This window comes from Curtobacterium sp. PvP017 (assembly GCF_054060195.1).
Map to the genome: position 1 here is coordinate 57,672 of NZ_JBSSCY010000006.1, position 57,671 is coordinate 115,342.

The 57,671-nt window shown below is 70.7% G+C and carries 47 protein-coding genes and 1 pseudogene (1 of these 48 only partly in view); 13 read left to right on the forward strand and 35 right to left on the reverse strand.

The annotated features are described in order from the left end of the window. The 5 genes from ACVKXF_RS12750 to hrcA all read right to left on the reverse strand — a co-directional run. On the reverse strand, nucleotides 1–397 hold the 5' portion of the coding sequence (locus ACVKXF_RS12750; RefSeq protein ID WP_228510585.1) for a PhoH family protein. It extends 665 nt beyond the left edge of the window; only the first 397 of its 1,062 coding nucleotides appear in the window; its start codon is at nucleotides 395–397; its stop codon lies off the left edge, out of view. 70 nt (nucleotides 398–467) lie between these two features. Further along, a complete protein-coding gene (locus tag ACVKXF_RS12755; protein WP_396290993.1) occupies nucleotides 468–821 on the reverse strand; it encodes a histidine triad nucleotide-binding protein in 354 nt (117 codons plus the stop codon). 40 nt (nucleotides 822–861) lie between these two features. Then, nucleotides 862–1,599 (reverse strand): 16S rRNA (uracil(1498)-N(3))-methyltransferase, encoded by a 738-nt coding sequence (locus ACVKXF_RS12760; RefSeq protein ID WP_456795923.1) that lies wholly within the window; start codon nucleotides 1,597–1,599, stop codon nucleotides 862–864. Then, complete coding sequence (gene dnaJ / locus ACVKXF_RS12765; protein ID WP_111085744.1) at nucleotides 1,599–2,711, reverse strand: molecular chaperone DnaJ; 1,113 nt, start codon at nucleotides 2,709–2,711, stop codon at nucleotides 1,599–1,601. The genes ACVKXF_RS12760 and dnaJ overlap by 1 nt, the downstream gene beginning before the upstream one ends. Nucleotides 2,712–2,760: 49 nt before the next feature. Next, the gene (gene hrcA, locus ACVKXF_RS12770; protein ID WP_123312903.1) at nucleotides 2,761–3,783 is read right to left on the reverse strand and encodes a heat-inducible transcriptional repressor HrcA; all 1,023 of its coding nucleotides are present in this window, start codon (nucleotides 3,781–3,783) and stop codon (nucleotides 2,761–2,763) included. 88 nt (nucleotides 3,784–3,871) lie between these two features. On the opposite strand from hrcA, the gene ACVKXF_RS12775 reads away from it, so the two are divergent. Further along, nucleotides 3,872–4,279 (forward strand): DUF4870 domain-containing protein, encoded by a 408-nt coding sequence (locus ACVKXF_RS12775; protein ID WP_456795924.1) that lies wholly within the window; start codon nucleotides 3,872–3,874, stop codon nucleotides 4,277–4,279. Nucleotides 4,280–4,306: 27 nt separating this feature from the next. Here ACVKXF_RS12775 and hemW read toward each other — a convergent pair whose 3' ends face one another. Next, nucleotides 4,307–5,548: a radical SAM family heme chaperone HemW gene (gene hemW, locus ACVKXF_RS12780; RefSeq protein ID WP_123312904.1), complete on the reverse strand. Its 1,242-nt coding sequence runs from the start codon at nucleotides 5,546–5,548 to the stop codon at nucleotides 4,307–4,309. A gap of 29 nt (nucleotides 5,549–5,577) precedes the next feature. Here hemW and ACVKXF_RS12785 point away from each other — a divergent pair, with 29 nt between their 5' ends. Continuing rightward, on the forward strand, nucleotides 5,578–6,270 hold the full coding sequence (locus tag ACVKXF_RS12785; RefSeq protein ID WP_185021366.1) for an HAD family hydrolase: 693 nt from the start codon (nucleotides 5,578–5,580) through the stop codon (nucleotides 6,268–6,270). A gap of 86 nt (nucleotides 6,271–6,356) precedes the next feature. Here ACVKXF_RS12785 and ACVKXF_RS12790 read toward each other — a convergent pair whose 3' ends face one another. Beyond that, nucleotides 6,357–7,004: a DUF1990 family protein gene (locus tag ACVKXF_RS12790; protein WP_123312906.1), complete on the reverse strand. Its 648-nt coding sequence runs from the start codon at nucleotides 7,002–7,004 to the stop codon at nucleotides 6,357–6,359. Nucleotides 7,005–7,117: 113 nt separating this feature from the next. On the opposite strand from ACVKXF_RS12790, the gene ACVKXF_RS12795 reads away from it, so the two are divergent. Beyond that, a complete protein-coding gene (locus ACVKXF_RS12795; protein ID WP_456795925.1) occupies nucleotides 7,118–7,609 on the forward strand; it encodes a hypothetical protein in 492 nt (163 codons plus the stop codon). A gap of 26 nt (nucleotides 7,610–7,635) precedes the next feature. Here ACVKXF_RS12795 and lepA read toward each other — a convergent pair whose 3' ends face one another. Then, a complete protein-coding gene (lepA, locus tag ACVKXF_RS12800) occupies nucleotides 7,636–9,483 on the reverse strand; it encodes a translation elongation factor 4 (protein ID WP_111085750.1) in 1,848 nt (615 codons plus the stop codon). A gap of 290 nt (nucleotides 9,484–9,773) precedes the next feature. Then, entirely contained in the window at nucleotides 9,774–10,940 is a 1,167-nt protein-coding gene (locus ACVKXF_RS12805; protein WP_456795926.1) for a pyridoxal phosphate-dependent aminotransferase, read from the reverse strand. 200 nt (nucleotides 10,941–11,140) lie between these two features. Here ACVKXF_RS12805 and rpsT point away from each other — a divergent pair, with 200 nt between their 5' ends. Then, nucleotides 11,141–11,401 carry a 30S ribosomal protein S20 gene (gene rpsT / locus ACVKXF_RS12810; RefSeq protein WP_123312910.1) on the forward strand — a complete coding sequence of 87 codons (261 nt, stop codon included), beginning with the start codon at nucleotides 11,141–11,143 and terminating at the stop codon, nucleotides 11,399–11,401. Nucleotides 11,402–11,621: 220 nt separating this feature from the next. On the opposite strand, the gene holA is transcribed toward rpsT, so the two are convergent. The 13 genes and pseudogenes from holA to ACVKXF_RS12875 form a co-directional block, all read right to left on the reverse strand. Next, complete coding sequence (gene holA / locus ACVKXF_RS12815) at nucleotides 11,622–12,641, reverse strand: DNA polymerase III subunit delta (RefSeq protein ID WP_456795927.1); 1,020 nt, start codon at nucleotides 12,639–12,641, stop codon at nucleotides 11,622–11,624. 358 nt (nucleotides 12,642–12,999) lie between these two features. Further along, a pseudogene (locus tag ACVKXF_RS12820) lies at nucleotides 13,000–15,048 on the reverse strand (ComEC/Rec2 family competence protein); the annotation flags it as partial. Between the two features lie 15 nt (nucleotides 15,049–15,063). Continuing rightward, nucleotides 15,064–15,858 (reverse strand): helix-hairpin-helix domain-containing protein, encoded by a 795-nt coding sequence (locus ACVKXF_RS12825; protein ID WP_456795928.1) that lies wholly within the window; start codon nucleotides 15,856–15,858, stop codon nucleotides 15,064–15,066. Between the two features lie 128 nt (nucleotides 15,859–15,986). Next, the gene (gene leuS, locus ACVKXF_RS12830; protein WP_456795929.1) at nucleotides 15,987–18,527 is read right to left on the reverse strand and encodes a leucine--tRNA ligase; all 2,541 of its coding nucleotides are present in this window, start codon (nucleotides 18,525–18,527) and stop codon (nucleotides 15,987–15,989) included. 50 nt (nucleotides 18,528–18,577) lie between these two features. Further along, nucleotides 18,578–20,320, reverse strand: a complete 1,743-nt coding sequence (cydC, locus tag ACVKXF_RS12835) for a thiol reductant ABC exporter subunit CydC (protein WP_456795930.1) — start codon at nucleotides 20,318–20,320, stop codon at nucleotides 18,578–18,580. Further along, nucleotides 20,317–22,005: a thiol reductant ABC exporter subunit CydD gene (cydD, locus tag ACVKXF_RS12840; protein WP_456795931.1), complete on the reverse strand. Its 1,689-nt coding sequence runs from the start codon at nucleotides 22,003–22,005 to the stop codon at nucleotides 20,317–20,319. Before cydD ends, cydC begins: the two co-directional genes overlap by 4 nt. A gap of 10 nt (nucleotides 22,006–22,015) precedes the next feature. Then, nucleotides 22,016–23,020, reverse strand: a complete 1,005-nt coding sequence (gene cydB, locus ACVKXF_RS12845) for a cytochrome d ubiquinol oxidase subunit II (RefSeq protein WP_340196989.1) — start codon at nucleotides 23,018–23,020, stop codon at nucleotides 22,016–22,018. A 1-nt stretch (nucleotide 23,021) separates the two neighbouring features. Next, nucleotides 23,022–24,434, reverse strand: coding sequence for a cytochrome ubiquinol oxidase subunit I (locus ACVKXF_RS12850; RefSeq protein ID WP_222660775.1), 1,413 nt, complete (start codon nucleotides 24,432–24,434; stop codon nucleotides 23,022–23,024). Between the two features lie 274 nt (nucleotides 24,435–24,708). Then, the gene (locus ACVKXF_RS12855) at nucleotides 24,709–25,629 is read right to left on the reverse strand and encodes an ABC transporter substrate-binding protein (protein ID WP_340196991.1); all 921 of its coding nucleotides are present in this window, start codon (nucleotides 25,627–25,629) and stop codon (nucleotides 24,709–24,711) included. Further along, nucleotides 25,626–26,354: an ABC transporter permease gene (locus tag ACVKXF_RS12860; protein WP_123313146.1), complete on the reverse strand. Its 729-nt coding sequence runs from the start codon at nucleotides 26,352–26,354 to the stop codon at nucleotides 25,626–25,628. Before ACVKXF_RS12860 ends, ACVKXF_RS12855 begins: the two co-directional genes overlap by 4 nt. Continuing rightward, complete coding sequence (locus ACVKXF_RS12865; protein ID WP_123312918.1) at nucleotides 26,351–27,067, reverse strand: ABC transporter permease; 717 nt, start codon at nucleotides 27,065–27,067, stop codon at nucleotides 26,351–26,353. The genes ACVKXF_RS12860 and ACVKXF_RS12865 overlap by 4 nt, the downstream gene beginning before the upstream one ends. Next, nucleotides 27,064–27,987, reverse strand: coding sequence for an ABC transporter ATP-binding protein (locus ACVKXF_RS12870; RefSeq protein ID WP_123312919.1), 924 nt, complete (start codon nucleotides 27,985–27,987; stop codon nucleotides 27,064–27,066). Before ACVKXF_RS12870 ends, ACVKXF_RS12865 begins: the two co-directional genes overlap by 4 nt. A 212-nt stretch (nucleotides 27,988–28,199) precedes the next feature. Continuing rightward, complete coding sequence (locus ACVKXF_RS12875; RefSeq protein ID WP_395871788.1) at nucleotides 28,200–28,730, reverse strand: TetR/AcrR family transcriptional regulator; 531 nt, start codon at nucleotides 28,728–28,730, stop codon at nucleotides 28,200–28,202. 256 nt (nucleotides 28,731–28,986) lie between these two features. On the opposite strand from ACVKXF_RS12875, the gene ACVKXF_RS12880 reads away from it, so the two are divergent. Both ACVKXF_RS12880 and ACVKXF_RS12885 read left to right on the forward strand, forming a co-directional pair. Continuing rightward, on the forward strand, nucleotides 28,987–30,051 hold the full coding sequence (locus ACVKXF_RS12880) for an App1 family protein (protein WP_111085765.1): 1,065 nt from the start codon (nucleotides 28,987–28,989) through the stop codon (nucleotides 30,049–30,051). A gap of 97 nt (nucleotides 30,052–30,148) precedes the next feature. Next, complete coding sequence (locus ACVKXF_RS12885) at nucleotides 30,149–32,086, forward strand: glycoside hydrolase family 15 protein (protein ID WP_456795932.1); 1,938 nt, start codon at nucleotides 30,149–30,151, stop codon at nucleotides 32,084–32,086. A gap of 102 nt (nucleotides 32,087–32,188) precedes the next feature. On the opposite strand, the gene ACVKXF_RS12890 is transcribed toward ACVKXF_RS12885, so the two are convergent. From ACVKXF_RS12890 to ACVKXF_RS12915, 6 genes are all read right to left on the reverse strand, one after another. Beyond that, nucleotides 32,189–33,562 (reverse strand): glucose-6-phosphate dehydrogenase, encoded by a 1,374-nt coding sequence (locus ACVKXF_RS12890; protein ID WP_456795933.1) that lies wholly within the window; start codon nucleotides 33,560–33,562, stop codon nucleotides 32,189–32,191. A 207-nt stretch (nucleotides 33,563–33,769) separates the two neighbouring features. After that, nucleotides 33,770–34,186, reverse strand: a complete 417-nt coding sequence (locus ACVKXF_RS12895) for a cytochrome c oxidase subunit 4 (RefSeq protein ID WP_123312922.1) — start codon at nucleotides 34,184–34,186, stop codon at nucleotides 33,770–33,772. 4 nt (nucleotides 34,187–34,190) lie between these two features. Continuing rightward, nucleotides 34,191–35,927, reverse strand: coding sequence for an aa3-type cytochrome oxidase subunit I (gene ctaD / locus ACVKXF_RS12900; protein WP_173168381.1), 1,737 nt, complete (start codon nucleotides 35,925–35,927; stop codon nucleotides 34,191–34,193). Nucleotides 35,928–35,938: 11 nt separating this feature from the next. Beyond that, nucleotides 35,939–36,841 (reverse strand): aa3-type cytochrome oxidase subunit II, encoded by a 903-nt coding sequence (gene ctaC / locus ACVKXF_RS12905; RefSeq protein ID WP_222661289.1) that lies wholly within the window; start codon nucleotides 36,839–36,841, stop codon nucleotides 35,939–35,941. Nucleotides 36,842–37,108: 267 nt separating this feature from the next. Further along, nucleotides 37,109–37,480 (reverse strand): HesB/IscA family protein, encoded by a 372-nt coding sequence (locus ACVKXF_RS12910; protein WP_123312923.1) that lies wholly within the window; start codon nucleotides 37,478–37,480, stop codon nucleotides 37,109–37,111. A 58-nt stretch (nucleotides 37,481–37,538) separates the two neighbouring features. Further along, a complete protein-coding gene (locus ACVKXF_RS12915) occupies nucleotides 37,539–38,984 on the reverse strand; it encodes a M20/M25/M40 family metallo-hydrolase (RefSeq protein WP_456795934.1) in 1,446 nt (481 codons plus the stop codon). Nucleotides 38,985–39,037: 53 nt separating this feature from the next. On the opposite strand from ACVKXF_RS12915, the gene ACVKXF_RS12920 reads away from it, so the two are divergent. Beyond that, the gene (locus ACVKXF_RS12920) at nucleotides 39,038–39,613 is read left to right on the forward strand and encodes a DUF3043 domain-containing protein (RefSeq protein WP_456795935.1); all 576 of its coding nucleotides are present in this window, start codon (nucleotides 39,038–39,040) and stop codon (nucleotides 39,611–39,613) included. A 452-nt stretch (nucleotides 39,614–40,065) separates the two neighbouring features. Here ACVKXF_RS12920 and ACVKXF_RS12925 read toward each other — a convergent pair whose 3' ends face one another. Genes ACVKXF_RS12925 through hisD form a run of 3 tightly spaced genes read right to left on the reverse strand, consistent with a single transcriptional unit; the run spans nucleotide 40,066 to nucleotide 43,020 of the window. Beyond that, entirely contained in the window at nucleotides 40,066–41,133 is a 1,068-nt protein-coding gene (locus tag ACVKXF_RS12925) for a quinone-dependent dihydroorotate dehydrogenase (RefSeq protein ID WP_395871853.1), read from the reverse strand. 5 nt (nucleotides 41,134–41,138) lie between these two features. Beyond that, the gene (gene nrdR / locus ACVKXF_RS12930) at nucleotides 41,139–41,699 is read right to left on the reverse strand and encodes a transcriptional regulator NrdR (RefSeq protein ID WP_456795936.1); all 561 of its coding nucleotides are present in this window, start codon (nucleotides 41,697–41,699) and stop codon (nucleotides 41,139–41,141) included. 13 nt (nucleotides 41,700–41,712) lie between these two features. Continuing rightward, nucleotides 41,713–43,020, reverse strand: coding sequence for a histidinol dehydrogenase (gene hisD / locus ACVKXF_RS12935; RefSeq protein WP_456795937.1), 1,308 nt, complete (start codon nucleotides 43,018–43,020; stop codon nucleotides 41,713–41,715). Nucleotides 43,021–43,072: 52 nt separating this feature from the next. On the opposite strand from hisD, the gene ACVKXF_RS12940 reads away from it, so the two are divergent. From ACVKXF_RS12940 to ACVKXF_RS12955, 4 genes are all read left to right on the forward strand, one after another. Continuing rightward, nucleotides 43,073–44,449 (forward strand): rhamnosyltransferase WsaF family glycosyltransferase, encoded by a 1,377-nt coding sequence (locus tag ACVKXF_RS12940; protein WP_340196997.1) that lies wholly within the window; start codon nucleotides 43,073–43,075, stop codon nucleotides 44,447–44,449. Further along, the gene (locus ACVKXF_RS12945; protein ID WP_456795938.1) at nucleotides 44,446–45,906 is read left to right on the forward strand and encodes a glycosyltransferase family 2 protein; all 1,461 of its coding nucleotides are present in this window, start codon (nucleotides 44,446–44,448) and stop codon (nucleotides 45,904–45,906) included. The genes ACVKXF_RS12940 and ACVKXF_RS12945 overlap by 4 nt, the downstream gene beginning before the upstream one ends. After that, on the forward strand, nucleotides 45,906–48,524 hold the full coding sequence (locus ACVKXF_RS12950) for a glycosyltransferase (RefSeq protein ID WP_456795939.1): 2,619 nt from the start codon (nucleotides 45,906–45,908) through the stop codon (nucleotides 48,522–48,524). The genes ACVKXF_RS12945 and ACVKXF_RS12950 overlap by 1 nt, the downstream gene beginning before the upstream one ends. A 99-nt stretch (nucleotides 48,525–48,623) precedes the next feature. Next, entirely contained in the window at nucleotides 48,624–48,782 is a 159-nt protein-coding gene (locus ACVKXF_RS12955; protein ID WP_396290972.1) for a hypothetical protein, read from the forward strand. A gap of 9 nt (nucleotides 48,783–48,791) precedes the next feature. Here ACVKXF_RS12955 and ACVKXF_RS12960 read toward each other — a convergent pair whose 3' ends face one another. Then, a complete protein-coding gene (locus tag ACVKXF_RS12960; RefSeq protein WP_456795940.1) occupies nucleotides 48,792–49,385 on the reverse strand; it encodes an SGNH/GDSL hydrolase family protein in 594 nt (197 codons plus the stop codon). Nucleotides 49,386–49,522: 137 nt separating this feature from the next. Beyond that, entirely contained in the window at nucleotides 49,523–51,541 is a 2,019-nt protein-coding gene (locus tag ACVKXF_RS12965) for an acyltransferase family protein (RefSeq protein ID WP_456795941.1), read from the reverse strand. 506 nt (nucleotides 51,542–52,047) lie between these two features. On the opposite strand from ACVKXF_RS12965, the gene ACVKXF_RS12970 reads away from it, so the two are divergent. Both ACVKXF_RS12970 and ACVKXF_RS12975 read left to right on the forward strand, forming a co-directional pair. Then, entirely contained in the window at nucleotides 52,048–53,325 is a 1,278-nt protein-coding gene (locus ACVKXF_RS12970; protein WP_456795942.1) for a hypothetical protein, read from the forward strand. Between the two features lie 18 nt (nucleotides 53,326–53,343). After that, the gene (locus ACVKXF_RS12975) at nucleotides 53,344–54,444 is read left to right on the forward strand and encodes a glycosyltransferase (protein WP_456795943.1); all 1,101 of its coding nucleotides are present in this window, start codon (nucleotides 53,344–53,346) and stop codon (nucleotides 54,442–54,444) included. A 43-nt stretch (nucleotides 54,445–54,487) separates the two neighbouring features. Here the strand turns inward: ACVKXF_RS12975 and ACVKXF_RS12980 are convergent, their stop codons facing one another. Together ACVKXF_RS12980 and ACVKXF_RS12985 are read right to left on the reverse strand one after the other, a co-directional pair. Next, a complete protein-coding gene (locus tag ACVKXF_RS12980) occupies nucleotides 54,488–56,332 on the reverse strand; it encodes a glycosyltransferase family 2 protein (protein WP_456795944.1) in 1,845 nt (614 codons plus the stop codon). Continuing rightward, a complete protein-coding gene (locus ACVKXF_RS12985; protein WP_456795945.1) occupies nucleotides 56,251–57,495 on the reverse strand; it encodes a polysaccharide pyruvyl transferase family protein in 1,245 nt (414 codons plus the stop codon). The genes ACVKXF_RS12980 and ACVKXF_RS12985 overlap by 82 nt, the downstream gene beginning before the upstream one ends. Nucleotides 57,496–57,671: the final 176 nt, after the last annotated feature.

Sequence of the window (57,671 nt, forward strand, 5' to 3'; positions counted from 1 at the left end):
CGGCCTTCGCCATCGCCAGGTAGGTCTTGCCGGTGCCGGCGGGACCGATCCCGAACGTGATGGTGTGTTCGTCGATGGCGTCGACGTACGCGCGCTGCCCGTCGGTCTTCGGCCGGACGGACTTGCCGCGGCTCGACACGATCGGCGTGCCGAAGGTGTCGGACGGCTTTCGGTCGTCGTCGAGGATGCGCGCCGACATCGGGATGTCCGAGGGGCCGATGTCCTGCCCGCGCTTGACCATGCCGACGAGTTCGTCGACGAGCGCCTTCGCCCGCGCGACCTCGCGCTCGGGTCCGGTGAGCGTGACCTCGTTGCCGCGGACGACGACCTTGACGCCCGGGTACTGCCGTTCGACGGTCTTCAGGAGCCGGTCCTGGGGACCGAGCAGCTGGACCATGGCGATGCCGTCGACCTGGAGGGCGACGGAGACGACCTGGTCGTCGTCGGTGGTGGGCTGTGCTGGTTCGTTAGCCGGCAAGGGTGCCTTCCTGCAGTTCACCTGCGAGTACGTGCGCGTGCACGTGGAACACGGTCTGACCGGCGGCTTCGCCGGTGTTGAAGACGAGACGGAACTGGCCGCCGGCGCGCTCGTCGGCGATGCGCTGCGCGGTGGCGACCAGGTGGGCGAGGAGGTCGGGGTCACCGGCCGCGAGTTGGGCGACGTTCGCGTACTGCTCGGTCTTGGGGATGACCAGCACGTGGACGGGCGCCTTCGGGGCGATGTCCTCGATCGCGATCACACGGTCGTCCTCAGCGACGACGGTCGCCGGGATCTCGCGCGCGATGATCTTGCTGAAGACGCTGGGCGTGCTGGTGCTCATGACTCCATCGTAGAACGCGGGACCGACCTCGGGCCTTCCCTCACCAGCGACCGAGTCCGGCCTGCAGGATCGCGAGTGCCGCGGGACCGGCGGTCGAGGTCCGCAGCACGCTGTCGCCGAGCCGGACCCTGATCGCTCCCGCGGCCTCGAGCCGGTCGAGCTCGGAGCCGTCGATGCCACCCTCCGGCCCCACCACGAGTGCGATCTCGTCGAGGTCCGCCGGCGCTTCCCAGGTCGCGAGCCGCACGGTCGCGGTGGGGTCGAGCACGAGCACCGCGGCACCGGCACCGAGCGCGGGCACGAGCTGCGCCGTCGTGACGAGCGGCCCGACCTCGGGCACCCGTGACCGGATCGCCTGCTTCGCGGCCTCGTGTGCGATGGCCGTCCAGCGCGATCGGCCCTTCTCGACCTTCGGGCCCTCCCACCGGGAGACGCTGCGCGCGGCCGACCACGGCACGATCCGGTCCACGCCGATCTCCGTCGACGCCTGCACCGCCATCTCGTCGCGGCCGCCCTTGGCGAGGGCCTGCACGAGCGTCAGCGACGGGACCGGCAGCGGATCGACGGACAGCGACGCGACGGACAACACCAGCGAATCGCGGTCGACGGAGTCCACCGCACCGGACACGACGGTCCCCCGTCCGTCCGAGAGCCGCAGCGTCTCACCGACCCGCACGCGCGAGACGGTCACGGCGTGCCGCCCCTCTGCCCCGTCGAGCGTCACGGAGCCACCGACGGCGACGCCGTCGAGCGACTCCACGACGTAGAGCGATGCCATCAGAAGTTGAAGAAGCGGTCGCGGAGCTTGCCGAACATGCCCTGCTGGAACCGGGCGAGCTGCGGCGCCGAGGCCTTGTGCGACTTCGCGAGCTGCTCGACTAGCTGCCGCTCCTTGTGCGACAGCTTCGTCGGGGTGACGACCTGCACGCCGACCCGGAGGTCGCCGCGGCCGCTCCCGCGCAGCTTCGTGATGCCGCGGTCCTTGATGACCAGGACGTCGGCGCTCTGCACCCCTGGACGGATCTCGAGTTCGACGGGCCCGTCGAGTCCGTCGATCGTCGTGGTGGTGCCGAGCACGGCATCGGTCATCGCGACCTCGAGCGTGGCGAGCAGGTCGTCGCCGTCGCGGCTGAAGACGTCGTCGTGCCGCACCCGGATCTCGAGGTACAGGTCGCCGGAGGGGCCGCCGGCTGGGCCGACCTCGCCCTGGCCGGGCATCTGCAGGCGCAGGCCCGAGTCGACGCCGGCCGGGACGTCGACCGGAACCGTACGACGGGCACGGACGCGGCCCTGACCCTGGCAGGTCGGGCAGGGGCTCGGGATGACGGTGCCGTAGCCGCGGCAGGTGCCGCACGGGGCGCTCGTCACGACGTTGCCCAGGAGCGAGCGGACCTGGCGCTGGATGTTGCCGGAGCCGCCGCAGATGTCGCAGGTGCGCGGGCTCGTGCCGGGTGCGCAGCACGAGCCGTGACAGGTCTCGCACAGGACGGCGGTGTCGACCTCGACGTCCTTGTGGGTCCCGAAGACGACCTCGTCGAGGTCGACGTCGATGCGGAGCAGGGCGTCCTGCCCCCGCTCGGCACGGCTGCGGGGACCGCTGCCCCGGCCACCGCCGCCACCGCCGCCGAAGAAGGCGTCGAAGATGTCGCTGAACCCGCCGGCGCCGCCACCGAAGGGGCTGTCGGCCTGTGGCCCGGCGTCGTACCGGCGCCGCTGCTCGGGGTCGCTCAGGACGTCGTACGCGTGCGTGACGTCCTTGAACCGCTCGGCGGCCTCGGGGGCCGGGTTCACGTCCGGGTGGAGCTCACGCGCCAGGCGGCGGTAGGCCTTCTTGATGTCGGCATCGGAGGCGTCTCGCTGGACGCCGAGGACGTCGTAGTGGTCTGCCACGTATCCCTCAGTCGGTTGTGTTCGGTCGGTCGGTCGGTGTTGCAGTCGATCAGTGTTCGCCCAGGAGCTTGGACAGGTACCGTGCGACGGCCCGGACGGCCGCCATGTTCGTGCCGTAGTCCATCCGGGTCGGTCCGAGGACGCCCAGGCGTGCCACCTCGCCGCCACCGGCGAGGTACCCGCCGGCGACGATGCTCGTCGCGTCGAGCCCGTACTCGGCGTTCTCGACGCCGATGCTGGCCGCCACCGCGATGTCGTCCACCTGCATCTCCCCGAACAGCCGGAGCAGGGTGACTTGTTCCTCGATCGCTTCGAGCACCGGGAAGAGGCCGCCGGAGAAGTCCTGCTCGCTCTTCGCCAGGTTCGCGGCGCCGGCCATCAGCAGGCGGTCCTGTCGGTTCGCCGCGACCTGCTCGATGAGGGTCGCCACGACGACCCCGCCGAGCGTCTGGGCCTCGGGGCGGAGCTGTTGCGGCACCGCACGGAGCGCGGTGGGCACGTCCTGCAGCAGGAGCCCCACGGCCGCACCGTTCAGCACGGTGCGGAGTTCGGTCAGCAGCGGCTCGTCGAGCGCGACGTCGGTCTCGACGACGCGCTGCTCGACCCGGGCGGTGTCCGTGATGAGCACCACCATCAGCCGGGCGTCGCCGAGTCGCACGAGTTCGACGTGCTGCACCCGGGCGCGCACCATCGACGGGTACTGCACGAGGGCGACCTGGTTCGTGAGCTGGCTGAGCAGGCGCACGGTGCGGCCGAGGACCTCGTCGAGGTCGTTCGGGGCGCCGAGGAAGGTCTCGATGGCGTGCCGCTGGGCGCTCGTCAGCGGCCGGGCCGCGGCCAGGTGGTCGACGAAGAGGCGGTACCCCTTGTCGGTCGGCACGCGACCGGACGAGGTGTGCGGGGCGACGATGAGCTGCTCGTCCTCGAGCAGGGCCATGTCGTTGCGGATCGTGGCGGCACTGACACCGAAGGCGTGCCGCTCGACGATCGTCTTCGAGCCGACCGGTTCGCGGGACGCCACGTAGTCGCGCACGATCGCCTTCAGGACCTCGAGGCTGCGTTCACTGACCACGAGCGCTCCTTCCTGGTCGATCTGGCACTCGGACGTGTCGACTGCTGATCCTACGCCCGCGTGACTGCACCCCCGATACGCTTCCGGCATGACCTACGGACAGCAGCCCGGTGGCCCGCAGAACCCGAACGGGCCCCAGTACCCGAGCGGGTACACGCCGCCGCAGCCGATGAGCCCGGAGGACCAGCGCCTCTGGGCAACGCTCACGCACATCGGCGGGATCTTCTTCACCGTCGTCGCGCCGCTCGTGGCGTACCTGGTCCTCCGCGATCGCGGCGGCTTCATCCGCGAGCACACCCGGGTCGCCCTGAACTTCCACATCACGATGGCGATCGCGTACTTCGTCGGTTCGCTCACATCGGTGTTCGGCGTCGGGTTCCTGATCATCCTCGCCGCTGCGATCGTTTCGCTGATCTTCAGCATCATGGCGGCCGTCGCGGCGAACCAGGGCCAGTTCTACCGCTACCCCCTGTCGATCGAGTTCATCAAGCAGTAGGGCCGGCAGGCGACCGGCGGACGCCGGTCAGTCGAGCAGTTCCCGCACCACCGCGTCGGCGAGCAGGCGACCCTGCAGGGTCAGGTCGATCCGTCCCCGCACCGCGGCCGACCCGTCCACGAGACCCCGTGCGATGAGTCCCGCGACCCGGCCACGGGCCTCCTGGCGGATCTCGCTCGTCGCGAGCTCCCCGCGGACGCGGGCGGCGAGGAGCAGCCGCTCGACGTACCGGGTCTCGTCGTCGATGGTCTCGCGGCCGGCGGCGGGCGAATCGCCGGACAGCACCCGGTTCGCGTACGCGGCCGGGTGCTTCACGTTCCACCAGCGCGTGCCGGCGACGGCGGAGTGCGCGCCGGGGCCGACGCCCCACCAGTCGTGGCCCTTCCAGTAGGACAGGTTGTGCCGACTCGCGTGCGCGTCACCGCGCGCCCAGTTCGACACCTCGTACCAGGAGTAGCCGGCGTCACCGAGCACCTGGTCGGCGAGCTCGTACATGTCGGCGGCCAGGTCGTCGTCGGGCGCGGGGAGTTCGCCGCGGGCCACCATGCGGCCCATCGCGGTGCCGTCCTCGACGATGAGCGAGTACGCCGACACGTGGTCGGGCTCGCAGGCGATCGCGGCGTCGAGCGACGTCCGCCAGTCGGCGAGGGACTCCCCCGGCGTCGAGTAGATGAGGTCGAGCGAGACGTCGAGGCCCTGCTGCTTCGCGAGGTCGACGACCACGGGCACGCGCAGCGGGTCGTGGGTGCGGTCCAGCGTCGCGAGCACGTGCGGCACCGCGGACTGCATGCCGTAGCTGATCCGGTTGAAGCCGCCCTCGCGCAGGGTCTGCAACGACGACGCGTCGACCGAGTCCGGGTTCGCCTCGGTCGTGACCTCGGCGCCGGGCAGGATCCCCCACGTGTCGTCGATGGCCCGCAGGATCATCGCCAGGTCGGACGCCGGCAACATGGTCGGGGTCCCGCCGCCGAAGAAGACCGTCGACACCGGCCGACGCGGCACGCCGGAGCGGTCGAGCACGGTCGCGGCCCACTCGATCTCCCGCACGGCGTGCCCGGCGTAGTCGTCGCGACGGACGCCGCGGAGCTCGGACGCCGTGTAGGTGTTGAAGTCGCAGTACCCGCAGCGCACGCGGCAGAACGGCACGTGCACGTACACGCCGAAGGGCACGTCGCCGGCAGCGGGAGCACCGTCGGACCCCGCCGCCGCCCACGGCGTGATCAGGCCGTCCGCGGGGGCTGGATCGGCGATCGGGAGAGCACTCGGCATGGGCTCCATTCTCCGTCATGATGGGAGTCATGGAGCACCATCCCGTTCCCACCACGGTCCTGTGGGACATCGACGGCACCCTCGTGATGAACGCGTCGTCCCCGGGCAACCTCTACCACCTCGCGCTCGAGCGGGCGGTCGGCCGCGACCTCACCCTGCGCGTCGGACACCAGCACGGTCGGACGGACGCCGGGCTCATCGCCGAGCACGTCCGTGCCCACGCGTTCGACGACACCATCATCCCGACGGTGAGCGGCCACCTGCGCGACCTCACCGCCGAGCGGCACGCCTCGGGCGACCACCGCTCACCCGTCCCCGGCGCCACCGCGCTGCTCACCCGGTTCGCGGAGATCGGGTGGCGGAACGGCCTGCTCACCGGCAACTCGGAGTACCGCGCCCGCGTCAAGCTGGCCGGCGCCGGGTTCGACGATGGCCTGTTCGACTGGGACCACTCCTACTTCGGCGACACCGAGGTCGAGCGAGCCGACGTCACCACCCGTGCGGCGGCGGAACTCGCCGGAACCCGGGCCGTGATCGTCGGCGACACCCCGCGTGACGGCGAGGCCGCGGACGCCGCCGGCATCCCCTTCTTGGCGGTCGCCACCGGGGTGTTCGACGTCGAGGCCCTGCGGGCGACGAACGCGGTCACGGTCGCGCGGGACTGCCGGGTCGACGCCGGCCTGATCGAGGACGCCATCGCGGCGCTGCCGCCGTTGCGCTGACCACGCGCACACGCGCGCCGACGGGCACGCGTACGAACGGGCACGCACACGCCCAAGCGCGCACACGCACGCCCGCGCCCGCGCCGCTAGTCGCCCCGCAGCGCCGCCAGGTACTGCTCCGCCATCACCTTCTGCTGCCGACGCAGCAGCGGCGCGACGAACTGCCACTTCCGGCTCGACGGCTGCGAGAACTGCCGGATCTGCAGCCACACGGAGCCGTCCGGCGTGCGTTCGACGACGAACGATTCCTCGCCGGACAGCGGGTGCCCCTCGAGCGTGCCGTAGGCGAAGCCCTTGCGATCGTGCTCGTCGATGATCGACACGACCCGGACGGGCGCCTGCACGGTCCGGCCGAAGGCGTGCATCGTGAGGGTCGCCGAGGTGCCCGCGGTCACCAGCGGAGTGCCGTCCGGCGCGAACTTCTCGACTCGTGGGGTGCCGATCGAGGCCGGCGCGATCGGGACGCCGTCGTCGTCGAAGGTCACCGGGTTGTACCGGACCTCGTCGTCGTCGGGCTGTTCCTCGACACGCACGCGGATCCCGCTGCGCTCCTGGATCTGCCACGTCAGGGCCTGCGTCACCGCGGTCTCGAACCGCTGGTCGCCGTGCCCGATCCGCGCACGCGACTCACTGGGGGTGAACCCCTCGGGCGGGTACGTCATGAGGTCCGACGCCTGGGTCGCCCCCACCGCGCCGTAGGTCAGGGCGGTCCGGTAGCTCCCGCGGATGCTCATGCCGCCAGCCTACTTGGGCCTGCCCCGTCGGATCGAACCGAGTGGTCGTCCGGTTCACGTGCACCCCGAACTGGAGGCCCGACCCGCGGCCGCCACGCCCCTATCGTTGCAGCGTGCCCCGCTCCACCCCCGCGCCCTGGCGGTCCGTCGACCGTCGGACCGCGACCTTCGCCGCGCTCACGTTCGTCGCCTTCGGCGCCGCCGCGCTCGCGCGTGTCCTGGTCGACGCGACGACCGCCGGCATCGGCTCGTCCGCACGCTACGTCGCGGTGCCACCGGCACAGTGGGACGCCTTCGACACCGCGAACGCGATCGCGGCGGTCGGTGCGTGCTGCGCCGGAGCGGGGGTCCTGCTGTTCGGGGCCACCCTCGTGTCCGCGGTCCGACGGCACCGGGCCACGCGGATGCCGCAGTGGATCGGCGCCGTGACGGTCGCCCTGGCCCTCGGGGCCGTGGTGTCCGGCGTCGCGGCGACCCAGCAGACCGACTTCAGTGCGGCCGCCGGGCTGGTCATCCTGCGGACCGCACTGGCGGGACTGGCCGCTGCGAGCCTCCCGGCCCTCTGCCTGGCCCTGCTGCGGGCGCGAGCCGCACGGGCCCGCTGACCCGTCGCTCCTTCTTCTTCTCGGCGCTACTTCTTCTTTTCCTCGACGTCGCCGGACAGCGCGGCGATGAAGGCCTCCTGCGGGACCTCGACCCGACCGATGGTCTTCATGCGCTTCTTGCCCTCCTTCTGCTTCTCGAGGAGCTTGCGCTTGCGGGTGATGTCACCGCCGTAGCACTTCGCCAGGACGTCCTTGCGCATCGCACGGATGCTCTCGCGGGCGATGATGCGGGCACCGATGGCGGCCTGGATCGGCACCTCGAACTGCTGGCGCGGGATGAGCTTGCGCAGCCGCTCGGTCATCAGGGTGCCGTAGGCGTACGCCTTGTCGCGGTGCACGATCGCGCTGAACGCGTCGACCTGGTCGCCCTGCAGCAGGATGTCGACCTTGACGAGGTCGGCCGCCTGGTCGCCGATGGGCTCGTAGTCGAGCGAGGCGTAGCCCTGCGTCTTGCTCTTCAGCTGGTCGAAGAAGTCGAACACGATCTCGCCGAGGGGCATCTCGTAGCGGATCTCGACGCGGTCCTCGCCGAGGTACTCCATGCCGAGCAGGGAGCCGCGGCGCGACTGGCACAGCTCCATGATCGCGCCGACGTAGTCCTTCGGGGCGAGGATCGCTGCGCGGACCATGGGTTCGCGGACCTCGACGATGCGGCCGCCGGGGAACTCGGACGGGTTCGTGACCTCGGTCACGGAGTTGTCCTCGTTCGTGACCTCGTAGATCACGCTGGGCGCGGTCGTGATGAGGTCGAGTCCGAACTCGCGCGAGAGCCGCTCGGTGATGATCTCGAGGTGGAGCAGCCCGAGGAATCCGCAGCGGAAGCCGAAGCCGAGCGCCACCGACGTCTCGGGTTCGTACACCAGTGCCGCGTCGGAGAGCTTGAGCTTGTCGAGCGCGTCACGCAGGTCCGGGTAGTCCGACCCGTCGATCGGGTACAGGCCCGAGAACACCATCGGCTTCGGGTCCGTGTAGCCGGGCAGGGCGTCGGTCGCGGGCTTCTGCGCGCTCGTGACCGTGTCGCCGACCTTGGACTGGCGGACGTCCTTGACGCCGGTGATGAGGTACCCGACCTCGCCGACGGAGAGCCCCTTCGTCGGGATCGGCTCGGGGCTCGACACCCCGATCTCGAGGATCTCGTGCGTCGACTTCGTCGACATCATCTGGACCTTCTCGCGCGGCTTGATCGAGCCGTCGATCATCCGGATGTACGTCACGACGCCGCGGTAGCTGTCGTAGACCGAGTCGAAGATCATCGCGCGGGGCGCGGCCTCGACGTCACCGACCGGTGCCGGCACACGCCGGACCACCAGGTCGAGGAGCTCGGGCACGCCCACACCGGTCTTGCCGGAGACGCGCAGGACGTCCTCCGGCTTGCCGCCGATGAGCTGCGCGAGCTCGGCCGCGTACTTCTCGGGTTCCGCTGCCGGCAGGTCGATCTTGTTGAGCACCGGGATGATCTCGAGGTCGTTCTCGAGCGCCAGGTACAGGTTGGCCAGCGTCTGCGCCTCGATGCCTTGGGCGGCGTCGACGAGCAGGATCGCGCCCTCGCACGCCGCCAGGGAACGGGAGACCTCGTACGAGAAGTCGACGTGCCCGGGGGTGTCGATCATGTTGAGCGCGAAGGTCTCACCGTCGAGTTCCCACGGCATGCGGACGGCCTGCGACTTGATCGTGATGCCGCGCTCGCGCTCGATGTCCATGCGGTCGAGGTACTGCGCGCGCATCGCGCGCTCCTCGACGACGCCGGTCATCTGCAGCATGCGGTCGGCCAGCGTGGACTTGCCGTGGTCGATGTGCGCGATGATGCAGAAGTTGCGGATCGCGCCGGCCGGGGTCGCGGCGGGCTCGAGCGGAGCGGATGCTTGTGGGCTCACGGTTCCTCAGGTGGGTCGGACGGTCGCAACAGTCTCCCACGCTTCACCCGCCCTGGCGGCACGGCGCGCGTCCGCGACGCACGGTGCGCGTTTGGTGCGCGTCCGGGGGGCCGTCGAGCCGGTGTGCTGGCCTCGCACGGTGCGAGGTCGGCGGGTCCGTGCGCTGGTGACCGCCCCGTGACCGGATGCTGCGCGGCACGAGGCGAGCATCCTCGCACCAGGTGGAGGACTGCGCACCGTGCGCTGCCGTGCCGACCGGCACCGGGCCTCCCGTCCGCACGCTCCGAGCGTCAGACGCCTGCGCGCACCGGGGCCGGCAGGGCTCCCAGGCCACGGCGGAGGTCGTCCGGCGTGGCCGCGAGGCACACGCGGATCCAGCCCTCGCCGGAGCGGCCGAAGGCGCTGCCCGGCGCGACCGCGACGGCCTCGCGCTGCAGGAGGCCGAGCGCCCACGCGGCGACGTCGCCGTCCGAGGCGTGCGACACGTCGATCCACAGGTAGAACGCGCCACGCGGGTCGAGGTACCGGATGCCGGCGGCGTCCAGCACCTGCTTCGCGACCTCGAGGTTCGCGCGGTAGTGCTCCCGGGCGTCGCGCACCGCGGAGTGGTCCCCCACGATCGCTGCCAGTGCCGCGTACTGGTCCGGTTCGGCGACGCAGCTGATCATCGCCTCCTGCGTCGTGCGCATCGTCGGCCCGAGGCCCTTCGGGGTGACGAGGTACCCGACACGGACACCCGTCATGGCGTACGTCTTGCTCAGCGAGAACGCGGAGAAGACCCGGTCGTCCTCGTCGAGCGCCGCGAGGCTGACGTGGCGGGTGCCGTAGGTGAAGTACTCGTAGACCTCGTCGCTGATGACCCACAGGTCGTGGCGCTTCGCGACGGCCAGGAGCGCGCGGAGGGTGTCCTCGCCGAACACCGCGCCGAGCGGGTTCGACGGGGAGTTCACCACGAGCACGCGGGTCCGCTCGGTGATGCTCGCCTCGAGCGCCTCGAGGTCGGGTTCGAACCCGTGCTGCGGCTCGAGCCGGTACGGCACCGGCGTGGCCCCGAGGATGTGCGCGTTCATCGTGAACGTCGTGTAGCCCGGGTCCGGCACCAGGACCTCGTCGCCGGGGCTCAGCGTCAGCGTCATCGCCTGGAACAGCGCCTGGGTCGCGCCGATCGTCATCCAGATCTGTTCGAGGTCGGCCTCGATGCGGTTCTCGCGGCGGAGCTTGTCGCGGACCGCCTCGCGCAGGGGTGCGATACCGCCGTTCGGCGTGTAGTCGGTGCGGTCCTCGGTCCACGCGCGACGGGCGGCGTCGCCGATGTGCGGTGCCACCGGGACGTCCGGTTCGCCGATCACGAGCATCGTGACCGCGGTCCCGGCGGACTGCAGCAGCGCTGCCTGCTCGAAGACCCTCCGGATGCCGGAGGCGGGCACGGTGTCGATCCGAGGTGCGAGGGACGGCATGTCCGTCACCGTATCCGGTGCATGTTGCCGCGAGATCACGCCGATCCGGCGGTGTTTCGTGCTTTGGTGGCGGGCCGTTCGCCTGGTAATGTTGGTGGCTGGCTTGCGCGTTCCCCGCCCACGGGTGGAACGCGATGCGACCGAGGGCCCCTCTACCCCGCGGTCGCGCCCACCCGTACGAGACGAAGCAGGAGCTACACATGGCGAACATCAAGTCGCAGATCAAGCGCATCAAGACCAACCTCAAGGCCACCGAGCGCAACAAGGCCTACAAGTCGGAGCTCAAGACGTTCATCCGTCACACCAACGAGGCCGTTGCCGCTGGCGACAAGGACAAGGCCGTTGCCGCCCTGGCCACCGCGTCGAAGAAGCTCGACAAGGCCGTGAGCAAGGGTGTCATCCACCGCAACCAGGCCGCGAACCGCAAGTCGGCCATCGCGAAGAAGGTTGCATCGCTCTGATCTCCTGAGTGCTGCACGAAGGCCCCGCACCGTTCGGTGCGGGGCCTTCGTCGTGTGCGGGGCGTGGGGTGTTGGGCGTCGGGGTGGTGGCGGCGGCGGGCCGCACGCTTCGTGAGCAGAAATGGTCGGGTCGCAGGTCGGCACTCGACCATTTCTGCTCACCAAGTGCGCGGGTGTGGGCGCGCGACGACCGCTCGACGACCGGGAGGCGCGGGTCGCCTCAGCGCGCCTCGCCGCGTCGGGCGATGGTGCGGACCATGACCTCGAGCGCGTAGTGCGCGTCGCGCGAGCCGCCCTTCACCGCGGTGTCCGCCTCGGCGATGCTCGTGATCGCGTTCGCGAGTCCGGCTTCGGACCACCCGGCGACGTCACGCTGCGCGCGCTGCACCTGCCACGGCGCCATGCCGAGCGCCGACGCCGCCTGACCGCTCGGTCCGCGGAACGCGCTGACCTTCGCCATCGTTCGGATCTTGCTCGCGAACGCGGCGACGATCGGCACGGGCGCTTCGCCGGTGGCCAGTGCGTGCCGCAGCTCGACGATCGCCGGGGCGGAGCGTCCGGCGAGGGCGATGTCGGCCACCTTGAACGCGTTCGTCTCGACGCGACCGCCGTAGTACTTGTCGACGACCTTGTCGGTGATCTCCTGCGCCTCGTCCGCCAGGAGCTGCCGGCACGCGGCGGCGAGCTCGGCCAGGTCGTCGGCGAAGGCCACCACGAGGGTGCGGACCGCCGAGGGCGCGATCTTGCGTCGGGCGGCGCGGAACTCGGCGTTCACGAAGTCGATGCGGTCGGTCTCGCGCTTGAGTTCGTCGCACATGACCTCGACGCCACCACCGACCCCGCTGCGGATCGTGTCGAGGAGCTTCTTGCCGCGCACGCCGCCGCCGTGCCGGAGCACCAGGGTGACGTCGTCGGCTGGAGCCTGCAGGTACGAGATGGTCTCGGTGATGAAGGCGTCGGTGCACTTCTCGACGTTGGTGACCCGCACGAGTCGCGGCTCGCCGAACAGCGACGGGCTCGCGAGCGTCGCGAGCAGGCCGGGGGCGTACTGGTCGGCTTCGAGGTCGTGCGCCTCGAGCGCCGGGTCCTCGCCCACGAGCAGGTCCTTGAGTACGCTGCTGGCCCGGTCCGCCAGGAAAGCCTCTGGTCCGGTCACGAGCACGACGGGAGCCGGTCGGATCCCCGACCAGGGCACCTGGTCGATCTTCGCTGCGGCGCGCGCGGGCTTCTTGGCGGGCATGCGGTCCTTCCGGTGGTGCCGCCCCGGACGGTGCCGGTGCGACGAGTGCTCCGACGATCCTACGGGCGGCCGCCGACGGCGTGCGCTCCGTCCACACCCGCAGGTCGTCCGCGCCCGTCCGACCGACCACGACGGTGCCGAGTTCGTCGGTCCGGTACGCCGTGGTCCCCGCCGACGCGAGCATCGACAGCGCCGAACGTGTCGGGTGGCCGTACGTGTTGTCCGCGCCGACGCCGACGAGTCCGACACGGGCCGCGAGCTGTCGGTACAGCAGTGGGTCCTGGTCCGCCGAACCGTGGTGCGAGATCTTCACGACGTCGAGCGGGCCGGCGGGCAGCCCACCACCGGAACGGAGCCGACGCTGCGCGGTCTCGCCCAGGTCGCCGAGGAACACCCCGGACAGGCACGTGGAGCAGCCGTCGCCCGGCGGTGGTTCGGTCACGAGCACGATGCTGGCGTCGTTGCCGGCGTCCGGGTTGCCCGCACGCGGCCACACGACGCGCCAGCTGATCGGCCCGAGCACACCGGACACCCGGTCGTCGGCCCGCCGGACGTCGACGCCACCGCGCTGCAGGTCCCGCACGACGCGGGTGTCCGATGCGCGACCGACGGGACCGACCAGTGCCGTGTCGACCATGCCCGCGACCTCGTCCACCGCACCGACGTGGTCGCGGTCGAAGTGCGTGAGGACGAGCAGGTCGATCCGGCTGATCCGCAGCAGCTCGAGGCAGGCGCGCAGGCGCTCCGGGTCGTCCCCGGTGTCGATCAACGCCGTGCGGGCGCCGCCGCGGACCAGCACGGCGTCCCCCTGTCCGACGTCACACGCAGCGACCGCCCAGTCCCGCGGAACGGTGCCGCGCACGACCAGCACTGGAACCGCGACGGCGGCGACACCGACCACGACGACCACGCCCGCGACGAGCAGCAGGCGGTTCCTGACCGTCGGTGTGCTCAGCACGGCGACCGCGAGGCACGCGCTGACGAGCACCGCGCCGCCCACGCCGACCGTGCCGCCCGGCCACGGAGCCGACGCGTACGGCAGTCCTGCGGCGCCGTGGGCGATGCCACCGACCGCCGATGCGGGCACCCAGGCGACGGCTGCGAGCACCGACCCGCCCCACGGCCAGACGGGTGCGAGCAGACACGCACCGAGGCCGACGACGGTGACGATCGGTGCCAGGGGCTCGGCCAGCAGGTTCGCCGGCACCGCGTAGGTCGGCAGCGCCGCCGACAGCGGAATCGTCACGGGCCAGCACGCGACCTGCGCCGCCACCGGCACCGCCAGTGGCACGGCGATCGGGGTCCACAGCCGTCGGGCGAACAGCGTCGTGAGCGGTGGTCCGAGCACCACGATGCCGGTCGTGGCGAGCACGGACAGCGCGAACCCGAACGAGCGCGCGAACCAGGGGTCGACCACGAGCATGCCGATCGCGGCCAGTGCGACGAGCGGCACACCGCGCACGGGGCGGCCGGACAGGTGCACGACCAGCACGACGACCGCCATCACCGTGGCCCGGACGATCGACGGGTCGGGCCGGACGAGCACCACGAAGGCGAGCAGGACGGCGACGGCCGACGCCGCCCGGACGCCACGGGGAGCACCGCAGAGCCGCCCGACCACCACCACCAGGCCGACCACCACGGCGCAGTTCGACCCGGACACCGCGGTCAGGTGGGTCAGCGCCGACGTCTCCATGGCCGCCTCGGTCTCCGGGTCGAGGCCGGAGCGGTCACCGATCGCCAGGCCGCGCAGGAGCGCGGCCCCCGGCTCGGGCAGACCGGCCGTCGCGCGGACGAAGGCCTGGCGAGCGGCGTCGGTCCCTCCGAGCAGTCCGCCGGGAGGCTCAGTGGTCGGCGCACCCCGGACGAAGAGCACGAACGCGGTCGCGGCTCCGGGGGCGTCGGGTTCGAGGGTCCCGGTGCCGGTCACCCGCGTGCCCGCGGCCAGCACCCTGTCGTGGTCGTCACCCGCCGGGACGAGCCGGACCGGTGCCCGGAGCACGCCCAGGCTGTCGGCGCGCTCGAGCGTCGCGACCACGGATCGGTCACCCTGGCCCAGGTCACGCGACAGGACCGCGTCGAACGGGACGGCTCCCGAGCCGGAGGCGAGGGCCCGGAGCGGCTCCGGTGCACGGCGGGTCTCCCCCACGGTGACCGAGACCGCCAGCAGCGCGGTCAGCCCTGCTGCGAGGAGCACCGGGCCGGCGCAGGCCGACGCCATCCGCCGACGACGGCCAGCCACGAGCGCGCTCCCTCCGGCCAGCACGGCGGCCACGGCAGCGACGCCGGGAGCCGATCCCGGTCCCCCGACGAGCACGGCCGTGACAATCCAGGCCGTCGCGACGGGCGCCGCCACCCGCAGGTCCGCCGCGCTGGGCCGCAGCTGCACGGGTACGGGTACGGGCATCGTGACCGGCACCGCTCACACCCGCACACGGTCGCGGAGCTCGGCGAACCGGACGTCGCCGATGCCGCTGACGTCGAGCAGGTCCTCGACCGCGGTGAACCGACCGTGTTCGTCGCGCCAGGCCAGGATCCGGCCGGCCAACCCCGGACCGATGCCGGGCAGGGTCTCGAGCGCGGCCTGGTCGGCACTGTTCAGGTCGACGACGGCGGCACCGCCGGCTCCCCCCGCACCCGCGCCGTCGTCCGCGCTCCCGCCGCCCCCGGTCGCTGCGGCCGCACCACCGTCCACCGGATCGAGCGCCGACGGGACCTCGTCCTCCCCCACCCGCGGCACGTACAACCGTTCCCCGTCGGTCAGCACCCGGGCCAGGTTCAACCGGGCGAGGTCGGCGTCCGCCGTCGCCCCGCCGGCCCGCTCGATCGCGTCGGTGACCCGGCTCGACGGCGCCAGGCGCACCACACCGTCGCGCTCGACCGCCCCGAGCACGTGCACCACGACACCCGCCGTACCCGTGGTGGCCGTCCCCCCACCGGCTGCCGGCCCTGCGGCCGACGCACCGGCGTCCGGCGCACCGGCGGTCGGCGACACGGTCGGAGCCCCGTTGACCACGACCCCGCCCGCACCGGCACCGCCGCGCCCCGACAGCGACCCGACCAGGACCACCACGAGCGCGACCGCCACGACGACCCCGGCCAGCACCACCGCGGCCCGCGGCGACAGCGCCAGACGGGACCACGGCACGCGTCCCGACGACGGCGCGCCGTGCGGTGACCGGGGCTCCGGCGACGAGGGCGACGAGGGCGACGACATGCCCGAACGCTACGGAGCCCGGCCGATCGGCCGGGCTCCGGAGTCAAGGACTGTGGAGAGACGCGCCAGCCGCCCATCGTGTGGACGACAAGACGCCCACCCTGTGGGCGGCCAGCGACGCCCTCCGACTACCCCTTGATCGCGATGTTCACGAGCTTCGGCGCCCGCACGATGACCTTCACGATCTCGCGGTCACCGATGTACCGCTGCACGTTCGCCGAGTTCCGCGCGAGTGCCTCGAGCTCCGACGGCTCGATCGACTTCGACACCTCGAACGAGTCGCGCACCTTGCCGTTGACCTGCACGACGGCCGTCAGCGTCTCCTGCACGAGCAGCGTCGGGTCGGCTTTCCGCCAGCCGTGCAGCGCGACGGTGGCCTCATACCCGAGCTGCTCCCACATCTCCTCGCCGGTGTACGGCGCGAACACGGCGAGGCCGAGCGTGACGGTCTCGACGGCTTCGCGCACGGCGGGGTCGGCGGCACCGGGGCCGCTGTCGATCGCCTTGCGGGTCACGTTCACCAGGTCCATGAGCCGCGCGATCACGACGTTGAACTTGAACGACTCCATCAGGCCGGGCGCATCGGCCAGGAACCGGTGCGTCACCTGGCGCAGGGCGCGGTCACCCTCGGCCCAGACGACGTCGGGAGTCGACGTGACGTCGGTCGCCAGGCGGTAAGCGCGAGCCAGGAAGCGCGCCGAGGCGGACGGGGAGACGTCCTCCCAGTTGATGTCGTCCTCCGGCGGCCCGGCGAAGCCCATCACCAGACGGATCGCGTCGACGCCGTTCGCGTCGAGCTCGTCCCCGAGCGAGACGCCGCCCTTGGACTTCGACATCTTCGAGCCGCCGGACAGCACCATGCCCTGGTTGAGCAGCGCCGAGAACGGCTCGGTGAAGTCGAGGTACCCGAGGTCGAACAGGACCTTGGTGACGAAGCGTGCGTACAGCAGGTGCAGGATCGCGTGCTCGATCCCGCCGATGTACTGGTCGACCGGCGCCCACTTGCGGGCGACCGCGGGGTCGAACGCCTGGGTGTCGTCGTTCGCCGCCAGGAAGCGCAGGAAGTACCACGACGAGTCGACGAAGGTGTCCATCGTGTCGGTGTCACGGAGCGCGGGGGTGCCGTCGACCGGGTTCGGCACGTTGACCCAGTCGGTCGCGCCGCCGAGCGGCGAGGTGCCCTTCGGCTTGAGGTCGAGCCCCTCGGTGTCGGGCAGTCGCACCGGCAGCTGGTCGAGCGGGACGGGGTGCTCGCTGCCGTCGGCACCGTGGATGATCGGGATCGGCGTGCCCCAGAAGCGCTGGCGCGAGATGAGCCAGTCGCGCAGGCGGTAGGTCTTGGCGGCGCGACCGGTCCCGCGCTCCTCGAGCAGCGAGATCGCAGCGGTGATCGCGTGCTGCTTCGACATGCCGTCGAGCGGCCCGGAGTTGATCATCCGACCCTGCCCCGTCAGGGCCTCGCCCGTCGTGGCCGGGTTGCGGTCGGGCAGCTCGGTGTCCTCGGTGATCACCGGGATCGCACCGGTGACGGCGGCGTTGGTGTCGACGACGACCTTCACCGGCAGGTCGAACGCCCGCGCGAAGTCGAGGTCGCGCTGGTCGTGCGCCGGGACGGCCATGACCGCGCCGTGCCCGTAGTCGGCGAGCACGTAGTCGGCGGCCCAGATCGGCAGGCGCTCACCCGTGAGCGGGTGGATCGCGAAGCGGCCGAGCGGCACACCGGTCTTCGGCCGGTCGGCGTTCTGCCGGTCGATCTCCGAGGTCTTCTGGGTGGCGACGAGGTACGAATCGAACGCAGCCCGGACGTCGTCCGGAGCAGACGAGACGAGCTCGGCCGCCAGGTCGGAGTCCGGCGCGACGACCAGGAAGGTCACACCGTGGATGGTGTCGGGTCGCGTCGTGAAGACCGTGACGGGCTCGTCCCGCCCCTCGATGACGAAGTCGACGTCGGCACCGACCGAGCGACCGATCCAGTTCCGCTGCTGCGCGATGACCTTGGCGGGCCACCGGCCCTCGAGCTGGTTGAGGTCGTCGAGCAGGCGGTCGGCGTACTCCGTGATCTTGAAGTACCACTGCGTGAGCTTCTTCTTGACGACGACGGCGCCGGAGCGGTCCGAGGTGCCGTCCGGCAGGACCTGCTCGTTCGCGAGAACGGTCTGGTCCACCGGGTCCCAGTTGACCCAGCTGTCCTTGCGGTACGCCAAGCCCTTCTCGTACATCTTGAGGAACAGCCACTGGTTCCACTTGTAGTACTCGGGGTCCGAGGTGTGGATCTCGGTGCTCCAGTCGAACGACGGCGCGTAGCGCTTGAAGGACGCCTTCTGCTGCGCGATGTTCGCGTAGGTCCAGTCCTTCGGGTCCACCCCGCGCTTGATCGCGGCGTTCTCGGCGGGCAGGCCGAACGAGTCCCAGCCGATGGGGTGCAGCACGTTGAAGCCCTGCTGGCGCCAGTAGCGCGCCACGAAGTCGCCGAGGGCCCAGTTCTCGGCGTGCCCCATGTGGAGGTCGCCGGACGGGTACGGGAACATCTCGAGGATGTACTTGCGCGGACGGGTGTCGTCGAGGTCGGTGGTGAAGAGCCCGAGCTCTTCCCAGCGGGGCTGCCACTTCTCCTGGATACGACGGAAGTCGTAGGCGTTCGGGTCCTCGGCGTGCTGCTCGGTGGTCACGGTCGTCAACGATACAAGCCGGGAGGCCCGTCCCGCGTCCGCCCGTCGGCTCACCCGGCGAGCAGGCGCCCGTCCCGCATCCGCAGGGTGCGGTCGACCAGGTCCGTGCTGACCGGCACGTGCGACACGATCACGATCGTGCGGCCCGCTGCGCGGGCCGTCGTCACGAGGTCGCGCAGGACGGCGTCGCCGAGGTCCGGGTCGATGTCCGCCGTGGGTTCGTCGAGCACCAGCACCGGGAACGCGTGCAGGAGCGCGCGGGCCAGGGCGAGGCGGTGCGCCTGACCGCCGGACACCAAACCGCCGCGCTCCCCCACCGACGCGTCGAGCCCGCCGCGACGCCCGACCCACTCGCCGAGGCCGACCCGGTCGAGCACCGCGAGCAGCTCGTCGTCGGTGGCGGTCTCGTGGGCGAACAGCAGGTTCTGCCGCACGGACTGGTCGAAGACGAACGGGTCCTGCTCGATGAGCCCGATGCGGGCACGGACGGCGTCGGGGTGCATGTCCTTCGCCGAGATCCCGTCGAGCGTGTACGAGCCCCGGTGGTCGACGAACCGCACGAGCGCGTCGACGAGGGTGGACTTCCCCGCGCCGCTCGGCCCCTCGAGCACGACGACCTCGCCGGGCCGCAGGTCGAGCGAGACCCCGTCGACCGCGGGTGCCGTGGCTCCCGGCCACTGCACGGTCAGGTCGCGCAGCGCCACGGTGACCGATCCGGACACCGCCAGTTCGGCGGGGTCGGCGTCCTGCTCGGGTTCCGGCACGATGCCCGCGGGCACCTCGGCCGGGACGACCTGCTCGACCCGCTCGGCGGCGGCACGCACCCGGCGGAGCGTGAGGACGGCGAGCGGTACGCCCCCGATGACCTCGAACAGCGCGAGCGGCACGAACACCGTCAGCGCCCAGAGCGGGCCGTCGAGCGCCCCGGCCACCACGGCGGGTGCGCCGACGGCCAGGATCCCGATGACCGCCGCGCCGCCGAGCAGCCCGACCAGGGCGCCGACGAGCGACTCGACCGTGCCGCGACGACGCACCGCTCGGGTGACGCCGGCGTCGAGACGGGCGATGTGCGCCAGGCGCTCGTCGAGGGTGCCGTAGGCGGCGAAGACGTCGAGCGTCCGGACGGTGTCGAGCACGAGGTCGGCGACCCGGCCGCGGTCCGCCGCGGTCTCGCGATCGGAGCGCTCGGCGATCGAGCGTGTCACGACCGACCCGAGCAGCGCCGCGACCGCCAGGGCCAGCACGAGCACGAGGGCGGCCGGCACCGACACGAACGCCACGGCGACGACGGACAGCACGGCGACGACCCCGGCGGACACCAGCGGTCCGACGACGCGGATGGGCAGGTCCTGCAGCCGGTCCGTGTCGGTGACCAGTCGGGTCATCAGGTCGCCGCGGCCGGTGCTCCCCAGCCCCGCCGGCGCGACCGAGGCGAGCCGCCGGTACATCTCGGTCCGCACCACCGCGAGCTGGCGGAAGGACGCGTCGTGCCCGGCGAGCCGGTCGACGTAGCGCAGCGCCGCCCGGCCGAGGGCGAACGCCCGCACGCCGACCATCACGAGGGTCAGGTACAGGATCGGCGGGTGCTCGGCGGCACGGGTGATGAGGTAGCCGCTCGCGGCGAGGAGCGCCACGGCGCAGACCGCGCTGAGCGCGCCGGCGGCGACGGCCTTCGCCCATCCCGACCCGTGCGGCAACGCGAGGCGCAGGACGGAGCCCCCACGGGCCTCCCGGGACAGCGCCCACTGCCGGGACAGCGCCCGCTGCCGGGACGAACTCCGCTGCCGGCTCATGCGCGCGCCCCCGTCCGGACGGTGACCGAGCCGCCGGTGCCGATGTCGACGCGGACGTCGGCCGCGGCGACGACCGCCGGTCGGTGGCTGGCGACCACGACGACTGCTCCGTCGGCTGCGAGGCCGCGGATCGCGGCGACGACACGGGCCTCGGCCTCGGCGTCGAGCGCCGACGTGGGCTCGTCGAGCAGCACCAACGGCGTGCCGTTCCGGCGGGCGCGGTACAGCGCGCGCGCGATGGCGACGCGCTGCGCCTGCCCGCCGGACAGGCCGCTGCCCCCGGCGCCGATCGGGAGGCCCGGGTCGACCTCCAGCCCGGCGTCGCGCAACGCGGTCCGCACGTCCGCGGCATCGGGGGTCGCGCTGAGCGCGACGTTCTCGGCGACGGTCCCGCGCACGAGGCGGGGGCGCTGGTCGGCCCAGGTCGTGCGCTCGGTGGCGGTCGTGCCGGCGGTACCGGGCACGACGACGGTGCCGTCGTGCGGCAGGACGCCGCGGAGCGCGGCGATCACGCTCGACTTGCCCGAGCCGCTCGGCCCGGCGAGGACGACGACGGTGCCGGGACCGGCGCGCAGGTCGAGCGGGCCGATCACCACGTCCGGCCGGCGGACGGTCAGTCCGTGCACGGCCAAGGCCGTCGCAGCCGGGGCGGCCGCCGCGGTGTCCGCGCCCGCGGCCTGCCTGCCGACGGTGTCCGGCCCGTCGTTCGGCGCGGGGTCCGTGTCGTCGGCGAGGACGTCGAGGACCGCTGCCGACGCCTCGACGCCGTCCTGGGCGGCGTGGAAGTCCGCGCCGACCTGACGGATGGGGGCGAACGCCTCGGGAGCGAGGACCAGGACGAACATCGCCGCCCCGAGCCCGAGCGAGCCGTCGACCAACCGGATGCCGATCGACACCGCGACGAGGGCGACGGACAGGCTCGCGGCGAGCTCGAGGGCGAACCCGCTCACGAAGGACAGCCGGAGCACCCCGAGCGTGCCGCGACGGTACTCGTCCGTGACGGCACCGATGCGGCCGACCTGGCGGCGGGCTCGACCGAAGACCTTGAGCGTGGACAGGCCCTCGACGGCCTCGAGGAAGGCGCCACCGAGCTTCGCGAGGGCATCGGACTGCTTCCGCTGCAACGCCTGGGTCGCGAGCCCGATCAGGATCATGAACACCGGGATGACCGGCAGGGCGAACAGGATGATCAGCCCGCTCGTCAGGTCACCGAGGCCGATCGCGACCAGCAGCAGCGGCGTGGCGATCGCGGTCAGCGCGAGCTGCGGCAGGTAGCGGCCGAAGTAGGAGTCGAGCGCGTCGAGCCCCGGCCCGAGGGTGGTGGCGAACCCCGCGCTCGAGCGGCCCGCCAGCCAGGACGGACCGCGCTCGGCCGCGCGGGCGAGCACCGTCGTGCGCATCTCGCTCTTCACCTTCGCCGCGGCGCGTGCCGCCAGGTCGTCGGTCGCCCACGCCGCCACCGCACGGAGCACGAACGCTCCGCCGAGCAGTGCGAGGGCCTGCCCGAAGGCGTCCGGGACACGGCCGACGTGGACCGCGTCGATGCCGAGCGTCACGGCGCCGGCGATCCCCCACGCGATCGCGATGGTCGCGACCGTGCGGAGGACGCCGGTGCCGGCGGCCGCGACGATGAAGCCGCGCGCCGTCCGCGACAGGCGCAGGAGTCGCGGGTCGAGCGGCTTCACCGTCGCCTGCCTAGTGCGCGGCCTGGGTGACCTGGGCCCGCGAGACACGCTTGCGGAACACCCAGTAGGTCCAGGCCTGGTAGGCGAACACGAGGGGGACGAAGATCAGCGCCACCCAGCTCATCACGGTCAGCGTGTACGAGCCGCTCGAGGCGTTGTACACGTTCAGGCTGTTCGCCGGGTCGTTGGTGGCGGGCATGACGTCCGGGAAGATCGCCGTGAACATGGCGAGCACGATCGCGGCGATGGTGACCGCCATCAGCGTGAACGCACGGCCCTCCTTGCCCCAGGCGTTGCAGAGCACGGCCAGGACCAGCGCGAGCGCCGCGACCACGGAGAGCACGAGCGAGGCCGGGGTCGCCCGGACGAACGCCATCCAGACCAGGAACGCGGCGCCGACGAGGATCGTCAGGATGCCGGCCCGGGTCGCCAGGCGCTTGGCGCGCTCGCGGATCTCGCCCTCGGTCTTCAGCGCGACGAACACGACGCCGTGCGTGAAGAACACCAGCAGCGTGGCCACGCCGGTGAGCAGTGCGAACGGGTTGAGCAGGTCGAACAGCGTGCCCGTGTAGTTGTGCCCGGAGTCCATCGGGATCCCGCGCACCACGTTGCCGAACGCGACGCCCCAGAGGAACGACGGCACGGCGGACCCGACGATGATCATCAGGTCGAAGCGGCGTTTCCACTCGAGGTGCTTGTTCTGGTGCCGGTACTCGAACGAGACGCCGCGCAGGATGAGTGCAGCGAGGATGAGCAGCAGCGCCAGGTAGAAGCCGGAGAACATCGTGGCGTACCACTCGGGGAACGCCGCGAACAGGCAGGCGCCGGCGACGATGACCCAGGTCTCGTTGAGGTCCCAGACCGGGCCGATCGTGTTGATGAGCACCCGACGGTCGGTGTCGTCCTTGCCGAGGAAGGGCAGGGACATGCCGACACCGAAGTCGAAGCCGTCGAGGACGAAGTAGCCGACGAAGAACACGCCGACGATCGCGAACCAGAGAACAGGGAGGTCCATCTCAGTACACCGTCACTTCGTGCTTGACCTCGCCGGTCTCCTCGTCGACCGCTGCCGGTGCGGCAGGGCCCTCTTGCGCGACCTTCTTGATGAGCTTGAACTCGACCACCGCCAGCGAGCCGTAGATCACGGTGAACACGATGAGCGAGATGAGGACCTCGAGCCCGGTCACGTTCGGCGAGACGCCGTCGCTGGTCTTGAGCAACCCGAACACGAGCCACGGCTGGCGGCCCATCTCGGTGAAGATCCAGCCGACGATCATCGCGGCCATCGGGAGCGGGACGGTCCAGGTGGCGACGCGCCAGATCCAGCGCTTCGTCGGGAAGCGGCCCTTGCGGGTCAGCCAGAGGCCGGCGAGCGACACCACGACCGCGCCGACGCCGAGCGCGATCATCCAGCGGAACGACCAGTAGGTCACCCAGATGATCGGCTTGTAGTCGCCGGGCCCGTACACCTGCGTGTACTGCGCCTGCAGGTCGTTGATGCCCTCGACCGTGCCGTTGAAGGTGTGCGTCGACAGGAACGACAGCAGGTACGGCACCCGGATCGAGAACAGTTCGTGCACGCCGTCGGGGGTGCCGAGGGTGAAGATCGAGAACGAGGCGTCCTTGCCGGTCGCCGTGTTGTACAGCGCCTCGGCCGCCGCCATCTTCATCGGCTGCGTGTCGACCATCGTCAGGCCGAGCTGGTCGCCGGTGAGCACCGTCAGGGCGCCCGCAGCGACCATGGTCCACATGCCGAACTTCAGCGCCGGCATCATCGTCTCGAGGTTCTGGTTGCGCGCCAGGTGGTACGCGGCGACCGAGATGATGACCGCAGCGGCGACCATGAAGCACGCGAACAACGTGTGCGGGAACGCCGCGAGGGCCACCTTGTTGCCCAGGACCGCCCAGATGTCGGTCAGCTCGGCACGCCCCTTGGCCTCGTTCATCGAGAACCCGACCGGGTGCTGCATGAACGCGTTCGCGGCGATGATGAAGTACGCCGACATGATCGTGCCCGCGCTGACGCACCAGATGCTCGCCAGGTGCAGCCCCTTCGGCAGACGGTCCCAGCCGAAGATCCACACACCGATGAACGCCGCCTCGAAGAAGAACGCCAGGATCCCCTCGAGCGCGAGGGGCGCCCCGAAGACGTCACCGACGAAGCGCGAGTAGTTCGACCAGTTCATGCCGAACTGGAACTCCTGCACGATGCCCGTCACGACGCCCATCGCGAAGTTGATGAGGAAGATCCGCCCGAAGAACCGGGTCAGCTGAAGGTAGTGCGCTCGACCGGTCCGGTACCAGGCGGTCTGGAACACGGCCACCACGGCGGCCATGCCGATCGTCAACGGGACGAAGAGGAAGTGGTAGATGGTCGTCAGACCGAACTGCCACCGCGACAGGATGAGCGGATCGAGGAGGTCGGTCATGCGGCACTTCCCAGTCGGGTCGCCGCGCGCAGTCGGTGCACGTCAGTGTCTTCCTGTGGAACGGATACATCAGATGTCACAGCCGTTGGGACCCTTCAACGGTACCGCGCCACCACCCACTTCGACAACTTGTAGAAATGTTCCGTGCACGAACGTGCAACGGCAGTGATCGGCACAACCGTGCGGCACGGATGTGCCGATCGGCACCGCCGGGAACGACGACAGGCGCCGGGCAGTTGCCCGACGCCTGTCGTCTAACTCGCAGAGACTGCTGTTACAGCAGGCCCTCGTCCGTCAGGAACTCCTTGGCGATGGTGGACGCCTTCTCCTTGTCCGCCGTGCTCTTGGTGTTGAGCTCGATCAGGGCCTCGGGGGTGAGCTTCTCGTTGACCGAGTCGATCGCGTCCGCGGCCTTGTCGTTCACCTTGTCGGAGACGACGGGGATGACGTTCTGCGGCAGGATGAGGTTCTCCGGGTCCTCGAGCGTGACGAAGTCGTTCGCCTTGATGCTCGGGTCGGCGCTGTAGATGTCGGCGAGCTGGACGGTGCCGTCCTTCAGCGCCTTGACCGTCAGGGCTCCGCCGGAGTCCTCGACCGCCTTGAAGTCGACATCGACGCCGTAGACCGACTTCAGGCCCTTCGGACCGTACGGACGGGTCTGGAACTCGGAGTTCGCGCCGACCGTGAGCTTGGACTTGACGTCCTTCAGGTCGGCCAGGCTCGTCACGTCGTTGTCCTCGGAGAACTGCTTCGTGACGGTGTAGCTGTCCTGGTCGGTCGCCTCGGCCTCGTCGAGGACCCGGAGGCCCTTCGGCAGCGCCGTCTCGAGGCCGTCGTCGATCTCGTCGGCGGTCTTCGCCTTGGAGTCCTTGTCGAAGTACTGCAGCAGGTTGCCGCTGTACTCGGGCATGACGTCGATCGCGCCCTTCTCGAGCTGCGGGATGTAGACCTCGCGCTGCCCGATGTTGAAGTTGCGCTCGACCTCGAAGCCGTTCTTCTCGAGGACCTGTGCGTAGAGCTCGGCGATGATCTCGTTCGAGTAGTACTGCTGCGAGCCGACGACGATCGTCTTCGAGTCGGACGACGCGCTGGAGCCGCTGTCGAGCGGGTCGCTCGACGCGCAGCCGGTCAGGGCGGCGGCGACGCCCAGTGCGAGCGCTGCTGCGACGCCCGCACGGATCTTTGCTGTGATCACGATGGATTTCCTTCCGGGATGGGATTGCGGGCTCGCTCGCGCGATCCCTGGCGCTGCCGGGCCGACGGGTCGGCGGTGCCCTTGGGCACCGACGCCCGCTGCAGCACGGCGAACACGATCTCGAACGCGATCGCGAGTGCGATCACGAGGATGGAGGCGCCGAGCATCTCGGCGTAGTCCTGGGTCTTCAGACCGAGGAAGAAGTAGCCGCCGAGGCCGCCGGCACCGACGTAGGCGGCGAGCGTTGCCGTCGCGACGACCTGCAACACGGCCGCGCGGAACCCGCCGATCAGCAGGGGCAGGCCGAGCGGGACCTCGACCTTCCACAGGATCTGCCAGCCCGTCATGCCCTGCGCCTTCGCGGCGTCGACCGTCACGGGCTCGACCGACTCGATGCCCGAGTAGGCACCGGCCAGCACCGAGGGGATCGCCAGCACGACGAGCGCCAGGAGCGGCGCCTGCAGTCCGATGCCGAGCAGGAGTCCGAACAGGGAGAGCACGCCGAGCGTCGGCAGTGCCCGGATCCCCCCGGACACGGCGATCGAGAAGCCCCGTGCGCGGCGTGTGTGGCCGATGGCGTACCCGATCGGCACCGCGATCACCGAGGCGATCACGACGGCGAGCAGGGTGATCCAGACGTGCTCCCAGAGCCGTCCGGGGATCGCGTTGTAGCCGGAGTAGTTGGTGGGGTCGAAGACCCAGGCGAAGGCCTGTCCGATGATCACGAGGAGACCTCCGCGGTCTGCAGCACGCGGCGGGCCTGTCGGCGCGACACCGAGGCCGTCCGGGTCCACGGCATCACGATGCGGCCGAGCAGCACGAGGAGACCGTCGAGCACGAACGCCAGCACGAGGACCATGACGATGCCGGAGATGATCTCCTCGTAGATGCCGCGGCCGAGTCCGTCCGTGAACAGCGACCCGAGGCTCTGGATGCCGAGGACCGCGCCGACGGTGGTGAGCGAGATGGTGGAGACCGACACCACCCGCAGCCCGGCGAGGAGCACCGGCCCGGCGAGCGGCAGTTCGACGCGGAAGAACCGCTGCGCCGACGAGTACCCCATGGCGGTCGACGCCGACTTCGTCCCGGAGTCCACCGACGTGAGCCCGTCGACCGTCGACCGGACCATGAGGGCGAGGCCGTACAGCGTCAGGCCGATCACCACGTTGACCGGGCTCTGCAGACCGGTGCCGATGATGCCCGGCAGTGCCACGAACAGCGCCAGCGACGGGATCGCGTAGAGGAGTCCGGCGAACGTCACGATGCCGCTGCCGACGCCGGAGGCGAGGCGCGATCCGCCGGGGCGCTGGAGCCGGACGACGAGCCAGCCGATGGGGATGGACAGCAGGAAGGCGATGATGATCGGCGGGATGGCGATGGCCAGGTGCGCGACTGTGGCGTCACGGATCGTGTCGAGGTTCGCCAGCACCCACTTCACCGGGTGCCTCCACCCTGCGCCGGAGCACCCGGGGCGTCCTGCGACGCTCCGGCCTGGTTCGAGGTGGGGTCGGCCTGCACCGCGGCGGCGGCGTCGACGACGTTGACCGGTCCGGTGAGGACCCCGGCGGCGCGCCCGTCACCGTCGACGACGATCGGGCCCGTGGGGGTGTGCTCGACGCGCAGCGACCGACGCCCACGACCCACGCCGATGAAGTTCGCGACGAAGTCGTCGGCCGGCTCGGCCAGGATCTCGGACGGCGTGCCCTGCTGGGCGATCTCGCCGCCCTTCTTCAGGATGACGACCTGGTCGCCGAGCTTGAACGCCTCGTCGATGTCGTGCGTGACGAACACGACGGTCTTGCCGAGTTCGCGCTGCAGGCGGATGAGCTCGTCCTGCAGGTCGTTTCGGACCAGCGGGTCGACGGCGCCGAAGGGCTCGTCCATGAGCAGGATGTTCGGGTCGACGGCCAACCCGCGGGCCACACCGACACGCTGCTGCTGCCCGCCGGACAGCTGGGACGGGTACCGGTCGGCGAACGCCCGGTCGAGTCCCACGGTGTCCATGAGCTCGAGCGCACGAGCGCGGGCGTCGGCCTTCGACGCCCCCGTCAGCAGGGGCACGGTCGCGATGTTGTCGACGACCTTGCGGTGCGGCAGCAGACCGGAGTTCTGCATGACGTACCCGATGCTCCGACGGAGCTTGACCGGGTCGACGCCGGAGACGTCGGAGCCGTCGATCTGCACGGAACCCGAGGTGGGGTCGACCATCCGGTTGATCATGCGCAGCAGCGTCGTCTTGCCGCACCCGCTCGAACCGACGAAGACGGTGGTGGTCCGGGACGGGATCACGAGGTCGAAGTCGTCGACCGCGGTGGTGCCGTCCGGGTAGGTCTTGCGAACCGAGCGGAACTCGATCATGGGTGCCCTTCTGTTCGGAGGTAGCCCGACTCCGGATGAGAGTACCCGTGGGTGCCGACATCGGTTCGGTGTGACGAACCGTGACCGCCCCGCGGCGGCGACCGGTGCGGTGAGCGGACACCGCGCACGACGCATCCAGCGGGGACGACGACGCCCGCGCCTCCTGTTCGGAAGCGCGGGCGGATCGGATCGCTCGCGGCGTGTCGAGCCGGTCAGCCGGCGGCGACCACCGACTCCATGTGGGCACGGCTCATCGCGCGGTACTCGGCGATGAGCGCTGTGTCGGGGTTCGCACGGTCGCGGTGCGCCCGCGCGAGCACGGCGTGTCCGGACTCGGCCAGCACCACCCAGGCCCGCGCGATGCGCTCGTCGTCGGGCAGACCGAACCGGTCGCGCATGATCTGCCCGACGGCGGCACCGAGCGCCCCCATGCGGTCTTCGGCGTCACCGGTCCCGGTGTCCGCGGTGTCGCCGAAGCGGATCGCGCGGAAGCCCGGCTCGGTGCGGTAGAGCTCCGCCGTCTCGTCGATCAGCGCGTCGCAGGCCTGCTGCCAGGTCTCCGCGCCACTCGCGTCGAGCGCCGCGACGAAGCGCGCCGCGAGGCGCTGCGTGCAGCGGATGGCGAGTGCCTCGACCACGGCGATGCGGTCCGGGAAGTAGCGGTAGACGGTGCCGATGGACGCCCCGGCCCGTTCGGCGACCATCGCGGTCGTGAGTCGTTCGAACCCGATCTCGTCGATCACCGCGGCAGCAGCGTCGAGCAGACCCGCGAGGCGCGCCGAACTGCGGGCTTGGACCGGCTCGTTCCTGAGCAGTGATGATCCCCCCGGCAGAGCGTTCGTTACCTCGGTGACGAGCACGTGTTCTCCTCTTGCGCTCCAGCGCGGTTGGTTGGTGTGACGAGGACGATTTTCGCAGAGACCGGCTGGAACATGGCTGCGACTCACCACAGGCACCCTGGGACGTGGACTTCCGGGTCGTGCATGGGATGATGGGGCGATGCCCGACCCGACGCCCCACGAGCCGTCGTTGGCCGAGCCGCTCCTGCACCGCGCGGCCCGCATCGAGGACGCCGTCCAGGAGTTCCGCGAGCACCGTGCCCGAAGCCGTGGCCTGGTCCCGACCGTCGTCCCCTACACGGGCTACGGCGCCCCCGGATGGGTCCGGATCCTGTGCCGTGTGCTGCTGACCCGCCGCGGTCTCGCCTCCGACGTCTCGTACGCCGGCGTCCGCGGGTGGAAGAGCTTCACGAGCGTCGCGGTCGACCACGCCGAGGTCACCGTCACCGCCGGCGGGGTCTCGCACGTCGTCGAGACCGACCGCGGTGGGGTCGTCGACACCATCGTGCCGATCGACCTCGAACCGGGCTGGCGCACCGTGCGCCTGTCGGCCGGCGGCGGCCGCGACGTCGAGGCCGACGTGTTCGTCGTGCACCCCGACACCCGCTTCGGCCTGCTGTCCGACATCGACGACACGGTGATGGTCACCTCGCTCCCCCGCCCGATGCTGGCCGCCTGGAACTCGTTCGTCCTCACCGAGCACGCCCGCCGCCCGGTGCCGGGCATGTCCGTGCTGTACGAACGCGTGCAGGCGCAGCACCCCGGCTCCCCGACGGTGTACCTGTCCACCGGTGCCTGGAACGTCGCCCCGACGCTGCAGCGCTTCCTGACCCGCAACATGTACCCGTCGGGCACGCTCCTGCTCACCGACTGGGGCCCCACGCACGACCGCTTCTTCCGGAGCGGGCAACTGCACAAGCAGCAGAACCTCCGACGTCTGGCGAAGGACTTCCCGGACGTCCAGTGGCTGCTCGTGGGCGACGACGGCCAGCACGACGAGTCGCTGTACGGCGAGTTCGCCCGCGAGCACCCCGAGAACGTCGCGGGCGTCGCGATCCGACAGCTGTCCACGAGCGAGGCGGTCCTCGCCGGTGGACGCTCCCGGGCGCAGGAGCGCTCCCGCGACACCTCGGCGCCGTGGGTCTACGCACCGGACGGCGCCGGACTCTGGTCCGAGCTCGCGCGCGTCGGCCTCGCCGAGGCGGACGCCTCCGACCCGGCCTGAGCGAGGTTTCAGGCGCACCGACGGCACGCGGCCGGCAGACGGCCGGCGACCCGGCCGCTCATCCCCCGCGCTCGGCCACCGGGTGTTCGATCGGGGCATGAGCACCGACACGGACCCGGACCGGACCGCCGACGCCGAGCGTCCACCAGCGACTCCCTCGACTCCTCCGAACCGCATCGAGGACCACGCCGTCATCGGCGACACCTCGACCGCCGCGCTCGTCGGCCGCGACGGCACGATCGACTGGGCGTGCCTGCCGCGCTTCGACAGCACCGCGACGTTCGCCTCGCTGCTCGGCACCGAGGACCACGGGCACTGGACGCTCCGCCCGACCGACCCCACGGCGACCGCGCACCGGAAGTACCACGGCGACACACTCGTCCTGTCGACGGTGTGGACCACGGCGAACGGGGTCGTCGAGGTGACCGAGTTCATGCCCGTCGGCGCGCACCGGCCGTCCATCGTCCGCCGTGTCCGCGGGCTGAGCGGCACGGTCGAGGTGCAGCAGACCTTGCGCATCCGGTTCGACTACGCCCTCGCCCTGCCGTGGGTGCGCCAGATCGGCGGCGACGAGGACCCGGCACTGCTCGCCACCGCCGGCCCCGGGTCGGTCATCGTGCGCGGCCCGCGGTTCCGGGCGTCGGACCACCGGCACACGGCCACCGCGACGATCCACGACGGCGACGTGCTCGACACCGTCCTCACCTGGTACCCCTCGCACCGCGAGCCCCCGGCGCCCGTCGACGTCGACGCCGAGCTCCACCGCACCGTGGCCTGGTGGACGGACTGGATGGCGACGGCGCGCACCGAGGGTCGCTACGCCGACGCCGCCCGCCGCTCCCTCCTGCTGCTCCGCGCCATGACCCACGGCGAGACCGGCGGCGTGGTGGCCGCCGTGACCACCAGCCTGCCGGAGGACCCGGGCGGCGAACGCAACTGGGACTACCGCTACGTGTGGCTCCGCGACGCCTCGCTCGCCCTCGCCTCGCTCATCGCGCACGGCTACCGCGACGAGGCGGCACACTGGCGCGGCTGGCTGCTCCGTGCCATCGCCGGCGACCCCGCCGACGTGCAGATCATGTACGGCATCGCCGGGGAGCGCGAACTGCCGGAACGCGAGCTCCCGCACCTGCCCGGGTACGCCGGCTCGACGCCCGTCCGGGTCGGCAACGGCGCGTACACGCAGTACCAGGGCGACGTGTTCGGCGAGGTCCTGGCAGCCCTGCACGACGCCCGCGAGCTCGGGGTCGAGGAGAACGCCGACTCGTGGGCCCTGCAGCGCGCCCTGCTCGGCTACGTCGAGGAGCACTGGCAGGAGCCCGACAACGGCATCTGGGAGATGCGCGGCCCGCGACGGCACTTCACGCACTCGCGCGCGATGATCTGGGCCGCGTTCGACCGTGGGGTCGCGGCGGTCGAGGAGTTCGGTCTCGAAGGGCCCGTCGACCGCTGGCGCACCCTGCGCGACCAGGTGCGGGCCGAGATCGAGGAGCACGGCTGGAACGCCGCCCGTGGCAGCTACCGGCAGCACTACGACACCGACGAGGTCGATGCGAGCCTGCTCGTGCTGCCGCAGATCGGGTACGTCTCCGCCCACGACGCCCGGATGGCGGGCACCGTCGCCGCCATCGAGCAGGACCTGTCCACCGGCTCCGACGGCCTCGTGCTGCGGTACCGGACGTCGTCCGGGTTCGACGGCCTCACCGGCGCGGAGCACCCGTTCCTGGCGTGCTCGTTCTGGCTGGTCGAGCAGTACGCGGCCTCGGGACGGATCGACGACGCCGAACGCCTCATGGACGTGCTCGTCGGGTACGCGAACGACGTCGGGATGCTGTCCGAGGAGGTCGACGTCACCACCGGCCACCACGTCGGCAACACGCCGCAGGTGCTGTCCCACCTGACGCTCGTGTCCGCGTCGGACGCCATCGCCCGGGCGCGGGGCGCCTCGACCGGGCACCGCACGCGGCTGCCCGTGCACGACGGTGGCACCCGCTCGTGGACCGGCGAAGGCGAGCGCGCCGGCGGACCCGCCTGATGCGGTGGTCCCGACCACGGAACGGACGGGAGGCACGGTGCCAGCTGGCACCGTGCCTCCCGTCCGCTGTTCCGCCCGTTCAGGGCGCGACGGTCACGTCCGTCAGGACGACGACTCCCAGTCCGCCGGGCCGCGCGAACCCGCGCGGTACTCCTCGAGCGGGACCTCGTCGGCCTTCCAGGCCTTGACGACCGGCTCGACGATCTCCCAGCAGCGCTCGGCCACGTCGCCGCGGATCGAGAGCAGCGGGTCGTCGTGGAAGATGCCGTTCAGGACCTCGCCGTAGGGGGTCAGCTCGCCGTCGCTGAACGAGGACGACAGGGTGACCTGTCCCATCTCGAACGGGTTGCCACCGCCGTTGGCCGACACGGTCAGCTCGATCTCGTCCGGGTTCAGGACGATGCGCAGCGTGTCCGCCTTCGGGCGACCGCTCAGGCCGGAGGGCAGGCGGGTGACCGGCCTGAAGGTGATCAGCACCTCTTTCCGGCTGTTGCCGAGGGCCTTGCCGGACCGCAACGTGAACGGGACGCCCTTCCAGCGGGCGGTGTCGACCTCGACCGAGATCTCGGCGAGCGTCTCGGTGCTCCGCGACTTGTCGACGCCGTCCTCGTCCTGGTACGACGGCAGCTCCTTGCCGTCGATCGTGCCGGCCGTGTAGACGGCGCGACGCGACGCGATCTTCGGGTCGCCGCCCTTGAGCTCGGTCGAACGGAGCACCCGGGCCAGGGACGAGCGGAACTCGACCGAATCGATGTCCGCCGGGGCGTCCATCGTCACGATGCCGAGGATCTGCAGCAGGTGCGACTGGATCATGTCCACCATCGCGCCGGCCTCGTCGTAGTACTGGGCGCGGTTCTCGAGACCGAGGGTCTCGTCGTAGAAGACGTCGACCTTCTCGATGTTGTCGGCGTTCCAGATCGGCTCGAACAGGCGGTTCGCGAAGCGCAGACCGATGATGTTGAGGACCGTGGTGCGTCCGAGGAAGTGGTCGGTGCGGTGCACGCGCTCTTCGGGGACGAGCTTCAGCACCGTCTCGTTGAGGGCCCTGGCGCTCGCGACGTCCGTGCCGAACGGCTTCTCGAAGGCCAGCGTGGTGCCCGCGGGGAGCTCCACGTGCTCGAGCGCCTCGCAGATGTCGGAGGCGATCTGCGGCGGCAGGGCGAAGTACAGGATCGGCTCGGCCTCGGCCGCGTCCAGCAGGGCTTTGAGGTGCTCCGGGTCGGTGGGGTCGCCCTGGATGAACTGGGTCGACGCGAGCGTGGCGTCGACCTCGGGTCCCTTGACGTCCTGCGACGCGAAGGACTTCGTGACGATGTCCTTCCACTGCTCCTCGCTGCGGGCGCTGCGGCCCGTGCCGATGAGCTGGACGGGAACCGCTCGACCGCTCTGCAGGAACGTGCCGAGGCCCGGCAGCAGCAGGCGGGAGGCGAGGTCGCCCGTCGCGCCGAAGATGATGAGGGTGCGCTTGTCGGTCACCTGAGGTGACTCCTTTCGCTGTGGTGGGGAGGTCCGCTCCAGTCAAGCCGCGGGCGGGCCCGTTTGTTCCGGATCGGGGACCGGAGTTCGTGGGGCGCTGCGGCGTGCAGCGCCGGGTCGTGTGCTGTGGTGTGCAGCGCCTGGACGCACTTCGGGCGGCACCGGATGTGGTGCCGCCCGAAGTGTCAGGTGCGTTGCAGCGTCAGGTCAGTGCCCGAAGTTGCCGCGGTAGTACTCGTAGACCCAGCCGACCAGGGTGACCGCCACCAGGGCGAGGCCGATCGGGACGATCCACAGCCCGGCTGCGACGCCGAGGAAGCAGACGGCGACCGCTGCTGCCAGCAGGATCGGCCACCACGACCAGGGGCTGAAGTGCCCGAGCTCGGCGTCGCCGTCCTCGATGTTGGCGTCGGGACGGTCCTCGGGCAGCACGCCGCCCTGGGAGGCCATGACCTTGCCGAGGTAGAAGGCGATGAACGCCGACATGATGCCGGTCAGGCCGATCGCAACGGTGCCGACCCACTCCGGGCGCCCGTAGTAGAGCAGCGCCCAGATCGTGTACGCGGCGTCCGCGAGGATGAAGAACCCGAAGAGGATCCAGAACAGGTTGGTGTTCGCGCGCATCGGCTTACTTCACCTCGCCCTTCGCGGCGTCGTAGGTCGGGGCATCCGGGGCGTCCTTCGCGGGGCCGACACCGATCGGCACACCTGCCTCGGGGTGGTTCAGGTCGAAGGCCGGGGACTCGGAACGGATCCGCGGGATCGACGTGAAGTTGTGGCGGGGCGGCGGGCAGCTGGTGGCCCACTCGAGCGAGCGGCCGTAGCCCCACGGGTCGTTCACGGCGACCTTCGGTGCGTTCCGGGCCGTCACGTAGACGTTGAAGATGAACGGCAGGAACGAGATCGCGAGGATCATCGAGCCGATCGTCGACAGCTGGTTCATCCAGGTGAAACCGTCGTTCGGCAGGTAGGTCGCGTAACGACGCGGCATGCCGATGACGCCCAGCCAGTGCTGGATGAGGAACGTGGTGTGGAACCCGATGAACAGGAGCCAGAAGTGGATCTTGCCGAGGCGCTCGTTGAGCATCTTGCCCGTCCACTTCGGCCACCAGAAGTAGAAGCCGGAGAACATCGCGAAGACGACGGTCCCGAAGACCACGTAGTGGAAGTGCGCGACGACGAAGTACGAGTCGGACACGTGGAAGTCGAGCGGCGGCGACGCCAGGATCACACCGGTGAGGCCACCGAACGTGAACGTGATGAGGAAGCCGACGGCCCACAGCAGCGGGGTCTCGAAGGTCACCGAACCGCGCCACATCGTGCCGACCCAGTTGAAGATCTTCACGCCGGTCGGGACCGCGATGAGCATCGTCATGAGCGAGAACCAGGGCAGCAGGACGCCACCGGTGACGTACATGTGGTGCGCCCAGACCGTGACCGACAGGGCCGCGATCGCGATGGTCGCGTAGACGAGGGTCTTGTACCCGAAGATCGGCTTGCGGCTGAAGACCGGGAAGACCTCGGACACGATGCCGAAGAACGGCAGCGCGATGATGTACACCTCGGGGTGCCCGAAGAACCAGAACAGGTGCTGCCAGAGCAGGGCTCCGCCGTTGGCCGGGTTGAAGATCTGCGCGTCGAACACGCGGTCGAGGCCGAGGCCGAACAGCGCGGTGGCGAGCACCGGGAAGGCCATCAGCACGAGCAGGGCCGTCACGAGGGTGTTCCAGGTGAAGATCGACATGCGGAACATGGTCAGACCCGGGGCACGCATCGTGATGATGGTGGTGATGAAGTTCACCGCGCCGAGGATCGTCGAGAAGCCGGTCATGCCGAGTCCGAAGACCCAGAGTGTGCCGCCGAGCCCTGGTGTGAACGTCGTGTCACTCAGTGGCGCGTAGGCGAACCACCCGAACGAGGCCGCACCCTGCGGGGTGAGGAAGCCACCGACCGCGATGAGCGAGCCGAACAGGTAGAGCCAGAACGCGAAGCCGTTGAGTCGCGGGAAGGCGACGTCGGGAGCACCGATCTGGAGCGGCATGATCGCGTTCGCGAAGCCCGAGAACAGCGGCGTCGCGAACATCAGCAGCATGATCGTGCCGTGCATCGTGAAGAGCTGGTTGTACTGCTCCTTCGTCGCGACCACGTGCAGGCCGGGCTCGAACAGCTGGGCGCGGATGACCAGGGCCATCACACCTGCGAGCAGGAAGAAGACGAACGACGCGATCAGGTACATGTACCCGATGGTCTTGTGGTCGGTGGAGGTGATCCACCGGACGATGATGTTGCCCTTCCGGCCCACCTTCGACGCCTGGAAGTCCGGCGAAGCAGTCTGGGTCGGTTGGCCGACGAAAGACGTTGTCATCTGACGAGCCCCTACTTGTTCTCGCTGGACGCCTCGACCGGCGCCTTGTTGTTCGGTTCGTTCGTGTTGGTGTTGTACTCGTCGCCGAGGAGCCCGACCTTGCCCTGGTCCTTCAGGGTGTCGAGGTAGTCCTGGTACTGCGCCGGCGTGACGACCTTCACCTGGAAGAGCATGAGCGAGTGGTACTCACCGCAGAGCTCCGCGCACTTGCCCTGGTACGTCCCGAGCTTCTCCGGGATGAAGTACTCCCAGTTCGTCTTGCCGGGGAGCATGTCCTTCTTGTACAGGAAGTCGATGATCCAGAAGGAGTGGTCGACGTCGCGCGAGGAGAGCTCGATCGCGACCTTCTTGCCCTGCGGCAGGTAGAGGGTCGGCAGCTGCGACTCGTCGATGGCGCCCTTGGCGTTCTCTTCTTCCTGGGCCTGGATGCCCTGGTAGTAGACGCTGTCCTCGGGGTTGTCCTTGTTGATGTAGTTGAAGTCCCACGCCCAGCGCTTGCCGTACACGTGCACGGTGGCGTCTGGGTCGTCGAACGGCTTCTCGATCGCGGCCTGGTCCTTCGCGGTGAAGGCGAAGAAGCCGAGCACCAGGATGAGCGGCACGATCGTGTAGAAGATCTCGAGCGGCATGTTGTAGCGCATCTGCACGGGCAGGCCGGTCTGGCCCTTCCGGCGGCGGTACACGATGGCGGCCCAGATGATCAGGCCCCAGACGATGAGACCGACGGCGAGGAGCACCACCCAGCTGGTGGTCCACAGGCCGACGATGCGGCTCGTGTGGTTGGTGACGTTCTTCGTCTCCTCCGTGCCGGGGAGCCATCCGTTCATCTGCTGCTGCGTGCAGCCAGCCAGTGCGATGACCAGACCGACGGCCACCGGGACGGCCGCCCAACGTATACGGCGATTCGAACGCACTGTTACCTCTCGCAAAGACGTGAGCTCGGAGCCGAACCCGCCGAGCCGCACGAAGGCGACACTTGGCTGGCTCCCAGCTTGATTGGAACACTCCTAGCTTACTCGCAGCTCGCCACCGCTCGTGCACACCCGACACGCTCATCGCCGCGATCCGCACTCCTGACCGGCCGTTTTCCCCGGTCACGCTGCGACCAGGTGCACCGACGAACGCGAGCGGGGAGCGACCGTGTCGGTCGCTCCCCGCTCGCGTGTCGGATCGGCTGGCGATCAGTGGAAGCTGTCACCGCACGCGCAGCTGCCCTGCGCGTTGGGGTTGTCGATCGTGAAGCCCTGCTTCTGGATGGTGTCCTCGAAGTCGATCGTCGCGCCGTCGAGGTACGGGACGCTCATCTTGTCGACGACGACCTCGACCCCGTCGAACTCGGCGGTGACGTCACCGTCGAGCAGGCGCTCGTCGAAGTACAGCTGGTAGATCAGGCCCGAGCAGCCCCCGGGCTGGACGGCGAGGCGCAGGCGGAGGTCGTCGCGGCCCTCCTGCTCGAGGAGACTCGCCACCTTGCCGGCCGCGGCGTCGCTCAGGAGGACGCCGTGCGAGGCTGCCTCGGTCGCCGGTGCGTCGGTGGTGATGGTGTCGCTCATCGCGCGTCTCCCTCCGGGCGGTGCGGTTCACCGCGCCTGGCGTCGATTGTAAGCACCGTCAGCTGCGCGTCGCGAGCCTGGCGAGCAGGATCGCCTCGGACGCGATGGCCCGGTGCAGGACGCCGAGGTGCTGCGACTCGTTCGGGCTGTGGGCGCGGGTGTCCGGGTCCTCGACCCCGGTGACCAGGATCTGGGCCTCCGGGAACTCCGCGGCGAGGTCCGAGACGAACGGGATCGAGCCGCCGATGCCCTGCTCGACCGCCTCGGCACCCCAGCCCTCGCGCATGGCCGTGCGTGCCTCCTGGACGGCCCAACCGGCCGTGTCGACGAGGAAGCCGTCGCCGCTGTCCGGTTCGGTGATCTCCATGCGGGCGCCGAAGGGCACGTGTGCCCGCAGGTGCCGCTCGACGGCGGCGTACGCCTCGCGCGCGTCCTGGCCGGGCGCGACCCGGACCGAGACGCGGGCCGAGACGGACGGCAGCAGCGTGTTCGAGGCGTTCGCGACGCTCGGCACGTCCATGCCGGTCACGGTGATCGACGGCTGGAACCACATGCGGGACAGGACCTCGCCGGTGCCGATCGGCCGGACGCCCGCCACCAGGGCCGCGTCGACGGCGAGCTCGTCGTCGGTGCGCGACGGGACGTCGGCCTCGTACGAGGTGAGCCCCTCCACCGCGACGGAACCGGCGTCGTCGTGCAGCGACGCGAGCAGCTTCACCATCGGGATCATCGCGTCCGGGGCCGCTCCCCCGAACATGCCGCTGTGGCTCGCGTGCTCGAGGGTCGTCAGGGTGAGCCTGAACGTGACGTTGCCACGGAGCGAGACCGTGATCGACGGCACGTCCACCGACCAGTTGTCGCTGTCGGCCACCACGATGACGTCGGCGGCCAGGTGCTCCTTCTGCTCGCGCAGGAAGGTGCGGAAGGACCGGGAGCCGAACTCCTCCTCGCCCTCGACGAACAGCACGACGCCGAGGTCGAGGTCGTCACCGAACTGCGCGTGGATCGCCCGCAGCGACGCGATGTGGGTCATCACGCCGGCCTTGTCGTCCGAGGCGCCGCGCCCGTACAGACGGTCGCCGCGGAGGGTCGGCTCGAACGGCGGGGTCTCCCACAGTGCGTCGTCGCCCTGCGGCTGCACGTCGTGGTGGGCGTAGAGCATCACGGTCGGCTTGCCGTTCCGGGCCGGGCGGACGGCGAGCACCGCGGGCTGGCCGAGCTCAGCGCCGGAGGTCTCGGCGTCGGCCGTGTCCCCGTCGACGGCCGACCGCACGATCCGCACGTCGTCGGCGCCGAACACGCCGGTGGACCGCGCCAGGTCCGCCACGGCCTCGGCGCTCGCCCGCACGTTCGCCGGGTCGAACGCCGACCACGACACCGACGGCAGACGCACCAGGGCAGACAGATCCGCGATCGTCGTGGGCAGTGCACCCTGCACCTGTTCGCGCAGGGCGTCGAGGAGCGCGGGGTCGGTCGCGGAGCTGGGCTGTGCGGTGTCGGTCATGCCCGGTAATCTAGAGGACGATCCCGCACGCACAACGCCGTTAGGAACGCACCGTGGCGAAGGCAGCCCCCAAGACCAACACGACCGTCAACCCGACCGAGGAAGAACTCCTCGAGCAGGGCAAGGGCCGCCCGACGCCGTCCCGCCGTGAGCGCGAGGCCGCGAACCGCCGTCCCCTCGTCGGCAACTCGCCGGTCGACAAGAAGGCCGCCCGCGCGCGTCTCAACTCCGAGCGCGAGCGTGCCCGGGTCGGCATGGCCAACGGCGAGGAGCGCTACCTGCCGGCGAAGGACCGCGGTGAGCAGCGTCGCTTCGTCCGCAACTGGATCGACGCGCGCTGGAACGTCGGCGAGATCATGATGCCCGTGCTCGTGCTGTTCCTGATCGTCGGGTTCGCCGCTTCGCAGACCGCGATCGCGTCGTACTCACTCCTGCTCGTCTGGGCGTTCGTGGCCCTGTTCGTGCTCGACTGCGTGGTGCTCTGGCTCTCGATGCGCCGCAAGCTCACCACCAAGTTCGGCGAGATGCAGCGCGGCACGTTCCTGTACATCCTGACGCGGGCGTGGCAGCTGCGGTTCCTGCGCCTGCCGAAGCCCCAGGTCAAGCGCGGGCAGTACCCCGCCCTCTGACCCCAGCGCCGCTTTCCGAAGCGCCGTCCGGCCTCGCCGGGCGGCGCTTCGTCGTTCCGGAGCCCGCGGCTCGGGTTTAGATTCGGGGCCCGGGCCCCGCGACTCGCCGCATGCGTGCCGCCGAGGTTCCACGACCCGCCGCGTGCGTGCCGCCGAGGTTCCACAGCGGCCCCGCTGGCGCGGCGAGGTTCCGAAATCTCGGAACCTCGCTGGCCGCATCCGGGCGTGGCGACGCACCGGCAGACGGGAGGCACGGGGCGGGGTCGCACCGTGCCTCCCGTCCCAGGCGTGGTCGGCGAGGTTCCGCGACTCGCCGCGTGCGTGTCGTCGAGGTTCCACGAACGGCCGCTATGGGCCGCGAGATGCCGAGATTTCGGAACCTGGAGGGACGGCGGAGTCGGGACGGCGGAGTCGGGACGGTCGGGCGGGCGGGCACGCCCGCGCCCCCGCGCTCAGCGGGCGGCGCGACGCAGCCGCTTGCGGCGCAAGCGGTTGATGCGGGTGGCCCAGCTCGGCCCCTCGTAGAGGAACGCCGTGTAGCCCTGCACCAGGGTGGCCCCGGCGTCGATGCGGTCCTGCACGTCCTGCTCGGTCGTCACACCGCCGACGGCGATGACGCAGAACTCGGCCGGCACCGCGGCGCGGACGCGACGCAGCACCTCGAGCGAACGCGCTGCGACGGGCGCGCCGGAGAGTCCGCCGGCACCCATGGCCTCGACGTCGGCCGGGTCCGCGGTGAGTCCTGATCGGGAGATCGTCGTGTTATTGGCGATGATGCCGGACAGGCCGAGCGACACCGCGAGGTCGGCGATGGCGTCGACCTGCTCGTCGGTCAGGTCCGGCGCGATCTTCACCAGCACGGGCGTGTCACCGGCGGCGTCGCGGACGGCGGACAGCAGCGGGCGGAGCTGGTCGAGTTCCTGCAGGCCGCGCAGGCCGGGCGTGTTCGGGGAGCTGACGTTGACGGCCAGGTAGTCGGCGAACGGCGCGAGGCGACGCGTCGACTCCAGGTAGTCGTCGATGGCGTCCTCGACGGCGACGACGCGGCTCTTGCCGATGTTCACGCCGATGACGGGCCGGCCCGGGTTGCGGCGGGCGCGCTCGAGGCGTCGGGCCGCAGCGCCGGCGCCGTGGTTGTTGAAGCCCATCCGGTTGATGAGCGCGCGGTCCTCGATGAGCCGGAACAGGCGCGGACGCTCGTTGCCCGGCTGGGGCTTCGCGGTGATCGTGCCGACCTCGACGTGCCCGAAGCCGAGCAGGCCGAGGCCGCCGATGCCGCGGGCGTCCTTGTCGAACCCGGCGGCGAGGCCGAAGCGGGACGGGAAGTGGATGCCCATCGTGGTGATGCCGTCGGCGGCCGAGGGCCGGGAGTAGCGCTCGACCAGGCCGCCCACGAACGGCACGTGCGGCAGGGCCTTGATGACGGCGAACGCCAGGTGGTGGGCCCGCTCGGGGTCCATCTTGGCGAAGACCGACCGGAAGACGACGGCGTACCCGGAACGGACCAGGCCTTCCGCGATGCCGCTCACGCGCCGGCACCGGCCGACGAGCCGGCGGCACCCGCCGACGCGCCGGCACCGGCCGACGAACCGGCGGCACCCGCGGCCGAACCGGCGGCACCCGCCGACGCGCCCGCAGCGTGGTGGTCGCGGCGGAGCTGGCCGATGGCGTCCTCGAAGTCCTCGAGCGAGTCGAACGCCTGGTAGACGCTGGCGAACCGCAGGTAGGCGACCTCGTCGAGCTCCCGGAGCGGCGCGAGGATCGCGAGGCCGATGTCGTTGGCGTCGATCTGGCTCGAGCCGGACGACCGCACGGTCTCCTCGACGCGCTGCGCGAGCACGGCCAGGTCGCCGTCGGTGACCGGGCGCCCCTGGCAGGCCTTGCGGACGCCGGAGACGATCTTGTCGCGGCTGAAGGGTTCGGTGACGCCGTTGCGCTTGACGACGTTGAGCGACGCGGTCTCGGTGGTCGAGAAGCGTCGTCCGCAGTTCGGGCACTGTCGACGGCGGCGGATGGAGGTTCCGTCGTCGCTCGTCCGTGAGTCGACGACGCGGGAGTCCGGGTGGCGGCAGAAGGGGCAGAACATGTCGTCGCCCAGGCTATCGGTTCGTGCGCTCCGTCACGGCGGCACCGTGCGCGGGGAGCTGCTCCTCGGTCGACAGGGCGACGATGTGCGCGGCGACCCCGTCGAGCGCCGACGCCGAGTAGCGGACGACCTGCTGCGGCCGCAGGAACGTGGACGCGGACAGGCCGGACCCGAAGCGCGCCTGACCACCGGTCGGCAGCACGTGGTTCGAGCCGGCCAGGTAGTCCCCCAGGCTGACGGGCGTGCTCGGTCCGACGAACACCGCTCCGGCGGCGTCGATGTCGGCGAGCACCGCGTCGTCGTCGGCGGTCTGGATCTCCAGGTGCTCCGGTCCGTACGCGTTGCTCACGGTCGCGGCGTCCGTGAGCGAGTCCACCAGCACGATCGCGGACTGCGGTCCGTCCAGGGCGGTCTGGAGGCGCGCAGCCGTCCCGAGCACCGCCGTGCGCTCCGGGATGGCGGCTTCCACCGCATCGGCGAACGTCGCCGACGTCGTCACCAGCACACTGCCGGCCTGCTCGTCGTGCTCGGCCTGGCTGATGAGGTCGGCGGCGACGAACCCGGGGTCGGCGGTCTCGTCCGCGATCACGAGTATCTCGGTGGCGCCGGCCTCGGCGTCGATGCCGACGACCCCGCGAACCAGGCGCTTCGCCGCGGCCACGTAGTTGTTGCCCGGACCGGTGACCAGGTCGACGGGCTCGAGGTCGATCGCGGGGACGCCGTACGCCAGCGCGCCGACCGCGCCGGCACCGCCCATCGCGTAGACCTCGTCGATGCCGAGCAGCCCGGCCGCGGCCAGGATGGTCGGGTGGACCGCACCGCCGTGGTCGCGCTGCGGCGGGGACACGAGCGCGATCGAACGGACCCCGGCGACCTGTGCGGGGACGACGTTCATGACGACGCTCGACGGGTAGACGGCCTTGCCACCGGGGACGTAGAGCCCGACACGGCGCATCGGCTGCCAGCGCTGGTGCACCTCGGCGCCGTCGGCGAGCGTGGTGACGGAGCCGGCCGGCACCTGCGCGGCGCTCGCGGCACGGACACGACGGATGGCTTCGTCGAGCGCTTCCCGCAGTTCGGGGGTCAGCCCGGCGACGGCTGCCGCGATCTCGGCGACCGGCACCCGGACGTTCGCCGGGGCGCCGCCGTCGAAGCGTTCGGCCTGGTCGCGCAGCGCGTCCGCTCCGCGGTGTCGGACGTCCTCGACGAGCTCGCGGGCGGCGTCGACCGCGTGCGAGACGTCGCCCACGGCGCGCGGCATGAGTCGGAGGAGTTCGGCACGGGCGGGCAGGCCACCACGGAGGTCGATTCGCTGCATCATCAGGGGACAAGCCTACCGAGGTGCACCCCCACGCCCAGTAACGTGAGGGTCGATGAACTTCGAGAAGGCACGGCGCCTCGTCAGCGACCTCGTCCGGGTGAACGAGCGGTACGCGCGGGACGGCCACTACCGCAACGACGTCCGCGAGCGGCTGGGGCGGACGGTGTCCCGCGTGGACGTCGGCGTGGCACGGCGCGAGCGCGACCGAGCACCACTGGCCGCCCGTCCGTTCGAGGGGCTGGTCGAGACGAGCCTTGCCCTGGCGGGCATCCGGACCGTGGACCGCGAGCCCGAGGTGGTGCTCGTGGTGGACGAGCTCCGCGAGGGCGCGGCGTTCGCTGGGGTCCAGACGGCGTTGGCCGTCGCGCTCGCCCTCGGTGCGCGACTGGACCGGTCGGTTCGGGTGGTCATGGTCCGCTGGACCACGCCGGGCAACAGTGCCGCCGCGGCCGAGGCGCTCGTGGCGGACCGGTTCCCGGAGTCGCGGGCCGACGGCCGCCCGGGCGTCCGCGTGGTCCGTCGCGAGGACGTCCTGGACACCGAGTTCGGCCGCGACGACGTCTGGATCGCAACGCACTGGAAGACCGCGCACCCGCTCGACGTCGCGGTCACCGCCGGGGTCGTCCCCCACGACCGGGTGGCGTACCTGGTGCAGGACTACGAGCCCGGCTTCAGCCCGTGGTCGACCGAGTACGCCGTGGCCGCCTCGACCTACCGCGCCGGCTTCCGCATGCTCGTCAACTCGGAACCCCTGCGGAAGTACCTCGCCGACGTCGAGGACCTGGACGTGCCGCCGGAGCGCACCTTCGCACCACACCTGGACGTCGAGCTGCTCGAGCGCGTCGCGGCTGCCCGACAGCACGAGGACGTGGTCCGGGTGCTGTTCTACGGACGCCCGAGCAAGCACCGCAACCTGTTCCGGCTCGGCGTCGCCGCCCTGCGCGTCGCGGTGCAGGAGCTCGCGGCCGACGGCATCCGGGTGGAGTTCCACTCGGCCGGCGAGCAGCACGGCGACGTCGAGCTCGACGGCGGGCGCGGCGACGTCAAGCTCGTGAGCCACGGCACGATGCCGTGGGACGACTACTTCCGCTTCATCGCCTCGACCAACGTCGTGCTCTCGCTGCAGCACAGTCCGCACCCGAGCCACCCGCCGTTCGACGGCGCGATCTCCGGTGCCCGCGTGGTCACGAACGAGTTCCGCGGCACCCGGGAGCACCTGCACCCCAACCTGGCAGCGGTCCCTGCCGACGCCCGGTCGCTCGGCCTGGCCGTGGCCGACGCCGTCCGCCGCGCCGCCGCCGAGGGCCCCACCGGCTTCGCCCCGCTCGCGGAGCACGCGCTCGGCGGTCCGCTCGACGCAGCAGTCGACGCACTCGCCACCGCGATCGAGCACGACGGCCAGCACCACCACGAGGAGTCCACCCGATGACCCGCACCACCCTCGTCGTCGTCCCCGTCTACGGGGACCTCGAGTCCCTGCTGCGCTGCGTGGACGGGCTCGTCGAGCACCTCGACACGTCCGTGCACCGCGTGCTGCTCGTCAACGACTGCGGCCCCGACGCCGACGCGATCGAGCGCGCCCTGCTCGAGCGGATCGACGGCCGCCCCGGGTTCCGGTACGAGCGCAACGACCGCAACCTCGGGTTCGTGGGCACCTGCAACCGCGCCGTCCTCGAACTCGACCGCGGCACCGACGACGCCGGCGACGCCGGCGAGGCAGTCCTGCTCCTCAACAGCGACGCCGTCCCCACCGCGGGCTTCCTGGACGCCATGCTCGACGTGCTCGACGAGGACCGCACCGGCGTCGTCACCGCGCGCAGTGACAACGCCACGATCGCGAGCATCCCCTACCGCCTGACGAACCGCGGCGCCGCACGCACCGAGGAGCGCACGCGGGCCGTCTGGGATGCGGTCGCCCCGCTCCTGCCGGTCTCGCAGGTCCTGCCCGTCGCGATGGGCTTCTGCTTTCTCACCCGCCGCGAGCTGATCGCGGAGCACGGGCTGTTCGACGACGCCTTCGCCCCCGGGTACGGCGAGGAGAACGACTACTGCCTGCGCCTCGCCGAGCACGGCTGGACGTCGCGGATCGCCAACCGCGCGCTGGTCCTGCACGCCGGCGGCAAGAGCTTCTCGGGCAACCGCAACGCCCTGCGGGCCGCCCACCAGCGCGAACTCGAGCGCCGCTACCCGTTCCTGCCGGACGCAGTCGCCGCCTACCAGCGACACGGCTCGACGGCGACGGAGCGCTTCGCCGACGCCCTGGTACCCGCGGGCCCCCCGCCCCGCCTCGCCGTCGACCTGCGGCACGTCGCGGACGCCGGTGGCCTGGTCCGCGAGATCGACGCGGCCTACGCGGACGGCTTCGACCTGGAGGCCCGGCTCGCCCCCGGCACGTCGGCCCCCGGCGGGTGGACGGTCACCTCCGACACCCCGAACCCGGACGACCTCGTCACCGTCACCGTCCTCGTGGACCCCACGCCCGCCGAGGTCGTCGCCGCCAACCGGCGGTCGCTCGAGCTCGTCGTCGTCCGGACCGAGCCGACCTCGACACCGTGGTCGTCACGAGCGCACCGGGCCGGAGCCGACCAGGTCGCCGCCCTGCTGGACCCGCACGTCGTCGCCACGACCCACGGCGGACTCGTCGCGGCGCGCGCAGAGCTCGACCGTCGCCTGGCCGCACCGCTCGCGTCGCGCTCCGAGGCCCTCGAGGGCCGTTGGGCAGCGCTCCTCCCCCTCGACCTCACCGCCGCCGAGGTCGCGGCGGCGAACGCCTCCGACGAGGTCACCCGGCTCCGCCGCGAACTCGACGACCTGCGCGCGAGCCGCTCGTTCCGCACCGGCCAGGCGATCGCCAAGGTCGCCGCACGACTGCCGGGTCGCCGCTGATGGCCGAGGCGAAGGGCCTCGGCCGCGTCGCGCGACGCCTGGCGCGTCCGTTCCGTGGCCCCGAGAAGCCGTTGACCGTCACGGACCGGCTCGACCGTTGGGCCCGGCGGATCGCCGAGTTCGGTGTCCTCGACCGCGCGTACCTCGAAGCGCAGACCGGACGGACGTTCGACAGCGACGCGGAGGCCATCGCCTTCTACGTGCACAACGACGGGCAGCGGGGGCTCTCGCTGCACCCGCTCATCGAGCACGAGTGGATGCGCGAGCACCAGCCCGTCCCCGCGATGTCCTGGTACGACGCCCTGCACCAGGAGGGCCCGGAGCTCTTCCAGACCGGACCGCTCTTCGACGCCGGCGTGTACGCCGCCTCGGTGCCGGAAGCCGACCGCCCGGCGTCCACGCTCGATGCGCTCCATGCCTTCCTGCGGAACGCGACCGACGCGACCACGCTCCCCGTGCCTCCCGGCCGCCGTGGCCACGCACCCACCTGGGGCGTTGCACGCGACGCAGCCGTCTCCGCTGCCCGCGCCTTCGCCGACGCGCAGTACCGGACCCGGCGTCGCTACCGGGCCACGTGGGACGGACCCGACGTCACCGAGGCACTCGCCCGCTACCCGCGCGGGGTCGCACGGCGCGACGCGGAGCAACCGCTCGTGTCGATCGTGATGCCGGTGTACCGGCGTGCCGACGTGGTCGGCGCGGCGATCGCCTCGGTGCGCGCGCAGCAGCACGCGAACTGGGAACTCCTCGTCGTCGACGACGGATCCGGCGACGAGACCGCCGACGTCGTGCGGCGCATCGCCGCCGACGAGCCGCGCGTCCGTCTGGTCGAGCGGGAGAACGGCGGAGCCGGAGCGGCGCGCAACACCGGACTCGCGGCCGCCCGCGGCGACTTCGTCGCGTTCCTCGACGCCGACAACACCTGGCGGCCCGAGCACCTGTCCGCCGCACTCGCCGGGCTGCTCGAGACGGACGGGCCCGGCGTGCACACCGGCGTCCGGATGATCGGCGCGAACAACGCCGACGACTCCACCGCGCCCGCCGAGACGTACCGCGGCGAGGACGGCACGCTCGACGACCTGCTCGCCGGCAACTTCATCGACCTGAACGCGCTCGTCGTCCGTCGCGACGTCGCCGCCGCCGGGCCGTTCGACGAGACCCTGCGCCGCTGGATCGACTGGGAGTGGCTGCTGCGCATCGGGAAGCGCTCCGGCGTGCCCGCGTACGTGCCCGTCATCGGCGTCGACTACGACAACGTCCGCGACCCCCGACGGCTCTCCTCCGCGCAGCCCGCGTCGTGGCAGGAGGTCGCCCTCGCCCGCCACCGCATCGACTGGGACGCCCTCGCCGACGCCGTACCGGCGCGCGACGCCGAGCTGGTCTCCGTCGTCGTGCCGGTGTTCCGCGATTGGACGATGACCCGGCGCGCCGTGGACGCCGTGCTGCACGCCGCCGACCACGAAGGCGACCGGGTCGAGGTCGTGCTGATCGACAACGGGTCCCCCCGCTCGGTGTCCGCTGTGCTCGGAGCCTGGTTCGGCGACGAGCCGCGGGTCCTGCTGCAGCGCGAGGACCGGAACCGGAACTTCGGGCTGGGCAGCGACCTCGGCCTGGCCCGGTCCACCGGCGGCACCGTCGTCATGCTCAACAACGACACCGAGGTCACGACCGGATGGCTGCGGCCGCTCGTCGCCGCGCTGGACGACCCGACGGTGCTCGGCGCGCAACCGCTGCTCGTGTACCCGGACGGGGTCGTGCAGGCAGCGGGCACGGTGTTCGGCGGGGACAAGGTGCTGCCCTGGCACTTCCTGGGCGACCACCCGCGGTACGACGCTTCGCGGGCGTTCGCGGGTGTCGGGACGGACGCCGCCCGGCTGGGCGCTGCCGGTGGTCGCCGCTTCTCGGCGATCACTGCTGCTGCCGCTGCGTTCCGGGCCGTCGACCTGATCCGCTGGCACGGGTTCGACCCGGTGTTCGCGAACGGGCTCGAGGACGTCGACCTGTGCCTCCGGGCCCTCGCCGCGTCACCGGACGGCTCGGCCTTCGCCGTCGTGCCGTCCTCGGTCGTCGTGCACCACGAGAGCCGCACCCCCGGTCGTGACGACGCCCGCGTGGACAACCGGCGCGTGTTCGACGAGCGCTGGCGTGGGCAGTACCCGGCGGCGGACGCAGCAGGGCACTACGAGGCCGCCGGACTGCGGTGGCTCGGGGTCGATCCGGGGCTGCCGAAGGGGCACGCCGTGATGGTGCGGTCGTCGCGGCCGATCGTCGTCCGGGACCTTCTCGGGGCTGCTGGGGCTGTTGGCCTTCGCGTCGCGGTGAAGCACGACGGGACCCGGGTGGCGGACGTCAGCGCGCTCGTGACGGCGCTCGAGACTGCCGGTCACTCCGTGCAGGTCGACCTGCCGACGTCCTGGTACCGGGGGTCGAGCGGACTGGACGACGTCACGGTGCTGGTCGCTGGCGGTTCGGGAACGGTAGTCCCGTCGTTCGTGCCGCAGCCGGGTGCGCGGAACGTCGTGTGGCTCGCGGCGGGACAGGTCGTGGCCGACGGGGACTTCGCCGAGGTGGTTTCGGCGGATGCCGGAGCCGAGCGGGTCGTCCGGGCACTGGGCTGAGATCGTGAACCCGGCCTCGCGGCCAGCTCACGGTGGTGTCTGACCGTTCTGCCAGCCTGTCCGAGGCGTGAGCACTGGGTCGCAGCGTACCGTCGCGGCATGTCACTCGTCGATCACCTCGGACGCATCACACACCGCTCCGTGGTGCACTGCGCCGAATGCGGAGACCCGATTCCTCGACGTGATGCCTTCGTGGTCGACGGCGAGTCCTTCTGCTGCGTCCTGCACGAGGTCGAGCACGCCGTTCGGAGCATCTGACGCCGTCGGTCAGCCGGCGGTGTCGAGGATGTGCCAGCGGAGGTTCCTGCCGAGAGCGCGGTAGCCATCGATCGAACCGGGGTGGACGCCGTCGATGGAGAATCCGGTCTTCCAACCGTTGCCGTCACGCGCGAAGTCCCACGCGTCGAACCAGTCCCACCCCTTGGTCTGCACGTAGGCGCGAAGCTCCCGGTTGTACCGGACTCCACCGCGTGGATTGGGGACGTAGGGAGGGATCGAGGAGACGATCACCTGCCGAGGCTTGATCGTCCTGACGATCTGGTCGTACGCGGATCGTTCCTGCTCGAATGACACTCCGACCCGGACTGCATTGGTTCCCGCGATGATCACCAGGACGTCCACATCGCTCAGCGGTCGGACGGCAGCTGCCATCTCCTCGGGGGTCGCTCCCGCGTGCGCCCAGCCGCCCGCGTACTCGATCCGACCGCCCTGCGCGTAGGTCATCCAGCTGCCGGAGTCGAGGCCGTTGCCGAGGTACCCCGACGCCCCGGCGCTGAGCGAGTCTCCGACCACCGCAACCCGGATCGGTGCGCCCGTCGGTGCGAGCGTGGGCGTGCTCGTCGGAGCTCCAGCGGACGGCACCGATGAGGCCGTTGTCGAAGCGTCGATCCGCCCGTCCGACCCCTGCGGCGTGGCGGCCAGGACGATGGGAACCGCGATGACCGCCGCAGCGGACAGGACGAGCACAACGAGGCCAGCGACGACGAAACGAACTCGCACTAATCGACGTCCCGCTCGGCGGCCTCCACGAGGAACGGCGCGAGCGTCTTGCTGTAGGTGGCCGTCATGTGGTGGGCGTCACGGTAGACGATGACCCCGCCGATGACGACCGGGCAGGTGTCGTCACGACAGAAGTACTGGTGGAGGTCCACAGCTGCGATCCCCGCCGCGTCGGCCGCCAGGCCGTTGTAATCAGCACCCCCGAGTCCCTGCTGCTCGGGAACCGAGCACGAGTCGAAGGACCGTTGATCGGCCGGGGCGTCTGAGACGCAGGAAAGTGCTCCCGTCGTGATCTCCGGGTTGTCCAGGATCGGAACGACCTTGCTCCCGGCCTCCTGAGCAACCCGCCAGGCGCCGTCGATCGCCGGGACGATCGTGCGCTGTCGCGAGTCGGTCGTCTGCAGGTCTCGATGGGCGGTTGTCAGGATCATGTCGTAACCGCCCCCGACCAGAGCGTCTTGGAGCGCCTGGAGGTAGTCCCGGTCACTTCCCGCCGGAACCGAGTCGGGTAGGCGCCAGACACCGCCGTTCCCGACGAACGTGTCCACGTGCCACCCGGCTCGGGCGGCGCGGTCGCGGAGCCCGGGGATGAGCATCGCTGCGTGGGAGTCACCGACCAGCGCTACCTTCTTCGCGTCGGTGGCCTCCGCTCCGAAGGAACAGCGTTGGAGGGTTGCCTGGCCCGCTGGGCGGTAGCAGGAGAAAGCGCCCCCGGTGTCGTCGAACAAGCTCGCCCGGTCCGGGAGCAGCGCAGCGGCCTTGGGGCGATCGTCGCACGTGTTGGTCGACAGCATCGCGGGTGCGCCGAAGCAATCAGAACCGCTCGAGGCCAGCTTGTTGGCTGCTGCCGCACTCCGAGCTTGAATGGTCTGCGTGTACTGAACGGTCCCGAGCGGGACCGCGGCGACGAGCGCCATGGCAAGGCCCGCTGCTCCGAACGTGAGCACGTTGCGGCGGCGCGCGCTCGACATCGCGTTCCGGGTGGTGTCCTCGACGAACCGCTTCGTGAGGGCCGCGAGCAGCACCCCGGCGACGAGGATCACGACCTTGTCGACGAAGCCGAGAGGGCGACCCGTCGCGAACGGGACGATGACGATCAAGGGCCAGTGCCAGAGGTACAAGGAGTACGACAGGTCCCCGAGCACCTGCACAGGCCCGAAGCCCATGAACCCCGTCGGAGTCCAACGGTCGATCCGTTCGTCTCCGGCGGCGGGCGCACCCGCGACGATCACTGCCAAGGTCGCCAGAACCGGGAGCAGCGCGGTGGCGCTCGGGAACGGGGTCTCCCCGGTGAACAGCAACAGGGTCGCGGCGATCCCCGCCCAGCCCAACCACGAGAGCGCTGCGCGCACGCGGACGTCGACACGCAGCACCCCGGGTTGCACCGCTGCCACGAGCCCACCTGCTGCGAACTCCCACACCCGGATGTGCGTCCCGAAGTACGCCAGGCTCGGGTTGGTCGCCGTGGTGTACACCGAGAGGGCGAGTGAGCCCGCGAAGAGCACCGAGAGCACCACAACGACGCCCCGGTGCGCGTGACGGCGTGCAACGAGGACCGTCAGGAGCAGCAGTACCGGCCACACGAGGTAGAACTGCTCTTCAACCCCGAGGGACCAGAAGTGCTGGACGGGTGTGACGGTGTTGTCCGCGGCGAGGTAGTCGACAGCCTGAGAGGCGAGCACCCAGTTCTCGGCGTAGAGCGTGCTGCCCAGGATCGCGTGGGAGAACTGTGTCCAGTACGTCCTCGGCACGACGAGCAGCACTGCCACCGCCGTCGCGAGGAGCACGAGCAACGAGGCCGGCAAGAGGCGTCGGACCCGACGCGCCCAGAACGTGCCCACGGCGATCCGTCCGGTCCGCGCGACCTCGCTGAGGAGGTGCCCGGTGATCAGGAACCCCGAGATGGCGAAGAACACGTCGACGCCGACGAAACCCCCCGGCAGTCGATTCGGCCAGAGGTGGTAGAGGACGACCGAGAGCACTGCCGCAGCGCGGAGGGCCTGGATCTCGATCCTCACAGAACGACGATGCGACACTGCGTGAGAATAGCGCATTGCTCAAGTCCTGATGGCATCGCGGCACGGCGACGCCACTCCCGCTCCCCGACGGCCCGTAGGATCGTGTGGTGTCGAGATACCTCATCGTCGTGCACGACGACTCAGCCACAGCTTCGATCGACGATTGGCTGAGACTCAGGAAGTCCCCCGCGTCCGAACAGTGGTCGACACGCTTGAACGGGACCTTCTCCGTCCGGATCGTGAGCCCGGACGTCGCCTCGGCCATTCGAGGCAGGTCCTTCTTCACGGGTGTCGCGATGTCCGAGGCCGCCTCGTTCGTGGCGTTCGGCAGTGCCGGCTGGCAGCGATCGGACCGTGCGCGACCACGCGGCGGAGTGACCCCGTCCGGCTCGTTCGTGCAGGCCTCCTGGACCCGTCACGAGCTGCGCCTCGGCAACGACCTCTTCGGGACCGTTCCGGTGTTGCAGGCGCACGGACCCGGATTCGTCGCGTTCTCGGACTCGCTGTTGGTGCTCACCGACCTGAGGGACCGCTTCGGGCTCGTCAATTCGCCGAATGCTGAGGCGCTGCTCGCCCGAACCGGCCTGTCCTGGCGAACAGCCCAGAACTTGTCCACCGAGACGGTGGTGCGGGAGATCACCATGGTCGCCCCGGGACGCGGCGTGACGGTGCAGTGCAGTCGCCCGCTCCTCGTCGACACGGACGAGACATCGCTCGGCACGCTTCTCGAATCGAGTTCCGCTCCCGTCGATGCAGCCCGACGGTCTGCCGGTTTCCTCGCATCGGTGCTCCGCGAGGTCCCTGGCATCCTGCCGACGTCCGTCCACCTGTCTCCGGACGGCGATGCCGTGCTGCAAGGCGCACTCGACCTCGCGGGCACTGAGGGAGGAGTCACGCTGCAAGCCGACGCCGGCGCCGTCGAGCGACTGCACGGCCGGGCAGGCGGCCGGGCGATCGAGGCTGTGCCGGAGATCTCGGACGCTGCGGCGTTGTCGGGCTGGGCAGCCACCGGTTTGGGACTGTACGACGTCGTGGCACCTTCGACCCAGGCTGCGCACGAAACAACGACGGTGACGGTGGACTCCGCCGGGAACGCCATCGCCCGACGCATCTGGGGCGCGGAGTCGGCTGAGGGCATGCAGGCCGAATCGGGTCTGGAGGGTGCAGCTGCGGAGGCCTACGTCGCACAGGTGAAGAAGGGGCTGCGATCGATCGGCGGTGATCCGACGTCCCCGTCGTCGTCGCAGCAGCACTACGTCGCCTTCCGAGCCCCTCGGTACGTCTCCGCGGCGCGTTCGGGCCGTCCCGCTGTCCATCCGTTGCACACGCTGAGTTCCGCCGCGGTCGCGACGACGAGCGCCCACTTCGACGGCGCCGACGGACTCGATGTCCTCGAAACGGTGCTCCGCTCTCGTGACGCACAGACGACGGATCCCGCTGCGGCAGGGCGTGCCGCGCTCACGCTCACGGAACTCGGTGGTCCGCTGCAGGATTCGGAGGTCCCCGCTCTCAGTGTGTTCGGGAGCGGTGTCCCCGCCACGGCGTCGACCGAACTCTCTGCCAGCATCGCTGCTGCACGGGGCCTGGGCTCCTCGATCGAGAACCGCGAAGTCCTCGTGGAGCTCATGCGAGACCTGGTCGGGGTTCTCCCTGATGATCTGCTGCCGTCCTACGAACCGCTGTTGGCGAACGCGCGGTGGCACCTGGTCGACCGACGAGAGCCGTTGGCAGCTGCCGGGCCCAGTGTCGGCAGGCTGCTGTCGCTCGTCTTGTTCGCCAACTGAAGTCCACCGAGGAGCGCAATGCTGAGCACCCGCCGGATCGGCGTCTTCCCCGCGTGGGAGGACAACCCGTACTTGAACTACCTGTACCTCGCCCCTCGCACTCGTGGCTTCGACATGTTGCACGCGACCGCATTCGCGAGCGGTGTCGCGCTCCTCGAGCGTCTCGGGGCCGGCGACGTCTTCCACCTGCACTGGACTGCGCCGATCGTGCAGCGCGCGGAGGACGCGGAGGACGCACGCTCGCGTCTTGCCCGGTTCGTCACCGCCGTCGACGAAGCGCAGCGACGTGGGGTGTTGCTGGTGTGGACGATCCACAACGTCCTCCCCCACGATGCGAAGTTCCGCGACTCCGAGATCGAGCTGTGTCGGCAACTCGCGGCCAGAGCCGACGTCATCCACGCGCTGTCGCCGGCGACGGTGGACATGACCGCCGAGCATTACGCGCTCCCCTCCGAGCGCGTCGTGCAGATTCCCCACCCGAGCTACCAAGGGGTCTACTCGAACACGTCGGATCGACGGTCCGCTCGCCGTGAGCTCGGCATCGGGCCGACGGACCGCGCAGTGCTCTTCTTCGGGCAGATGCGACCGTACAAGGGGCTCGACGCACTCTTCGCCGCCGTCGACGAACTTCCTGACGACGAGTCCCGCAGGACGGTCCTGCTCCTTGCGGGCAGGACGCGTCCAGAAGACCTCGCCGTGGTCGAGGACTCGCTCCCCAGCCGGGTGCGGGTCATCCGGGACCACTCGTTCATCCGCGATGAGGACGTCGACCGGTGGTTCCGAGCCGCCGACGTCGCCGTGTACCCCTACCGGGCGATCTTGAACTCGGGGAGCCTCCACCTCGCCGCGACGTTCGGGGTCCGAGCACTCCTGCCGGGCGAGCCCCACCTTCGCGATGAGTTCGAAGGCGAGGACTGGATCGCGTTCTACGATCCCGAGGAACCAGAGTCAGGGATCGCAGCGGCTCTGGCGTCGCCGGACACCTACGCGCCGGTCACGACGCACGACGCCTTCTCACGGCGACTGTCACCGTGGAACGTGTCGGTCCGCTTCGCAGACGCACTCGAAGCTGCGCTCACGGCACGTGCTGACCAATCGGATGCGACATCGGGATCCTGACCGGAAACGCGTCCTCGTGCGGCCGCCCGTTCAAGAGGGGGCTTCAGCGCCGAGGCACGACCTGCCGAACGACCTTCAGCGCCGCACGCGAAGCCGCAGCGCGACGACGTTCCAGGACCACCCGCCAATTGCGAGACCGGTCCCCGAGGACGCGGAGCGTGTCGAATCGTTCGGGAAGCGGGAGCTGCATCCGTGCCGTGACGACCGGGACCTCGACCGTCGCAGCCCCGATCGCGTACTCGCCCACAAGGTCCCAGCGGCCCAGAGCAACCCGGTGCGACGGCACGGCCACGGACCACCTCGCGGCTTCTGCCTCGGGTCGTATCCGGAACGTCCCCGCCGTACCCTGGGCGCGTGCGATGACCGTCAGGCGGACGTCGTCACCCAGCAGCTCGACTGGTCCACTGAGAACTGCACCGGTTCTGTCGAGGCGAACGTCGTCGACGACGAGTCGTGTGCGGATGCTGGTCGAGATCAGCCAGACCGCCCCTGGCTCGCGGAGCTGCAGAGCGCGGACGACCTGACGCACGGGGCCGCGCTTCACCGCGGCGAGGTCGATCGAGTCCGCCAGGCCAGCACCGGCCACCCGCTCGGTCAGCGCGTCGACGGCGTCGCGTCCGACATCGCGTGCGTGGTGCAGCAGGACGGTCGCCAAGCCGTCCGTCACGATTCGTTCGCGACTCACCTTGGGCAGGACATCGGTCCGGCGAGCGATGACCTCAAGGGCGTCGACCCAGGCGTCCAGCGTCTCCACGTCGTAGGTGTCCCGTTGTCGGGCATCTTCCTCGAGGCGGTTGAAGCGGATCGCCACGTCGAGTTCGCCGGCCATGACCAGGCACCACAACACCTGCTTGTGCGGCGTCGCAACCGGTAGTGACCAGTGCGGCGTGGCTTCCACCAGGTGCTCCAGCGCCGCGAGCGCTCCGCTTGCCCGGACACGATCGGACGAGACCGAACGGAGGAACCGGCTGAGGTGGAGCCAAGCATCGGCATCGAACACGAGCGATGAGTACGTCTTCGCGAGCCCGGTGTCCCCGTGCGCCGAGACGAGCTCGGCGCACGCTGCTTCTTGGGTGAAGTAGCTCACAGCCGCCGCGTCGGCTCCCGCGCGCGAGGTCATGGATCCGGTGCCGGGCCGGTCACGGTAGAGGTAGACACAGTCCGGCAGGACGTCGATGGTCCGCGCGGAGAGGTACGTGCGTGTCATCGGCACGATGTCGTTCGACCGTGGCACCTCCGGGAACTCGAGCCCGATCGCGGTCAGGAAGGTTCGACGGAAGACCTTGTTCCACACCGCTCGGCCCCGGATCAGCGCTGGCACGTCGGTGATCGTGGCCTCGGCTCGTGACTCGTCGAACACACGCCAGTTCTTCGACGGCTGCCAGGTCCGAACGGAGGAGAACTTCAGCCAGTCGCCGAACGCTATGTCCGAGCCCGACTCCTCGAGCGATGCGACCAGGCGCTCGTACGCTCCCGGGGGCACGATGTCGTCACCGTCCGCGAAAGCGATGTACTTGCCGCGAGAGACCGCCAGTCCCACATTGCGAGCGCCTGCGCCGCCTCGCTTGTGTGCACGGACGACCCGGACGCGAGGGTCCGCCGACGCGAAGTCGGTCAGACGCTCGAACGTTCCGTCGGAGGAATGATCATCGACGACGACGACCTCCATCGAAGTGAGGGTGCACTCGAGAACGCTTCCGAGGAGCTCGTCGATCCACGGTTCGACGTCGTGGGTCGGGATCACGACGGAGAGGAGCGGTTCCGTGTCGCGACGCAGATGGTCGTCCTGTGCCGGGAGCGGCGTACTCACGATGCTTCGATCTCCTTGTGGATGACGGCGAACCCTCGTCCTGTCCGGTCGACCCGGTAGGGCGAACCGTCGTGCCACCAGCGTGGGAACGTCATCGTGGGCGCCGACCTGACCACGACATCACGCGATCCACCAGGACCGTCGATGTGTACGACGAGGACCCAGTCGCCGTTCGGCGTCTCCGCGAGCGGGACCTCTGCTGACCACCGGACGGTTCCGATGGTGGGCTCGACCTCGTCCCAGATGACGTCTTCGACCGGGTGCCGGTCGAGGAGTCGGTCGTCCGCGATCAACAGCGACACCGTGAAGTCGTCGAGCCCGCCGTCGGGCAGCTGAAGACTCCCGCCGACCACGAGGCGCCCGTCGTCCCCCGCTCGCTGGACGTGGTCGAGTACCGAGTCCGCTCCCCGCACGTTCAGGATCGCACTTCGACGGAGCGCATCGCCGAGCCGGTACCTCGCCAGATCGCGAGTCCGATTCCAACGCTCGTCGACACCCTGGAGCATGCCGGCGGCGTCGAGTCGACGGACGTCGCTGACGACGCGCTCGAGTTCGGCGTCGTCCAGCACCATGGCTCGGTCTCGCAGCACCGGGACAGCGATCCTCCGCGCGATCTCCTTCCAGGCATCGAGAGTGGCCCCGGGCCGAGCAGTCAGCGCACGTTCGGTCGTCTCGGACACCACCGTCGCGAGAGACCGAACCGGGATGGACGCCGGAGGAGGATCGCCTGTCCAGAGCTCGCTCGGGAAGGCTTCGAGCAGCGCGGTCCGGTGCCGTACGTCCGGCGCCTCGGCCCCGCCGAGCGCGATCGCTTCCTCGACGCTCTCCGCGATGACGACGTCGGTGCGCCCGGTGCCCTCGTAGTAGTCGACGTACTTCACCGGGCTCTCCGTCGATGACCGGACAGCTCGGGCTGGGACTCCGTACGCCTCAGCCGTGATGATCGCGTGCAAGGACGTCCCCACGACGAGGTCGCCAGCAAGCAACTCCTCGATCACCTGCCAAGGCGCTCCGGTCGGACTCACCACGTGCTCGCCAGCAGCATCGAGTCCGACGTCGTTCACGTTCGGGACGACGACGACGGCATGTCGTTTGCGCTCGGGCGATGCCAACACCGCGGTCTCCGGGAACAGTGCGGGCAGGAGAACACCAGGGTCGCCGAAGCAGGGCGGAACGCTGCTGCCCTCCGACTCGAGGGCGACCGCGGTCAGTGGTCCTCGGACGGCTCGGACGTCGAACACCCGCCGTGGGTCCAGGCGACGGGGACGCAGTTTCGCGTTAACGCCGGAACCCCAGACGACATCGCCAGGCTCAGCGAACTGCATGATCGAACCGATGGTGAGCAAGGACGGCGGGCGCGCGTCCTGCTCGGCCGGGCTGCTCACGAGACGACGGGTGAGAAGGGGCCCGAGAAGGT

Excerpts from the sequence above, each read along its gene's own strand:
- ACVKXF_RS12880 (WP_111085765.1), top strand. The coding sequence starts at position 28,987 with ATGCCCGACCCGACGCCCCACGAGCCGTCGTTGGCCGAGCCGCTCCTG.
- ACVKXF_RS12760 (WP_456795923.1), bottom strand. The coding sequence starts at position 1,599 with ATGGCATCGCTCTACGTCGTGGAGTCGCTCGACGGCGTCGCCGTCGGT.
- ACVKXF_RS12775 (WP_456795924.1), top strand. The coding sequence starts at position 3,872 with ATGACCTACGGACAGCAGCCCGGTGGCCCGCAGAACCCGAACGGGCCC.
- ctaD (WP_173168381.1), bottom strand. The coding sequence starts at position 35,927 with ATGACAACGTCTTTCGTCGGCCAACCGACCCAGACTGCTTCGCCGGAC.
- ACVKXF_RS12755 (WP_396290993.1), bottom strand. The coding sequence starts at position 821 with ATGAGCACCAGCACGCCCAGCGTCTTCAGCAAGATCATCGCGCGCGAG.
- ACVKXF_RS12850 (WP_222660775.1), bottom strand. The coding sequence starts at position 24,434 with ATGACCGACCTCCTCGATCCGCTCATCCTGTCGCGGTGGCAGTTCGGT.
- ACVKXF_RS12805 (WP_456795926.1), bottom strand. The coding sequence starts at position 10,940 with ATGCCGTCCCTCGCACCTCGGATCGACACCGTGCCCGCCTCCGGCATC.
- ACVKXF_RS12940 (WP_340196997.1), top strand. The coding sequence starts at position 43,073 with ATGAACTTCGAGAAGGCACGGCGCCTCGTCAGCGACCTCGTCCGGGTG.
- hisD (WP_456795937.1), bottom strand. The coding sequence starts at position 43,020 with ATGATGCAGCGAATCGACCTCCGTGGTGGCCTGCCCGCCCGTGCCGAA.
- ACVKXF_RS12895 (WP_123312922.1), bottom strand. The coding sequence starts at position 34,186 with ATGCGCGCGAACACCAACCTGTTCTGGATCCTCTTCGGGTTCTTCATC.
- ACVKXF_RS12910 (WP_123312923.1), bottom strand. The coding sequence starts at position 37,480 with ATGAGCGACACCATCACCACCGACGCACCGGCGACCGAGGCAGCCTCG.
- cydB (WP_340196989.1), bottom strand. The coding sequence starts at position 23,020 with ATGGACCTCCCTGTTCTCTGGTTCGCGATCGTCGGCGTGTTCTTCGTC.
- ACVKXF_RS12955 (WP_396290972.1), top strand. The coding sequence starts at position 48,624 with ATGTCACTCGTCGATCACCTCGGACGCATCACACACCGCTCCGTGGTG.
- rpsT (WP_123312910.1), top strand. The coding sequence starts at position 11,141 with ATGGCGAACATCAAGTCGCAGATCAAGCGCATCAAGACCAACCTCAAG.
- holA (WP_456795927.1), bottom strand. The coding sequence starts at position 12,641 with ATGCCCGCCAAGAAGCCCGCGCGCGCCGCAGCGAAGATCGACCAGGTG.
- ACVKXF_RS12825 (WP_456795928.1), bottom strand. The coding sequence starts at position 15,858 with ATGTCGTCGCCCTCGTCGCCCTCGTCGCCGGAGCCCCGGTCACCGCAC.
- hemW (WP_123312904.1), bottom strand. The coding sequence starts at position 5,548 with ATGCCGAGTGCTCTCCCGATCGCCGATCCAGCCCCCGCGGACGGCCTG.
- ACVKXF_RS12975 (WP_456795943.1), top strand. The coding sequence starts at position 53,344 with ATGCTGAGCACCCGCCGGATCGGCGTCTTCCCCGCGTGGGAGGACAAC.
- ACVKXF_RS12790 (WP_123312906.1), bottom strand. The coding sequence starts at position 7,004 with ATGAGCATCCGCGGGAGCTACCGGACCGCCCTGACCTACGGCGCGGTG.
- nrdR (WP_456795936.1), bottom strand. The coding sequence starts at position 41,699 with ATGTTCTGCCCCTTCTGCCGCCACCCGGACTCCCGCGTCGTCGACTCA.
- ACVKXF_RS12870 (WP_123312919.1), bottom strand. The coding sequence starts at position 27,987 with ATGATCGAGTTCCGCTCGGTTCGCAAGACCTACCCGGACGGCACCACC.
- ACVKXF_RS12915 (WP_456795934.1), bottom strand. The coding sequence starts at position 38,984 with ATGACCGACACCGCACAGCCCAGCTCCGCGACCGACCCCGCGCTCCTC.
- ACVKXF_RS12885 (WP_456795932.1), top strand. The coding sequence starts at position 30,149 with ATGAGCACCGACACGGACCCGGACCGGACCGCCGACGCCGAGCGTCCA.
- cydC (WP_456795930.1), bottom strand. The coding sequence starts at position 20,320 with ATGAGCCGGCAGCGGAGTTCGTCCCGGCAGCGGGCGCTGTCCCGGCAG.
- ACVKXF_RS12785 (WP_185021366.1), top strand. The coding sequence starts at position 5,578 with ATGGAGCACCATCCCGTTCCCACCACGGTCCTGTGGGACATCGACGGC.
- ACVKXF_RS12945 (WP_456795938.1), top strand. The coding sequence starts at position 44,446 with ATGACCCGCACCACCCTCGTCGTCGTCCCCGTCTACGGGGACCTCGAG.
- ACVKXF_RS12950 (WP_456795939.1), top strand. The coding sequence starts at position 45,906 with ATGGCCGAGGCGAAGGGCCTCGGCCGCGTCGCGCGACGCCTGGCGCGT.